52 protein-coding genes, 20 tRNA genes, 3 rRNA genes, 6 pseudogenes and 2 riboswitches (1 of these 83 running past the window's edge) are annotated in these 56,968 nt (G+C 43.5%); of the genes and pseudogenes, 13 read left to right on the plus strand and 68 right to left on the minus strand.

From position 1 onward, the window contains the following. The 10 genes and pseudogenes from M5V91_RS19580 to M5V91_RS19630 form a co-directional block, all read right to left on the minus strand. Positions 1-648, minus strand: partial view of an ABC transporter ATP-binding protein gene (locus M5V91_RS19580; RefSeq protein ID WP_284521446.1) — the 5' portion only. Its footprint begins 75 nt before the window's first position; the window shows 648 of its 723 coding nt (coding positions 1-648); it begins with the start codon at positions 646-648; the stop codon falls past the left edge of the window. Beyond that, positions 645-1,762 (minus strand): annotated as a pseudogene (locus M5V91_RS19585) (efflux RND transporter periplasmic adaptor subunit). Before M5V91_RS19585 ends, M5V91_RS19580 begins: the two are co-directional and overlap by 4 nt. Continuing rightward, on the minus strand, positions 1,763-2,428 hold the full coding sequence (gene yknW / locus M5V91_RS19595) for a YknW family membrane protein (protein ID WP_251175596.1): 666 nt from the start codon (positions 2,426-2,428) through the stop codon (positions 1,763-1,765). A gap of 125 nt (positions 2,429-2,553) precedes the next feature. After that, positions 2,554-3,285, minus strand: a complete 732-nt coding sequence (locus tag M5V91_RS19600) for an ABC transporter permease (protein ID WP_251175597.1) — start codon at positions 3,283-3,285, stop codon at positions 2,554-2,556. Further along, positions 3,286-3,996, minus strand: coding sequence for an ABC transporter permease (locus tag M5V91_RS19605; RefSeq protein ID WP_192908091.1), 711 nt, complete (start codon positions 3,994-3,996; stop codon positions 3,286-3,288). Next, positions 3,993-4,904 (minus strand): ABC transporter ATP-binding protein, encoded by a 912-nt coding sequence (locus M5V91_RS19610; protein ID WP_251175598.1) that lies wholly within the window; start codon positions 4,902-4,904, stop codon positions 3,993-3,995. The genes M5V91_RS19605 and M5V91_RS19610 overlap by 4 nt, the downstream gene beginning before the upstream one ends. A gap of 268 nt (positions 4,905-5,172) precedes the next feature. After that, positions 5,173-6,045 carry a DUF1259 domain-containing protein gene (locus M5V91_RS19615; RefSeq protein WP_251175615.1) on the minus strand — a complete coding sequence of 291 codons (873 nt, stop codon included), beginning with the start codon at positions 6,043-6,045 and terminating at the stop codon, positions 5,173-5,175. 320 nt (positions 6,046-6,365) lie between these two features. Then, complete coding sequence (locus M5V91_RS19620; protein ID WP_284521449.1) at positions 6,366-7,583, minus strand: sensor histidine kinase; 1,218 nt, start codon at positions 7,581-7,583, stop codon at positions 6,366-6,368. Next, positions 7,501-7,725, minus strand: coding sequence for a hypothetical protein (locus M5V91_RS19625; protein ID WP_284521450.1), 225 nt, complete (start codon positions 7,723-7,725; stop codon positions 7,501-7,503). Before M5V91_RS19625 ends, M5V91_RS19620 begins: the two co-directional genes overlap by 83 nt. Further along, a complete protein-coding gene (locus tag M5V91_RS19630; RefSeq protein WP_192908089.1) occupies positions 7,722-8,390 on the minus strand; it encodes a response regulator transcription factor in 669 nt (222 codons plus the stop codon). The genes M5V91_RS19625 and M5V91_RS19630 overlap by 4 nt, the downstream gene beginning before the upstream one ends. Positions 8,391-8,623: 233 nt before the next feature. Between M5V91_RS19630 and M5V91_RS19635 the strand changes: the two genes are divergently transcribed. Further along, a complete protein-coding gene (locus M5V91_RS19635; RefSeq protein ID WP_019381118.1) occupies positions 8,624-8,806 on the plus strand; it encodes a hypothetical protein in 183 nt (60 codons plus the stop codon). Between the two features lie 86 nt (positions 8,807-8,892). Here the strand turns inward: M5V91_RS19635 and M5V91_RS19640 are convergent, their stop codons facing one another. The 5 genes from M5V91_RS19640 to M5V91_RS19660 all read right to left on the minus strand — a co-directional run bounded on the left by M5V91_RS19640 (position 8,893) and on the right by M5V91_RS19660 (position 13,634). After that, entirely contained in the window at positions 8,893-9,999 is a 1,107-nt protein-coding gene (locus M5V91_RS19640) for a serine hydrolase (RefSeq protein ID WP_251175600.1), read from the minus strand. A 78-nt stretch (positions 10,000-10,077) separates the two neighbouring features. Beyond that, positions 10,078-11,532 (minus strand): PH domain-containing protein, encoded by a 1,455-nt coding sequence (locus M5V91_RS19645; protein WP_251175601.1) that lies wholly within the window; start codon positions 11,530-11,532, stop codon positions 10,078-10,080. Then, entirely contained in the window at positions 11,529-12,023 is a 495-nt protein-coding gene (locus tag M5V91_RS19650) for a PH domain-containing protein (protein ID WP_251175602.1), read from the minus strand. Before M5V91_RS19650 ends, M5V91_RS19645 begins: the two co-directional genes overlap by 4 nt. A gap of 16 nt (positions 12,024-12,039) precedes the next feature. After that, a complete protein-coding gene (locus M5V91_RS19655) occupies positions 12,040-12,945 on the minus strand; it encodes an ABC transporter ATP-binding protein (protein ID WP_034297459.1) in 906 nt (301 codons plus the stop codon). After that, the gene (locus M5V91_RS19660) at positions 12,945-13,634 is read right to left on the minus strand and encodes an ABC transporter permease (protein WP_071159671.1); all 690 of its coding nucleotides are present in this window, start codon (positions 13,632-13,634) and stop codon (positions 12,945-12,947) included. Before M5V91_RS19660 ends, M5V91_RS19655 begins: the two co-directional genes overlap by 1 nt. A gap of 151 nt (positions 13,635-13,785) precedes the next feature. On the opposite strand from M5V91_RS19660, the gene M5V91_RS19665 reads away from it, so the two are divergent. The 3 genes from M5V91_RS19665 to M5V91_RS19675 all read left to right on the plus strand — a co-directional run bounded on the left by M5V91_RS19665 (position 13,786) and on the right by M5V91_RS19675 (position 16,807). Beyond that, complete coding sequence (locus M5V91_RS19665; protein ID WP_251175603.1) at positions 13,786-14,502, plus strand: response regulator transcription factor; 717 nt, start codon at positions 13,786-13,788, stop codon at positions 14,500-14,502. Then, complete coding sequence (locus M5V91_RS19670) at positions 14,489-16,207, plus strand: sensor histidine kinase (protein WP_251175604.1); 1,719 nt, start codon at positions 14,489-14,491, stop codon at positions 16,205-16,207. The genes M5V91_RS19665 and M5V91_RS19670 overlap by 14 nt, the downstream gene beginning before the upstream one ends. A 468-nt stretch (positions 16,208-16,675) precedes the next feature. Then, the gene (locus M5V91_RS19675; protein ID WP_019381124.1) at positions 16,676-16,807 is read left to right on the plus strand and encodes a hypothetical protein; all 132 of its coding nucleotides are present in this window, start codon (positions 16,676-16,678) and stop codon (positions 16,805-16,807) included. 26 nt (positions 16,808-16,833) lie between these two features. On the opposite strand, the gene M5V91_RS19680 is transcribed toward M5V91_RS19675, so the two are convergent. Continuing rightward, positions 16,834-17,193, minus strand: a complete 360-nt coding sequence (locus tag M5V91_RS19680; RefSeq protein WP_009335507.1) for a hypothetical protein — start codon at positions 17,191-17,193, stop codon at positions 16,834-16,836. Between the two features lie 141 nt (positions 17,194-17,334). Between M5V91_RS19680 and M5V91_RS19685 the strand changes: the two genes are divergently transcribed. After that, positions 17,335-17,712, plus strand: coding sequence for a VOC family protein (locus M5V91_RS19685; RefSeq protein ID WP_251175605.1), 378 nt, complete (start codon positions 17,335-17,337; stop codon positions 17,710-17,712). A gap of 49 nt (positions 17,713-17,761) precedes the next feature. Here the strand turns inward: M5V91_RS19685 and M5V91_RS19690 are convergent, their stop codons facing one another. The 8 genes and pseudogenes from M5V91_RS19690 to M5V91_RS19725 all read right to left on the minus strand — a co-directional run bounded on the left by M5V91_RS19690 (position 17,762) and on the right by M5V91_RS19725 (position 24,841). Then, complete coding sequence (locus M5V91_RS19690; RefSeq protein WP_284522297.1) at positions 17,762-18,244, minus strand: VOC family protein; 483 nt, start codon at positions 18,242-18,244, stop codon at positions 17,762-17,764. 147 nt (positions 18,245-18,391) lie between these two features. Further along, positions 18,392-19,410 (minus strand): annotated as a pseudogene (locus M5V91_RS19695) (MoeB/ThiF family adenylyltransferase). Next, positions 19,407-20,174, minus strand: coding sequence for a thiazole synthase (locus tag M5V91_RS19700; RefSeq protein WP_251175608.1), 768 nt, complete (start codon positions 20,172-20,174; stop codon positions 19,407-19,409). The pseudogene M5V91_RS19695 and the gene M5V91_RS19700 overlap by 4 nt, the downstream one beginning before the upstream one ends. A 1-nt stretch (position 20,175) precedes the next feature. Beyond that, on the minus strand, positions 20,176-20,379 hold the full coding sequence (thiS, locus tag M5V91_RS19705; protein ID WP_251175609.1) for a sulfur carrier protein ThiS: 204 nt from the start codon (positions 20,377-20,379) through the stop codon (positions 20,176-20,178). Continuing rightward, the gene (thiO, locus tag M5V91_RS19710) at positions 20,376-21,515 is read right to left on the minus strand and encodes a glycine oxidase ThiO (RefSeq protein ID WP_251175610.1); all 1,140 of its coding nucleotides are present in this window, start codon (positions 21,513-21,515) and stop codon (positions 20,376-20,378) included. Before thiO ends, thiS begins: the two co-directional genes overlap by 4 nt. Beyond that, positions 21,512-22,123 carry a thiamine phosphate synthase gene (locus M5V91_RS19715; RefSeq protein WP_251175611.1) on the minus strand — a complete coding sequence of 204 codons (612 nt, stop codon included), beginning with the start codon at positions 22,121-22,123 and terminating at the stop codon, positions 21,512-21,514. The genes thiO and M5V91_RS19715 overlap by 4 nt, the downstream gene beginning before the upstream one ends. 87 nt (positions 22,124-22,210) lie before the next feature. Further along, positions 22,211-22,316, minus strand: a riboswitch (TPP riboswitch). Positions 22,317-22,345: 29 nt separating this feature from the next. Then, positions 22,346-24,129 (minus strand): annotated as a pseudogene (thiC, locus tag M5V91_RS19720) (phosphomethylpyrimidine synthase ThiC). 125 nt (positions 24,130-24,254) lie between these two features. Then, positions 24,255-24,369: riboswitch (TPP riboswitch) on the minus strand. A 187-nt stretch (positions 24,370-24,556) separates the two neighbouring features. Further along, positions 24,557-24,841, minus strand: coding sequence for a hypothetical protein (locus tag M5V91_RS19725; RefSeq protein ID WP_009335528.1), 285 nt, complete (start codon positions 24,839-24,841; stop codon positions 24,557-24,559). Positions 24,842-24,994: 153 nt separating this feature from the next. Between M5V91_RS19725 and M5V91_RS19730 the strand changes: the two genes are divergently transcribed. Both M5V91_RS19730 and M5V91_RS19735 read left to right on the plus strand, forming a co-directional pair. Continuing rightward, the gene (locus M5V91_RS19730; protein ID WP_251175612.1) at positions 24,995-26,629 is read left to right on the plus strand and encodes a bifunctional metallophosphatase/5'-nucleotidase; all 1,635 of its coding nucleotides are present in this window, start codon (positions 24,995-24,997) and stop codon (positions 26,627-26,629) included. Between the two features lie 104 nt (positions 26,630-26,733). After that, positions 26,734-26,970 carry a hypothetical protein gene (locus M5V91_RS19735; RefSeq protein ID WP_019381133.1) on the plus strand — a complete coding sequence of 79 codons (237 nt, stop codon included), beginning with the start codon at positions 26,734-26,736 and terminating at the stop codon, positions 26,968-26,970. A gap of 16 nt (positions 26,971-26,986) precedes the next feature. Here the strand turns inward: M5V91_RS19735 and M5V91_RS19740 are convergent, their stop codons facing one another. The 3 genes from M5V91_RS19740 to M5V91_RS19750 all read right to left on the minus strand — a co-directional run bounded on the left by M5V91_RS19740 (position 26,987) and on the right by M5V91_RS19750 (position 28,836). Then, a complete protein-coding gene (locus M5V91_RS19740; RefSeq protein ID WP_009335530.1) occupies positions 26,987-27,523 on the minus strand; it encodes a DUF3267 domain-containing protein in 537 nt (178 codons plus the stop codon). Positions 27,524-27,621: 98 nt separating this feature from the next. Further along, complete coding sequence (locus tag M5V91_RS19745) at positions 27,622-28,146, minus strand: MFS transporter (protein WP_284521451.1); 525 nt, start codon at positions 28,144-28,146, stop codon at positions 27,622-27,624. A gap of 54 nt (positions 28,147-28,200) precedes the next feature. Next, complete coding sequence (locus tag M5V91_RS19750; protein WP_284521452.1) at positions 28,201-28,836, minus strand: MFS transporter; 636 nt, start codon at positions 28,834-28,836, stop codon at positions 28,201-28,203. A gap of 251 nt (positions 28,837-29,087) precedes the next feature. Between M5V91_RS19750 and M5V91_RS19755 the strand changes: the two genes are divergently transcribed. After that, positions 29,088-29,507 carry a hypothetical protein gene (locus M5V91_RS19755; RefSeq protein WP_019381135.1) on the plus strand — a complete coding sequence of 140 codons (420 nt, stop codon included), beginning with the start codon at positions 29,088-29,090 and terminating at the stop codon, positions 29,505-29,507. 38 nt (positions 29,508-29,545) lie between these two features. Here the strand turns inward: M5V91_RS19755 and M5V91_RS19760 are convergent, their stop codons facing one another. The 31 genes and pseudogenes from M5V91_RS19760 to M5V91_RS19910 all read right to left on the minus strand — a co-directional run bounded on the left by M5V91_RS19760 (position 29,546) and on the right by M5V91_RS19910 (position 44,373). Continuing rightward, entirely contained in the window at positions 29,546-30,415 is an 870-nt protein-coding gene (locus tag M5V91_RS19760) for a cation diffusion facilitator family transporter (RefSeq protein ID WP_009335533.1), read from the minus strand. Positions 30,416-30,646: 231 nt separating this feature from the next. Then, on the minus strand, positions 30,647-31,435 hold the full coding sequence (locus M5V91_RS19765; RefSeq protein ID WP_009335534.1) for a DUF2935 domain-containing protein: 789 nt from the start codon (positions 31,433-31,435) through the stop codon (positions 30,647-30,649). A gap of 133 nt (positions 31,436-31,568) precedes the next feature. Then, entirely contained in the window at positions 31,569-32,129 is a 561-nt protein-coding gene (locus tag M5V91_RS19770) for a hypothetical protein (RefSeq protein ID WP_009335535.1), read from the minus strand. Beyond that, positions 32,126-32,764, minus strand: coding sequence for an SCO family protein (locus M5V91_RS19775; protein ID WP_284521453.1), 639 nt, complete (start codon positions 32,762-32,764; stop codon positions 32,126-32,128). Before M5V91_RS19775 ends, M5V91_RS19770 begins: the two co-directional genes overlap by 4 nt. Before the next feature lie 53 nt (positions 32,765-32,817). Next, positions 32,818-34,448 (minus strand): annotated as a pseudogene (locus M5V91_RS19780) (cbb3-type cytochrome c oxidase subunit I). A 77-nt stretch (positions 34,449-34,525) separates the two neighbouring features. After that, a complete protein-coding gene (locus M5V91_RS19785; RefSeq protein WP_019381137.1) occupies positions 34,526-34,990 on the minus strand; it encodes a cytochrome c oxidase subunit II in 465 nt (154 codons plus the stop codon). An 11-nt stretch (positions 34,991-35,001) separates the two neighbouring features. Then, complete coding sequence (locus tag M5V91_RS19790; RefSeq protein ID WP_139266893.1) at positions 35,002-35,142, minus strand: cytochrome c oxidase subunit 2A; 141 nt, start codon at positions 35,140-35,142, stop codon at positions 35,002-35,004. Between the two features lie 701 nt (positions 35,143-35,843). Continuing rightward, positions 35,844-35,920, minus strand: a tRNA-Ile gene (locus tag M5V91_RS19795). Between the two features lie 6 nt (positions 35,921-35,926). Further along, positions 35,927-36,000, minus strand: a tRNA-Gly gene (locus tag M5V91_RS19800). A 14-nt stretch (positions 36,001-36,014) separates the two neighbouring features. Beyond that, positions 36,015-36,088, minus strand: a tRNA-Cys gene (locus M5V91_RS19805). A 7-nt stretch (positions 36,089-36,095) separates the two neighbouring features. Then, positions 36,096-36,170, minus strand: a tRNA-Gln gene (locus tag M5V91_RS19810). 25 nt (positions 36,171-36,195) lie between these two features. Then, positions 36,196-36,271: transfer RNA gene (locus tag M5V91_RS19815), tRNA-His, on the minus strand. Positions 36,272-36,282: 11 nt separating this feature from the next. Next, a tRNA-Trp gene (locus M5V91_RS19820) sits at positions 36,283-36,356 on the minus strand. A 7-nt stretch (positions 36,357-36,363) separates the two neighbouring features. Continuing rightward, positions 36,364-36,446 (minus strand) — tRNA-Tyr (locus M5V91_RS19825). A 22-nt stretch (positions 36,447-36,468) separates the two neighbouring features. After that, positions 36,469-36,544 (minus strand) — tRNA-Phe (locus M5V91_RS19830). A 25-nt stretch (positions 36,545-36,569) separates the two neighbouring features. After that, a tRNA-Asp gene (locus M5V91_RS19835) sits at positions 36,570-36,646 on the minus strand. Positions 36,647-36,649: 3 nt separating this feature from the next. Continuing rightward, a tRNA-Met gene (locus M5V91_RS19840) sits at positions 36,650-36,723 on the minus strand. 185 nt (positions 36,724-36,908) lie between these two features. Then, positions 36,909-37,001, minus strand: a tRNA-Ser gene (locus M5V91_RS19845). A 23-nt stretch (positions 37,002-37,024) separates the two neighbouring features. Next, positions 37,025-37,101, minus strand: a tRNA-Met gene (locus tag M5V91_RS19850). 18 nt (positions 37,102-37,119) lie between these two features. Beyond that, positions 37,120-37,195, minus strand: a tRNA-Ala gene (locus M5V91_RS19855). 21 nt (positions 37,196-37,216) lie between these two features. Then, a tRNA-Pro gene (locus M5V91_RS19860) sits at positions 37,217-37,293 on the minus strand. A 5-nt stretch (positions 37,294-37,298) separates the two neighbouring features. After that, positions 37,299-37,375: transfer RNA gene (locus tag M5V91_RS19865), tRNA-Arg, on the minus strand. Between the two features lie 7 nt (positions 37,376-37,382). Continuing rightward, a tRNA-Gly gene (locus M5V91_RS19870) sits at positions 37,383-37,457 on the minus strand. 6 nt (positions 37,458-37,463) lie between these two features. Continuing rightward, a tRNA-Leu gene (locus tag M5V91_RS19875) sits at positions 37,464-37,548 on the minus strand. Between the two features lie 15 nt (positions 37,549-37,563). Next, positions 37,564-37,639, minus strand: a tRNA-Lys gene (locus tag M5V91_RS19880). A gap of 174 nt (positions 37,640-37,813) precedes the next feature. Beyond that, a tRNA-Val gene (locus M5V91_RS19885) sits at positions 37,814-37,889 on the minus strand. 4 nt (positions 37,890-37,893) lie between these two features. Then, positions 37,894-37,968: transfer RNA gene (locus M5V91_RS19890), tRNA-Glu, on the minus strand. Between the two features lie 23 nt (positions 37,969-37,991). Then, positions 37,992-38,108 (minus strand): 5S ribosomal RNA (rrf, locus tag M5V91_RS19895). Positions 38,109-38,311: 203 nt separating this feature from the next. Beyond that, positions 38,312-41,245, minus strand: a 23S ribosomal RNA gene (locus M5V91_RS19900). Between the two features lie 299 nt (positions 41,246-41,544). Next, positions 41,545-43,093 (minus strand): 16S ribosomal RNA (locus M5V91_RS19905). The 16S, 23S and 5S rRNA genes sit together here with 20 tRNA genes alongside, the layout of an rRNA operon. Positions 43,094-43,434: 341 nt before the next feature. Continuing rightward, a complete protein-coding gene (locus tag M5V91_RS19910) occupies positions 43,435-44,373 on the minus strand; it encodes an alpha/beta hydrolase (protein ID WP_009335861.1) in 939 nt (312 codons plus the stop codon). A gap of 127 nt (positions 44,374-44,500) precedes the next feature. On the opposite strand from M5V91_RS19910, the gene M5V91_RS19915 reads away from it, so the two are divergent. Further along, positions 44,501-44,824: a hypothetical protein gene (locus tag M5V91_RS19915; protein ID WP_009335862.1), complete on the plus strand. Its 324-nt coding sequence runs from the start codon at positions 44,501-44,503 to the stop codon at positions 44,822-44,824. Positions 44,825-44,902: 78 nt separating this feature from the next. On the opposite strand, the gene M5V91_RS19920 is transcribed toward M5V91_RS19915, so the two are convergent. Continuing rightward, positions 44,903-45,205, minus strand: a complete 303-nt coding sequence (locus M5V91_RS19920) for a winged helix-turn-helix transcriptional regulator (protein WP_284521454.1) — start codon at positions 45,203-45,205, stop codon at positions 44,903-44,905. 288 nt (positions 45,206-45,493) lie between these two features. On the opposite strand from M5V91_RS19920, the gene M5V91_RS19925 reads away from it, so the two are divergent. Beyond that, complete coding sequence (locus M5V91_RS19925; RefSeq protein WP_019380062.1) at positions 45,494-46,702, plus strand: MFS transporter; 1,209 nt, start codon at positions 45,494-45,496, stop codon at positions 46,700-46,702. Between the two features lie 16 nt (positions 46,703-46,718). Then, positions 46,719-47,550: pseudogene (locus tag M5V91_RS19930) on the plus strand (aldo/keto reductase). A 46-nt stretch (positions 47,551-47,596) separates the two neighbouring features. Here M5V91_RS19930 and M5V91_RS19935 read toward each other — a convergent pair. The 7 genes and pseudogenes from M5V91_RS19935 to M5V91_RS19965 all read right to left on the minus strand — a co-directional run bounded on the left by M5V91_RS19935 (position 47,597) and on the right by M5V91_RS19965 (position 50,815). Beyond that, positions 47,597-47,905, minus strand: coding sequence for an ATP-binding protein (locus tag M5V91_RS19935; RefSeq protein ID WP_284521455.1), 309 nt, complete (start codon positions 47,903-47,905; stop codon positions 47,597-47,599). Between the two features lie 80 nt (positions 47,906-47,985). Then, positions 47,986-48,261 (minus strand): histidine kinase dimerization/phospho-acceptor domain-containing protein, encoded by a 276-nt coding sequence (locus tag M5V91_RS19940; RefSeq protein ID WP_284521456.1) that lies wholly within the window; start codon positions 48,259-48,261, stop codon positions 47,986-47,988. A 65-nt stretch (positions 48,262-48,326) separates the two neighbouring features. Continuing rightward, positions 48,327-48,653 (minus strand): annotated as a pseudogene (locus tag M5V91_RS19945) (PAS domain S-box protein); the annotation flags it as partial. Then, positions 48,611-49,225 (minus strand): LytS/YhcK type 5TM receptor domain-containing protein, encoded by a 615-nt coding sequence (locus M5V91_RS19950; RefSeq protein ID WP_284521457.1) that lies wholly within the window; start codon positions 49,223-49,225, stop codon positions 48,611-48,613. The pseudogene M5V91_RS19945 and the gene M5V91_RS19950, both read right to left, overlap by 43 nt. Positions 49,226-49,364: 139 nt before the next feature. Beyond that, positions 49,365-49,706 (minus strand): zinc ribbon domain-containing protein YjdM, encoded by a 342-nt coding sequence (locus M5V91_RS19955; protein ID WP_009335867.1) that lies wholly within the window; start codon positions 49,704-49,706, stop codon positions 49,365-49,367. Next, positions 49,699-50,481: a hypothetical protein gene (locus M5V91_RS19960; RefSeq protein ID WP_009335868.1), complete on the minus strand. Its 783-nt coding sequence runs from the start codon at positions 50,479-50,481 to the stop codon at positions 49,699-49,701. The genes M5V91_RS19955 and M5V91_RS19960 overlap by 8 nt, the downstream gene beginning before the upstream one ends. After that, positions 50,462-50,815: a PadR family transcriptional regulator gene (locus tag M5V91_RS19965; RefSeq protein ID WP_009335869.1), complete on the minus strand. Its 354-nt coding sequence runs from the start codon at positions 50,813-50,815 to the stop codon at positions 50,462-50,464. Before M5V91_RS19965 ends, M5V91_RS19960 begins: the two co-directional genes overlap by 20 nt. Positions 50,816-51,422: 607 nt before the next feature. Here M5V91_RS19965 and ahpC point away from each other — a divergent pair. Beyond that, a complete protein-coding gene (gene ahpC / locus M5V91_RS19970; protein ID WP_009335870.1) occupies positions 51,423-51,986 on the plus strand; it encodes an alkyl hydroperoxide reductase subunit C in 564 nt (187 codons plus the stop codon). A 14-nt stretch (positions 51,987-52,000) separates the two neighbouring features. Then, positions 52,001-53,530 (plus strand): alkyl hydroperoxide reductase subunit F, encoded by a 1,530-nt coding sequence (ahpF, locus tag M5V91_RS19975; RefSeq protein ID WP_284521458.1) that lies wholly within the window; start codon positions 52,001-52,003, stop codon positions 53,528-53,530. A 428-nt stretch (positions 53,531-53,958) separates the two neighbouring features. Here the strand turns inward: ahpF and M5V91_RS19980 are convergent, their stop codons facing one another. Both M5V91_RS19980 and M5V91_RS19985 read right to left on the minus strand, forming a co-directional pair. After that, positions 53,959-55,317, minus strand: coding sequence for a 6-phospho-alpha-glucosidase (locus M5V91_RS19980; protein ID WP_251175335.1), 1,359 nt, complete (start codon positions 55,315-55,317; stop codon positions 53,959-53,961). Then, on the minus strand, positions 55,304-56,875 hold the full coding sequence (locus tag M5V91_RS19985) for a PTS transporter subunit EIIC (protein ID WP_251175336.1): 1,572 nt from the start codon (positions 56,873-56,875) through the stop codon (positions 55,304-55,306). Before M5V91_RS19985 ends, M5V91_RS19980 begins: the two co-directional genes overlap by 14 nt. Positions 56,876-56,968 lie beyond the last annotated feature (93 nt).

Raw genomic sequence — 56,968 nt, forward strand, 5'->3', positions numbered from 1 at the left:
CCCATCCCTCACCATAATCGTGTGATGGGCATACTCTGCAACCTCAGGTTCATGTGTAACCATTACAATCGTTGACCCTTCATGGTTCAGCTCACTGAACAGTTCCATAATGGAGGCGCTTGTTTTCGTATCAAGAGCACCTGTTGGTTCATCCGCCAATATGATTTTCGGTTCGTTCACAATCGCTCTGGCAATGGCAACCCGCTGCTTCTGCCCTCCTGATAGGGCATTTGGCAGATGCTCCATCCGATCAGCAAGACCCACTTTGACCAGCGCGGCTTCCGCCCTTTCCAATCGTTCCTTTTTGGCAAGGCCGCTATAAATCATTGGCAGCTCTACATTTTGAATAGCCGTCAGTCTCGGAAGCAGGTGAAACTGCTGAAACACAAACCCGATCGATTGATTTCTGACCTTTGCCAGCTCTGCTTCCGAGTAATGGGATATGTCCTCACCATCCAGTTCATATATTCCTTCTGTCGGCAAATCGAGGCATCCAATAATATTCATAAGCGTCGACTTTCCCGATCCGGATGGCCCCATAATCGCCACAGAATCACCTTGCTCAATGCTAAGATTAATCCCTTTTAAAACTTCAATTCTTTCTTTTCCCGCCTGATAAGACTTGATTATGCCAGTAAGATCAATCATTTCGCATCCACTTCCATGCCATCTTTCAGCTGATCTGATGGATTAGTAATAATCAAATCCTTCTCATTGAGGCCGCTTGTTATCTCGATTTTATTCCCGGAAGCGACACCTGTCTCCACTTCCTGTTTATAGCTTTTCTGATCCCTGACCACGAATACATATACGCTGCTGTCTCCAGTTATAACCGAGTTTGCCGGAACAGTCAGTGCCTTCTTCTTATCCGTTTCGATTTCCATTATGAGCTGAAAGCCTGATCTCAGGGACAATTCCTTCACTGTAACCTCCACCCGATACTGTGGCGCACTTTTTTCGGCAGGATTCATTCCCTGATTCTCTTCTGGCATATCAGCTACTTCGCTGACTTCGCCTTTCCATTCCTTTTCAGGAATTGCATCGGAACGGAGAGTCACCTTTTGTCCCTCCTTCACCTTTAATGAATCGAATTCTGAAAGTAAGCCTGATGCGCCGACTGCTTTTAAATCGCCAACATAAATGACAGGTTTTCCTGCCGTAGCCGGATCAGAGGTGGCTGCCTTGTTCACCTGAAGCACCACTCCATCTATTGTGCTTTTTACCTCTAATTCTCCAAGGCTTTTTTCAATATCTTTCTTCTGCAAAAGCACCTGGCTTAATTCCAGATTCGCCAATCGCTTTTCCAGTTTCAACTGATCCCTTTCAGGCTGTATCTGTTTATCTGCTTCCTTTTCACCAGCTTGTTTGCGCAGCTCTTTTTCCTTATCCCTCAGCTGGTCTTCCTCTTTTTCCAGCTGGTTGATTTTTATATAGCCTGATTCAGCCTGAAGCTTGACTTTTTCCAATTCAAGCTCCAATGCCTGGTCATCAAATTTGGCCAGCACCTCTCCTTTTTAACAGAATCCCCTTCTTCCACCAGGAATTCCTTAATTTCGCCTTTTTCAGGAGATGCATATATTTTCTGCTCATTCACAAGCTTTGCCGTTCCCGGAATCATGATCTGCTCTTTAATTTCTTCCTGAACTGGATGGGAGGTTTTTACTTCCGGCCCTTTCGCAAACGCCTGCCTGTATACGCTAACGCCAGCCAGCAGCAAAAACACAGCCGTAACTCCGATTGCTATCCAAACTTTCTTTTTCATTTAGACACCAGTCATTCCTGAAAGGGTATTGCTGATTAAAGTGAAGACAACGCCGATGATGAAGAAGGCAATCGCAATGCCCCAAGCCCAGCCTTTTGATAATCCTCCAACCCGATGAAGGCCAATAGCCGTTACAACAGACTGCCAGATGCTGAATAACTCGATAGAACCCAGGACTCCTGGTTTCTCGCTGTTCATCAGTCCTGCTAAACTAGTAATAAATATTTCCGGATTTCCTCCAATAGCTGCTCTTAATGCCATATTGACCAAAAGGCCGATCCCGCCAATAACAAGAATATAAATATTCATGGAAAATATCTGTTTGAACGTTGCATCTGATCCAGCAATTTTAATGAAAATCATATAAATACCACCGGAAATGAGGGCAACCACTACAGGTGTGAAAATTCCTGTTATCGCCACACCCACCCTCGAAAACATCATTACCATCTCTGCCTCGGCCTCACTCATGCCCTCAAGCCCAAGGTAAGAAGCATCCATCGACACGGCCATCAAAAACATTCCTGCAGCATATAGAATACTGACCAAAATCAGCGGCACCCAAATCTTCGGGTTCTGGCGGATGCGGTCAAACTGCTCCCCAGGACTCCAAATCATCCCAAGCATACTTGGTTTTGCACTGCTTGTTTTTACTTCTTGTTCCATTAAGAACACTCCTATTCTATTTAAAATGATTCCACTATAGCTTTACGGAATAATATAGTAAAAGTTTCAAATAATTACATTTTAACCCATGCAAATACCAGGAGATCTCTCTCCTGGTATCCTGTCTACACAGCCTTCCGCTGAAAACAAAAATAGCCGCCCAGATAAAACAATAAAAAGAATCCGCCGATTACAGTCAAAAGCTGTCCCCATGGGATAAAGAAAATATCACCCGTACCTGCCGCAGGATACATCATTGCAAATGGCTGTGCCCATGGGTAATAGGGACCCACTTTCTCGGAATTCATCGCCAGAATGGATGGCAGGGTAAAAACGACGTTGACCGCAAAAGGTGCCGCAAAGCTTTTGAACCAGACGGACATCCACAGCTGCAGAGCGACTAAGGGGAAAGTCGCGACCCAGCCTCCCAATATGCTTTTCCAGATAATCGCTGCCGGAAACGGATCGGCCACACCTTTATACAATCCTGCTCCCAAAATGGCAGCTAAATAAAATAACTGGATAAGCAAAACCAATAGCAGGATTAGCGCATACTTAGCTGCAAACACTTTTCCCCTTGTGACAGGCAGTGCCAAAAGCTGCTTCCAGCCCCCGGCCTGATGCTCATACCGGCAGACAAGGCTTGCCAGAACCCCTGTGACTAACGGCAAAAAGAGGATCGAATAAGGCAAATTCATATAAATCAAAAGCATATACCATTCATTCATCACTCCCGCCGTTTCAGCTGTATTTGCCCCAATCCCGGCACCCAGCCCAATCAGCGGGCCCACTAAAAGAATGCCGAAGATCTTTGATTTTCGCAGTTTAAACCACTCCGACTTCAAAATAGACAGCATCTATTTCACATCCCTTCTCGCAAAATCAATCATGCCGGCTGTGTATAATAAAACGCCGGCTCCAATTCCAAGCAGGACGTTGATGAGCGGTTCATTCCACTCATTCAGCAGCAGCGGCCATTTCCAAATCAGCCAATCCGGCAAAGTAAAACCAGCATATGTCAGAATCACACCCAAAATCCCCATAGTTATGGGCACCCCCTGGTTTACACTCACAGTCGCTGCCCAAAGCTGCAGCGCCAAAACAGGTAATGCCGCAAAAAAAGGGTAAAAGCTATATTTCAGCAGACCGGAATACGGAATCTCCCCGCCCAAATCCAGAAACAATCCAAAAGCGATTGTAAACAGCATCAAAAGCACAGAAGAAACCAGGAGCAGAACCATTAGCACCGTGAACTTCGATAAATACACGCTCATCTTTGAAACTGGCAATGCAATCAGCTGTTTCCAGGCGTTCGTTTCATTTTCAATGCTCGACATAAAAGAGGTCAGGATTACAATGCCCAGTACAATCGCAAGCGGTGTAAACGAATGGATATTGTCCAAATAATATCCCCACCGGTCATCATTCTGCCCGAACAAATAATCCTTGCGCACCCCGTAATTGACCATCTGCATGGCTACTACCCCAACTGGACCCAATACGGTCAGGAACCAGATTCCTTTCCGCTTAATCTTCATAAATTCAGCTGCCAGCAATTTCCCCATCATCCGGCCTGCTCCTCCCTCGTCATCTGAAGGAAAATGTCTTCCAATGATCGCTTTTCTTCTTCAACCCGGTAAACGGAAAATCCATCTGCTACAAGTCCGCGAACAGCCTCAGCCACTTGCTCATCCGATTGCTGCGGCAGCGAAATGATACCACTATCCAAACCAGCTTTCATTCCTCTTCCCAGCAGGGAGCGCCAGGCTTTGTCGCTCTCGCTGACCTTTATTAAAACGGATTGCTGTGCATACATGCGCATCGCTTCAATTGAATCCTGAAAAATCATCTTCCCTTTCGTGACAATACCTACTGTTGTCGCCATCTGATCAATCTCTGAAAGTAAGTGACTGGAGATTAACACAGTCATCCCGCATTCAGATGGCAGGCTTTTTATCAGATTACGGATTTCAATAATCCCCGAAGGATCTAAACCGTTTGTCGGCTCATCCAGAATCAGCAATTCCGGGTTATTCAGCAGCGAAGCAGCGATTCCAAGCCGCTGCTTCATGCCGAGTGAGAAGCCCTTTACTTTCTTATCACCGGCATCTGTTAGCCGGACAATCTCCAGCACCTCAGCGATTCTCTGTTTCGGCACACCAAGTATTTTTCTCATTGCTTCCAGATTTTCTTTTGCCGTTAAATGCGGGTAATATGACGGTGATTCTACAAGCGAGCCTACCCGTCCTAATATATTTAGTCTTTCTTTCTTTAAATCTTTTTGAAAAATTTCAATTCTGCCGGAATCAGGCTTCATCAGCCCCAAAAGCATCCGGATCGTTGTCGTTTTCCCCGCACCATTCGGACCCAGAAATCCGTAGATTTCCCCTTTGGGTATTTTCATTTCCAGACCTGACACAGCTTTCTCCTGACCAAAATGCTTTGATAAATTTTCCGTTCTTACGATATACTCCATTCCTCTCACCTCACTTTCCATCTTAGCCAGTCAAGGTTAAAACAAAGGTAGGGGAAGTTTAAAATTTGTTTAAATATCTAAACGCTTACTTATGTATTTTGATGTATTCCCACAGCTTTGTTCAAAATCTCAGATTGTGGTTCCACTTGTTCGAGAGGTCTAGTGCCTGTGCAGCCGATCTATTACGACCCAAAGATTATAGTAAGTAATATTAAAAAAGGGATCTTCGGCTGGAAGATCCCTAGGTATAAGGAAAAAAGTGACTCCTTTATTTACTTTTTGATGATACCGTTTTTTCAGTCAGCACTTCCAAAGCATCTCGTACATCATTGGCAAAGCGAATTGGTTTTTCCACTTTTTCAAAATGGATATACATCAGCCTTGGGTCATCAAAGAGCCAATGATTATGAAAAGCAGTCACAATAATATCATGTTTACGAAGCTCACTGATGAATGGGTTTATCTCTTCTTGCAGGATCACCGTTTCTCCACTGCAGAGAGCCCGGCCATCTGCTGTCAATGATTCAAATGCAAACATTTGAGGAATTAATAAAAAGGAATTTCCCCTCCTGCCAAGAACGCGCGGCCTAATATTTGTACGGGATTTCATTACAATACAAACACCATTTTCAAATGTATTCATGCTGCCTTCCAATATTCTGTTGAACTCTTCACAAAGTTCTTCCCCTCGTCTATTTGATGATCTTTGTACCCTGCCAGATCTTCCAACATTGCGGGTAGTTAATAAGTCTAGCGCATTTCTTACTTTTCTGGCAAAACTTAAAGGTTCATCAATGGATTCAAAATGCATATACATTAACCTTGGATTTTCAAAAAGCCAGTGATTATGAAGGGCAGTGACAATGATTCCATCTTCACGCAAACTGGTCATAAATGGGTTAACTTCCTCCTGCAGGAGGACTGTCTCACCAAGACATAATGCCCGGCCGTCCCGATCGAAATTTTCAAATGAATAGGCCTGAGGAACAAACATAAAGGATTCAGCTCTCCGGCCTAATACAACCGGGTGTATATTTGTACGGGAAGTAGTCGCAGTACAAACTCCATTTATGACAGATGGAACTGACCCCAGAATTTCGGCAAATTCCTGACAAAGGTCGTCTGGCTGTGTGTTGTTCATGTTATCCAATTGCAAATCATCTCCTGAACATTATATTCTAGATATAGTATTCTGGAGCGTAAATCGGGAGCCTGACTATTATTTAGGAACACAAGTACAGTATTTTTCTGCTAATACAGTTGGTTAACAAAGTCTTTTCTTAGTCATTTCGTTTAGCTAACCCCCTATATAATTTAAGTTTTAATGGACTAGTTCCAAATAATTAAATTTAGTAATATTTTTGATATGCCACTCCCAGTTTGAGTGACTCCCTATTAATTTACTTAATCTATATACTAACTGGCATCATAATTATTCTTAATGTCTTCACCTAATCACTTTCATTTGATTCTCCTGATTCTTATCGCTGTACCTTCATCACCAGATTCCATCTCCCAATCCAGCTTCATCCCCTTTACCATTAAATCGATAATGGATAAGCCAATTCCAGCTCCTTTTTCACCGGAACTGTTTTTCAGCCCCTTCCCATGATCGATAAAAATAATCTCATCATACTCATCGGTGGATTCAGTCGCCACTTCAAGGTAAAGCCCATCCTTCGCATGCCGCAGCACATTTTGCAGGATGTTATCAAAAATACGGCTCAGCCACACCGGGTCTGCCTGCCATTTCTCTTGAAATGGCTCTAACTCGATGATCACTTCAAAACTTTCTTTCTCAAAAACTGGATACCATGATGCCATACTTTCACGAACAAACCGGACAGCATCCAGCTCGGTCAGCTCCTGCTTATGCTTGCTCGCCATCAAAAGCGTGTAGCTCATTAGGTTCTCAATCAATCTATCAATATTAACAATCGAGGTTTCCAGCGCTTTGACCGCCTGTTTTCCTTCTGGAGACAGCTTCTCCTTTGCAATCGAGTATGTTTGCGCATTGATTTTCGTCAAAGGCGTCCGCAGGTCATGGGACAGATTGGCGATCAGCTCCCTCCGCAGCTGTTCTTCCTCCTGCTCGCGCTGCTTGCTTTCCTTGAGCTCTAAGATCATCTCATTAAAGGTCTGTTCCAGCTGGCCGATTTCATCATTCTTTTGCACATCAATGCCAATCGGGAGATTATCCATATCCCGTCTTTCCATCGCCTCCTGGAGATGAAGCAGTCTTTTGCGGATCCCACGGAAAAATAAAAAGGAGACGATGATAAACAGGGTAATGATCAAAAGCAGACCGGCTCCTAAGAGAAGTCCATATTTCTCTGTTACCTCCACTATCGGTGGAAGAAATAAATTCCTCGGTATTTCAAGAACGATAAAACCGTTCTTTTCATCCCCGCCAATAAAACTTATAACTGTAAACGGGTCTCCGCCATACCGTTCTTTAATAAACTTCGCTGTAAAGGCAGGAGTCCAATTAGCAGGCAGATCCCCCTTCACATCCAGCTGTTCCATCAGGTTTCCATGTTCATCTACCCAAAACATCGAAGCATCAGGATATTTCTTTTTCCATTTGGAGAAATGACTAAGAATGGCTTCCTGTGATGCCCTCTCCAGTTTTTGCATCCGCATGCCATTTTTCTTCAATATGATTGGGATCGGATTCATTCTTGCTTTTTTCTCCTGAGATGTCCTCTTGGAGACCCATAGCCAGCATAGCAATGAGTAAGTAAGCTGCCTGAAACAGAAATAAGGCAACCAGAATAATCGTCATATACTTCGCCTGCAGCGATTGGAAAAACCTTTTCATATCTTCACCCTGTAGCCGATTCCGCGGATAGTCTCAATAATCTCAGGACGGGAAGGGTTCTTCTCGAGTTTTTCACGAAGATAGCGAATATGAACCATCAGGGTTTTGTCGCCCTCCATATATTGTTCTCCCCAAACGCCTTCATAAAGCTGCTCTTTTGTTAGTATCTGATTCAGATGGCGAATGAAGTGCTGAAACAGCTGATACTGCTTGCCTGTCAATTGAATTTCATTGTCTGTATCCCGATTGATAATCCGCAAATCCTTTGTATGTACCTGTAAGTGGTGAAGCTCCAGCACCTGATCATTCTTTTGAAATCGCCTTAACAGCACTTCAATCCTCGCAGCAAGCTCATCCGGCTGGAAAGGCTTTGTCAGATAATCATCAGCAAAGCTCAGGCCCTCCAGCTTATCCTCCACCGCCGTCCTTGCCGATAGCATAAGTACTGGCATGTCATTCTTTACTTTCTTAATCCGCTTCCCGATTGAAAACCCGTCAAGCCCCGGAAGCATCACATCCAAAATGGCAATATCGGCATCAGAAAGATAATTTTCCATACCTTCTCCAGACTGCAGCCAGATCACCTCATATCCTCTTTCCTCTAAATCATTTTTCAGCCAGCTGCCAATATCGCTTTCGTCTTCTATGTATAAAATTCGAACCATACTCTCCACCCTTTAATTTATCTTTTACGAATCTGCTTTTGAACATCATCTTATAAGTTCCCGAATCTAACAAATACTTCCTGCTATTCTACGATACTTACTATTGATTGGATTCATTTTTCCCGCCATGATTACTTCTTAATAAACAGGGTACATACTAACTAAGCTTTTCAATACCTTATTGCCTGCCACTAAGAATTCTTCCAGAAAGAGTTTTAGCGGGAGGTGATGAAGTGAGAAAAGTTTACCGAATTGAGGAATTGCTCGCTTATTTAGCATCTATTGGCTATCCTCTCACAGAGGAGAAAATCCATCATCTGATTCAGAATAAAGACATCCCGCATCTCAGACCTTACGGCAATTTGTATGTCTTCAACCTGGATCACATCGACTGGTGGGTCAGCCAGAGGAGATAAAGCATTACCTAGCCCCGCTTTTTAGCGGGGCTTTTACTATGTAAAAAAACATTCGCCATTATCAGCGAATGCTTTTTTCTAAGCTCTTAATTCAGCTTCTCCTTTACATAGTTCCGGAATTCGCTGTTTGTCAGAAATTGAAGCTGAAAACTGTTCATATTCCTTGAAAGCTCCTTAAACTCCGTATTGCTCAGATCATTTGCAAGGAAAGCCATTTCTGTACGATTGCCCTCTTTATCGGTTGCATACATGCTGATGGTAAAAACAAAGGCTGTTGATCCTCCCTTTTGCCCTGCATGCTGAAGCCACTCCCGATTGCGGGGATTTTTCAGCAGCTGCTCCATAACTGGGTCCAGATAAGAATGGACTTCCTTGGAAAAATAGCTTTTACTGTTTAATAGACTCATAAGCTCTGCATAATCACCAGCAGAAGCACGCGGAAGCCTGTCGGACCATACTCTTTGAAAATCCATATCGAGAACCTTTAATATTTCCTTCTTACCCTTTTCGAGTGGCGGATGGCTTTCCCATTTCTGATGGATGTCTATAGCTCTGTTTCGATACTCCTCAAGACTCATGCCCTTCAATTCCTTAAGCGCCTCTTCTTTTGTGAATCCCTTTCCCTCCATCAGCTCCATTGGGATAAAAAGGGCACTGACAATCGGATACATCTTTTCATGACTGGCGAGCTTCAAATCATCAGCAAGTCTATTCACCTTTTCAACTCCCAGGACATTCAGCAGGTAATCGGTGTTTGCATTCGAACTGTAAGCGATCATCCCATTTGCTACTTCGCTTAGAGGAACACCCTCCTCCTTTTCTGAAAGACCATTAATCCACGCCTGGTGGGCTCCGCCATCTGTATTAGGAACATAGTACGTTTCCAAAGTCTTTAAATCGACTTTTTCCTGGGGGTCAATTTCTCCCTCCGCCGCCTGACGCGCATATTCAATTGCCACCATAATTTTAACCGCGCTGGCTAAAGGAAGGGGCACATCCTCATTAATATTAACCCACTCCTCATCATTATGCCGAATAACCAAAGCCATACTGTCTGTGTGCCTGTGTTCCTGCACATACCCGATGACTGACTCAGGATCACCGCTGCTTTTCCCCTTTAGATACATGAATAAGGCCAAAGCTGCTGCTGCCAAAATAAGAACTATTCCAGTGATTACCCACATCATCTTCAAAGAAAACCTCCATGATTACGTTGTACTATTTAAATACGAAAGGTAATCACGGAGGTTTCATTGTAATGGTAAAAAGTTCTATTTAATTTGAACTTCCTCCCTGCGGCTCTTATACCAGGAATAGAAAGATGAAGCCACATCGGCTGGCACATTCTCCACACTGGCATACTGAACAGGCTTACCTCGATTCACTGTCTGTATGGAGGCAAGCCCAAACAGCTTTTGCCATCGTGTTGCCGTTACTTCTGCCTCAATAACCTTGCTTCTTTTAGAGATAAATAACCTCGTGCCAACAATGCCGGTTTTGAATTGAATAAAAGGGCCATTGATCAAATAACGGGCATTTGTATACCCAGCGATTCGTACAAAGACAATTAAGGAAAAGAGCAGGATAGAACCTGCCAGCCAGGTTTCTTCAATACCCAGAAATTCAGGCTTGAAATAAACCAGGGCAGCTGTTGATAAAATCCATAACAAGCTTGGCTTTAATAAGCTTGCCCATAGGGCATTTTTCGGAAGCGGATGCATCTTCTGTAAAATTTCATATGCCGGCAATATCTCCTCCGCTATCTTGCAGGCCCGATCAACTGGCAGAAAAGGAAATAGTGAATTTACGCCTTCCTTTTCATCTCCTTCGGCAACATCACCTGCTGTCACCAATTTCACTTCAGCTACCCCGGTCAAACGTTTCATCATATTCTGCTTGATCTCTATTGCCTGGACTCGATCTTTTGAAATAGAAAAGGAGGTCTCTTCTAAGAATCCCTTGCGGATATAAATGCGGGTTTCGTCAGAGAATATTTCATATTTCCCATACTTGATATAGGTCCGCAAGAAACCTGCCAATACTGATATAATCAGAAAAAAGATGATTGCAGCAGCCTGCACCTGCCAGGAGTCAAGGAACCCCTTCAAAAAGCCCATCCCTCTTTCTTCCAGATCAATAAAGTCAGATACTTTTGTATAAATAGAAGCTATTAAAGACAGCAGTACAAAAAAGCTTAGCGATGTAAAGGCCGCTTTTATAAGATCTTTCTTTCCGGGAGAAAAATGCAGTGTTTTTACACTCTCTTCCGGCATTTCCGCTTCCGTTTTCGCTGAAACCATCTCTTCCAGCCAGTTCGCTTCTTTTAAGGAAATTACCTTAAACTCCACCGCAGACTCACTTCCATCCATTCCTGTTTCAAAGGTAAGGGATGTGAATCCAAATAGCCGGTGAAGCAGAGACGCATGTCTCTGGATATTTTGGACTTTAGTAAATGGTACAGTTCTCTTGGAGCGGACAAAGATTCCCTTGGATAAATGGATATAAGCATCGTCCACTTCATACTTATTTGATAGCCAATCTATGAGAACATACAAAGCAGCCAAGGCAATAAAAGGAAGGAAAAGCTTCCGTCCCCATACAATCAGAAAGGATTGGGAGCCGGCTTTCATCACAAATAAAAAGAGGGCAATAAAGGCTGAATTTCTTAGTAATTGAATGAGTCCAAACAATATAAGAAGCGGATGATATCTTCTAGCTTGCTTCATTCGTCCTCTTCCTTTACTTTGGCAAGTTTGGCTATCTTATTTCTTAATGAGACAGCCTCCTCTTTTGGCAATGCCGGTATTACATGAGAGGACCCCATCGTCCCCATGCTTACAGAATATAGGCCGTATTTCCTCATAAGGGGACCTTGCACAGTTTCAACCGATTGTATTTTCGTCATGGGGATCAGCAGATGCTTTTCCTGCCACACCCCTGACTTCAGCTGGACATATTCTTCATCCACATCGTAACGCCAGCTTTTGTACCGAATGTATGGTGATATGAAAGACCAAATTGCCGCTGGTATCGATATAGCCAATAAAATGATCAGGATCCACCCGATCCATTCTTTCCAAGAAAATCGATCATCCAGATAAAACAACAAACCGAGAACCGCAAATCCGATGATATTTTGGATCGCCTCACTGATGATCCATACCCGGATGGCGTTCTGTGATACCATGTTTTGAGGTTCCTTTATATTTACTTGCATATAAATCTCCCATCTATTATTCATTTAAAAAGATTTCTTCGAGCGATGGCTCTTCAACTTCCACCCGCAGAACATCCGCCTTGCATTGTGTGAAAGCCCTTATTATTTCAGCAATCTTATTCTCATCGCTGATTGTGATCACTGTATAAGCATCCCCGTGTTCAAGCAGGCTGCCAGCTGACTCAAGCCATTGCTTCAGCTTAGCTTGTTCCTGCTTTGGCACGGTGGAATGTTTTATTTTGACTGTTATGGTTGACCGGTAAAAGGCCCGCAGCTCTTCCATCGTTCCAATCTTATCAATGACTCCATCCCGCATAATGGCAATCCTTGAGCAAATCTTCTCCACTTCATCCAGATTATGCGAAGTCATAAAAACCGTCTTCCCCTGTTTTTGAAGTTCTTTAATGAGACGGTGAATGAGAATAACAGATTCCGCATCCATGCCTGATGTAGGCTCGTCAAGAAATATCAGTTCCGGATCATGAATAATAGCCTGAGCAATCCCCAGTTTCTTTTTCATGCCAAAGGAGAGCTTGCCTGCTTTCTTATTGGCATGTAATAAAAGATCAACACTTCTCAGAACCTCCAGACATTTCTCTTTTGAAGCCCTGGCGCCCGATAGCTCTGAGAAAAAGCGCAAATGATCCAGAGCGGTCCATGACCCATAGAGAGATGAATAATCCGGCATAACCCCCACTCTTTTCATCACCTTGCTATCAGGACCCTCAACCCCAAGAAGTGAGTATGTTCCGCTGCTGGAGGAAATGATGCCTGTCAGCATATTAATAAAGGTGGATTTACCTGCACCGTTACGTCCGAGAAACCCAAATATCTCGCCTTTCCTTACGGTTAAATCCATTCCCATGACCACCTGATGGGCACCATAGGCTTTTGAAAGCTGTTTCGCTTCGATGGCATTCATCAGCATTCCCTCCTTCTAAAAACAGTATTTGCAGCCAGCAGCATAATACCTGCCAATCCCAGTATGACTAAAAAAGTAAAATCGTCCCGCTCCAAATAGTAAAAAGGAATAAAGTATTTCATCCAGTTTACCCAGCCATTTGGAGACAAAGCTGCCCAAAATCCAAAAGCAGGAAGCACCAGCCCCAGAATATTGCCTAAAAACATGGTATATCCAGGTCTGGGGATAAGCACGGATAATAGGACAGCTAAAGCTGTCTGGTAAGTCACCAGACTCATCGTCTGAGAAAAAATAAACAGATCAAACTTCTTGGAATAGATACTGATCAGCAAAAAAGACACCACAATGCAGAACAGCCAGAATAACCATATTCCAAGGAATTTACCGAATAATATAGTAGAGCGTGATGCCCTTGTCACCAGAAACCTCATTGTACGCTCATGGATTTCTCTGTTTATTGTGTCGTGGGACAAACCGAACACAAATAATTGTCCAAGCAGCAAAATGACACTTAAAAGACCGATCGTGTGGATATCCTCAGCCTCACCTGCCGTCAGTTCCACCCCAGATGATAGTACACTGGAAAACTTCGCTGCATAATACGATACTGCAAATAATATGGCAATCATAATAATGGATTTAATTCCTTTAAAAAGACTTATAAACTCTCTCTTGCACATCACAAACATTTTCCATGCTCCCTTCAGCGTGATTCTGAGTAAAGTATATACCGTCAATCTTAACCACTCTGAAATACTACCTTAATTTTTCCTTAATTCCTATATTTTTGGAAATGGAGTGATATGATAGGTTTGAACAAACTAGATTAGGAGAATAACCATGCAAGATTCAAGATTACTGCTTGTTGATGACGAACAAGCCATTTTGCACATGCTATGCACGATTTTGCAGCGTGAACAATTCAGAAATATCGATACAGCCTCTACTGCTGCACAAGCATTAGAGCGCTGCAGGTCCTATACCTATGATCTTATTCTATTGGATGTGATGCTCCCTGATCGCAGCGGTTTTGATATTTGCCCTTTAATAAGGGAAACGACTGATGCTCCCATCTTCTTTCTTACTGCACGATCCACCGACCTTGATAAACTTTCAGGATTTGCCTTAGGAGCAGATGATTATATTACCAAGCCCTTTAATCCGCTTGAAGTGGCTGCGCGAATTAAAGCACACTTGCGCCGACATAAAGGAAGTCAGCCTGTTCCCGTACAGACAATCTATGATTTTGGCAGAATTAAGATCAATACTTCAGCAGGGGAAGTTACTGTTTCTGGAAAAAGGATAGACCTGCCAGCGCAAGTCTACCAGCTTCTCCTATTCTTAAGCAAACATCCCAATCAGCTTTTCAGCAAAAGCCAGCTATATGAGCATGTATGGGGAGAAGAAGGATTCGGTGAGGATAACACGGTCATGGTGCACATCCGAAAGCTCCGGGAGAAAATTGAAAGCAATCCAAGCAGCCCCTTCCACATTATTACAGTAAGGGGACTTGGCTATAAATTTGTTCCGGAAGGCAGTATTCATGAACATCCATAGACGATTCATCTTTCAATTTTTTGTCCAATTAATTACCGTTTTTGTGCTCTTTTTTATCATTCTGATTTCTTTTTGGGCTTTTCTTGGTTTTTCAATGATGGATTTCGAATCCAAACAGGATCTCTCCAAAGCTGAAGATTATTTTGTATCTGACCATGTTAGCTTTAAAGACGGGAAGGCCTTTTTTAAAGAGGAATTGAAAAGCCTGGCAAAGGAACAGAATGGATGGCTCCTTGCCATTAATGAAACCGGGGATGTTCTGGGCACTTTCAATATGCCGGATAAAGCTCCTAAAAAGTTAAAGAAAAGTGAAATCGCCGCCATTACTTATGGGGAAAGCAGTGAAGCCCATTATACATATTGGAAGATCGGCACTAAACCGCATTTTGTCCTTTTTGGAAAAGCCAAGGCTGAGACTAAACTTCTGAATCAAATATCCCGGCGTGTGGATTGGAAACAACAGAAGCTGAACCTTTCTGAAAACGCAGAGGACGAAATATCCAGGAGAAATGCCTGGGTCCAGCTTATTGCTCCTGAAGGCAATGTATTGGATGAGTATGGAGCCAAAAATCAGCCGAACAAATACTCAGTCAGAAAGCTATTCGCAGAGCAGGATACGGAAGGCAGCACACCAGCAGTATACTTTGACCAAAACACAGAAAGTGCCATCCTGTTAGGGATTCCTGCTGACAATAAGGCATCCACTCTGGAAAAAAGTTTATTTGAAAGCCTAAATAGAAGTCTCATTATCATTTTTGTCATGGCATTTCTGCTGCTTCTGGGCGGAACTCTCTGGTATGCACGCAAATTCGGTGTACCTCTGCTGACATTAATGAAATGGATTCAAAACCTGGGGAGCGGGCTGTATCAGGAGCCGGCAGATGTCCATGGCAATCCGGTAACACTCAGCAGAAAAGGAAAATTGAAAAGAAAGTTCCGTATTTATAAAGAATTGATTACAACCTTAACACAGCTTACCGAAACTCTTCAGCAAAATGAGAAGCAGCAGCGGATGATGGCCAATACTAGAGAAGAATGGATCAGCGGTCTTTCCCATGATTTAAAAACTCCGCTATCCTCTATTTCCGGATATGCTCAAATGCTTGCCTCCAATGATTACACATGGTCCGAAAAGGAAACAAAGGAGTTCGCCCTCATTATGGCTGAAAAATCGGATTACATGATGGACCTGCTGGAGGACTTAACTTTAACTTACCGTCTCAAGAACAATGCTCTCCCAATTGCCAAAATGCGGACCGACTTAAACGAATTCATTCGCCGAATCATCATTCATTACATTAATGATCCAGTCTATCAGGACAGAACATTCCATTTCACTCCGCACCCTGAATCCATTACGGCTTCCATTGACCCCAAATGGTTTCAGCGGATTTTGGATAATATCATAGCCAACGCGATTAAATATAACCCGCCAGGCACAGCCATTTCCGTTAGCCTCTCTTCCATAGAAGAACATCTGATTGTCATTAACATTAAGGATGATGGCATCGGCATGGACAGCGTCACACTCGGAAAGCTCTTCAGCCGCTACTATAGAGGAACCCATACAGGAGAAACAGGAAGCGGATCGGGACTGGGCATGGCCATCACCAAACAGCTTGTCCACCTCCATGGAGGTACCATCAATGTTCAAAGCGAGCCGCAAAACGGCACCCTCATCCGGATTATGCTGCCAGTCAATTAACATAAGAAAAGCGGAAGCTCCTTGCCCATGAAGGAACGCAGACTAAGATCGGCACGTCCTTCCAAAAGCTTCCGCTTTCGGTCGTGCTATGTTTATGCTTTCGAAGCCTTTCCTGTCCTGCGGGCCTCAGGCATAAGACGGTCCTGCAGGAAGGCGTTCTCCCTTTTGAAAGGAAACGGCTTCTTACCCCGAGTCCCTAGGAGCCGCAACAAATTCATGCTTGTGACCTCGAGGGGGCAGGCACTGGAGCTAGACTGTTATCGATGTTCAAAATTATATAAAAAGAATGCCAAAGTGCACTCTTTTTTCTTTCTAATTCAATTCAATCAAACGTTTGATTGAACTAGATAATGTCTCATTTTAGTCCCAGGCTAATACTAATAAAAATCCCAGCGCAAGGCATAGCCTCATAAAAAGAATGCAAACTAAAAACGCAGATGCCTTAATGAATATAAAGGGGTGAAACTCATGGCAAAGAATAAGAAAAACCAATCAGATCATAAGAATAATGCACTTCCTAAGGATACAGAATTTGCGGATGACAGAGAAAATGGTCTTGAAAGAGTCGCTTTAAAAGCCCAAAGAGACAACACCAAGTAAGGACATATGGGACAGTTAAACTGTCCCTATTTATCCCTGTCATTACGGCCAAAATGCATGTGGTATACTTTTCGTGGTTTAGTTTCATCTTCAATATTGCTGATAAATCGTTCTTTAACCTCCTCCATAAGCAGACTCGCAAGCTTTTCAAGCCTTTTTGGCCCGAATCCGGTCAATTTTTCAGAGATTATTACCTTGAATTCACCAGATTGCTTATACACTCGAATACTTCCATGCCCAGTTCTTTTTGTTTTTCCTGCAGTAAAATCAAATTCATACTTTTGCTCAATAAAGGAAGAAACCTCGGGAAGACCCAAATTCTCATATAATGGCGGAAATTGATGATGGACAGGAGGATCGGTGAACCGTATGGAATCTATGTTCATAACCCCTCTCCTCTCAATGTTTACAGTAATTATCTCCAATTAGGGGTGAATTCACGCGAACCTTTCCAATACTGAAATTGTTTTTGCCGGCATGGACTGATAAAATCCTTATATAAGAATGGAAACAAAGGAGTTTTTTTTATGATCAATAAAATTGGAAAAATCACAGTATACGTTGAGGACCAGGAACAGGCAAAGGATTTTTGGCTGAGTAAAATGGGATTTGTTTTAAAGCTCGAGCAGCCTATGGGACCAAATGCTGCCTGGATTGAAGTTGGGCCAAGCAATGATGAATTTACAACTTTAGTTCTTTATTCTAAGGAAGCCATGGAACAGCAAAACCCTTCTGCAGTTGCCCACCCATCCATTCTTTTCAGCACATCTGATATTGAAGCTGCCTATAAACAAATGAAACAAAATGGCGTGGAAGTTGAAGATATGTTAAAAATGCCTTTTGGAACTATGTTTACGTTTAAAGACCAGGATGGAAATAACTACTTATTGAGAGAGGATAAGTAATTCTAAGACGACCTGTCCTTCAAGTGCGGAGTGGACAGGTCTTTTTCTCTTAGCCTTCAAATGCCTTCTTCAAAGTATTCAAATCAATCTTTTTCTCCATTTGGAGCAATGCCTTCATTACCCGTTCGGTTTTTTCAGAATCATGGCTGCTGATCATTTCGCTTAACTCTGCAGGTACAATTTGCCAGGATACCCCAAACTGATCCTTAAGCCAGCCGCAAGCCTGTGCCTTTACATCCCCGCCTTCAGAAAGCTTTTCCCAATAGTAGTCTATTTCTTCTTGATTCTCACAATTGACTATAAATGAAATTGCCTCGTTAAACCTAAATTTTGGCCCGCCATTAAGAGCAGTAAACTCCTGTCCATCCAGCTGAAATTTCACAGTCATAACCTTTCCCTCTGTCATGCCGCTAAGTTCGTGCCTTTCATTTCCATAGCGGGTTATCTTGCTGATAGCTGAGTTCTTAAAAATAGAAGTATAAAAGTTTGCTGCCTCTTCGGCTTCTGTATTGAACCATAGGTTTGGTGTGATTTTTGGATTTTATGCTTCATGCCATCAACTCCTGTTTAGATGCTCTTCACCTTCATTTTAGCTTAATTTTGAGTTTGATATTTAAAGTAATTACTATTTGCCTAATAGTCAATAAAGCCTGTCACTCTTAGCGACAGGCATAACTCATTATCCCAGGAAACGATGATACAGATTCTTCGCCCCGATAATGTCTCTTACCCCGTGAATCAGCACTCTTCCATCCTTAAATACAACCACTCTGGCCTGATCGATCGAAAATGAGAGCAAATAAGGATTGCTCTCTACATTGATACCTTGAGAGACCAGGGATTTTTCCAGATAAGCAACATCCATATCTTGAAGGGCTGAAGGCCGGATTTGAACGGTATCCCTCCCGCAAAGCAGGGCTGTTTTTGTCTGATTTCTGTAGTCCAGGAAGGGATAAACTGGATCAGTCCCGCACGATAAGCACTGCGGATTCTTTAATGTAGAAACATTAACAGAACTAAAATGATTTTTCCATACATCAAAAGAAACAAGTGTCCCGCGTAAGGATTCAAAGCCTTCTGCCAATATCTTTAATGCTTCAGCAGACTGGTGAGCCGCAGCCATTTGAATAGCAGGCTGAATAACACCAGCCGTATCGCAGGTAATTCCCCCAATGGCAATTTGTCCATCAGGCAATTCAGGCACGGTGTCACCCCAGGCAAGATGGTATAGCTTAAACCATAGCTCCCCACACAGCCTCCATATATCCAGGGAATCCGGTGCTTTTGAGATATATCATTGATCAGAAAGCGAATGTCAAAATTATCTGTTGAGTCAATGATTAAATCAACACCCTTAACCAGCTCTTCAATTTCCTGTACTCCTACATCCATAACCCGGGGGATAACTTGCACCTCAGAATTGATGACTTTTAGGCGGTTAGCCGCCGCTATCGCCTTTGGCACTTTTCGTACAGCGTCCTCTTCACAATAAAGCTGCTGGCGCTGCAGGTTGCTCCACTCCACATAATCCCGGTCGGCAATGGTTAATTTGCCGACACCTGCCCTTGTGAGGGTTTCTGCATTCGCAGCCCCTAATGCACCAGCCCCTATGATTAAAACATGTTTTTCCCTAAGCCTTTTCTGGCCTTCTTTGCCAATGGGAGGGAATAACATCTGGCGGGAGTATCGCTCATTCAACTAAAAATCATTCCTTCCGCCGGGCTGCTTGCTGATGCATAACGTTTTTGGGGCATCCTGCCTGCTTCATAGCCCAATCGCCCTGCTTCAATGGCCAGTTTCATTGCTTGTGCCATTTTAACAGGGTCTTTTGCAGAGGAAACAGCCGTATTTAATAAGACTCCATCTGCTCCCAGCTCCATTGCCAATGCCGCATCTGCCGGGCTCCCAATTCCAGCATCCACAATAATCGGGACTGCAGCCTGCTGAATAATAAATTGGAGATTAACAGGGTTGATAATTCCCTGCCCGGAACCAATTGGCGAAGCACAAGGCATGACCGCGTGGCAGCCCAGTTCTTCCAGCTTTCTGGCAAGCACAACATCATCAGAAGTATACGGCAGGACAATAAATCCCTCGTATAATAGGATTTCCGCCGCTTTTAGTGTTTCTACCGGATCAGGCAAAAGTGTTTTTCTGCAGCCGATTACCTCAACCTTTATCATGTCGCACAGCCCGGAAGCTTTGGATAGCCTGGCAATCCGCACAGCTTCCTCGGCTGTCTTTGCTCCGGCCGTATTAGGCAGTAATTTATATTTCTTTAAATCCAGCTTTTCCAAAAAGTTGGGCTGGTTCGCTTCGAAAATGTTCATACGGCGTACAGCAAACGTAAGCACCTCTGTTTCAGAAGCTTCTACAGCTTCCTTTTGCACATCAAAGTTTGGATATTTTCCTGTTCCGAGCAGCAGCCTGGAGTTAAATTCATAAGGTCCAATTTTCAACAAATCATCCGCCTCCTACAAAGTGTACAATTTCGATTCGATCCCCATCTGTCAGAATGGTTTCAGCATGCGTGGATTTATCCAAAATACGCTGGTTTAGTTCGACAATGACTACCTTTTTCTCCAAATGAAAGTGCTCGAGCAGGCGTGAAACAGAATTAACTGTTTCCGGCAGCACCATAGCATCTCCGTTAATGACAATATTCATAAAAGCACCCCTTTTGACGAATGGACTAAACCTTCAAGACGGGACAGCCCAAATGGGTTAGGCTGCTCCGTTTTTCCTTCGAGGATGTCTGCCATCAGTACGCCTGTTGCCGGGGCAAGGAGGATTCCATTCCGAAAATGGCCGGCCGCAATATATAACCCTCTATAAACAGGATGTTCTCCTAAAAAAGGCTGGCCATCAGCCGATTGCGGACGAATTCCTGTCCAGGCCCGCTCCCATTCAGCCTTCGCTATATCCGGAACAAGGTTTTGCGCCTTTTCCATCAGCGAGGATATCCCCTCAAGGGTCACCTTCTCATCAAATGAATTGACCTTAACGGTCGCTCCAACTACTAATCTCCCAGATTGCTTCGGAACGATATAGCATCCATGTGAAAAGATCGTCCCTTGTACAAGCGGTTTTTCAGGTATCACCGAGAAGCACTCGCCTTTAACCGGGATAATGGGCAGCGAAAGGCCCGTTCTTTCAAGAATTCCCCTGCTCCATGCCCCGGAAGCAACAATAACGGAATCTGCCAAAAATTCTCCCTGGCTGGTTCTGACCCCATAAACCTTTTCATCTTTTAAAATAAAATCTGATACATGTGTATACTCATATATTTCTGCGCCAAGGGCTATTGAAGCTTTTGCAAAGGCAAGGGACAATTCATATGCCTGAACCTGTCCGTCATTCGGTATATACATGGCCCCCCTCAATTTATTTGATACGAATGGTTCACGTTTGATCAGGTCATCAATCGAAAACCATTCGGCCTGCTCACCCGCTTTTTGCTGGCTTTCTATCAATCTTTTTAATGTCTGCCCCTCCTCTTTATTAGCCGCCACTTTATATACACCCTTATTTTGATAGCCAATATGCACTTGTGATAAATCTTCCAGTTCAGGAATCAGGATCCGGTACATGGAGCGGCTTTTGCATGCCAGCTGAAATAGCGGGCCGTCTTCAGCCAGTTCCGTTTGGGCTCCTAAAATTCCAGCTGCCGCTCCGGAAGCCTTGCCGGCTATTTTACCCTTATCCAAAACGGCCACTTTATACCCTCTTTTAGCCAATTGAAAAGCAATGGAGCTTCCGTTAATGCCACCGCCAACTATAACGGCGTCATAAATTTTCCTCATTTTTTCCCCTCCTCATTTAACTTTTTTGAAAAGAGCTTCGCTGCCTCTGCAGGGTCCTTTGCCTGCAAAATCCCTGACATTACAGCAATGCCATCTGCCCCCGCCTCCAAGACCTCAGGGACTCTCTCTGGTTTAATGCCTCCAATTGCCATTACCGGAATTTCTACTGCCTTTTTAAGAGCCTCCAGTGACCCAGTGCCCCTTGGCGGGATTCCCTTCTTGGAGTCGGTTTCAAATATGTGCCCAAACAGGATATAATCAGCCCCCTGTTTTGCAGCCTCTTCTGCTTCTTCAGAAGAATGTACGGAACATCCGATGGGCATATCTAGAAAATGCGTTTTGACAACACGGACTGGAAGGCTGTGAAAAGCAAGATGGGCACCTGTTTTACATGCCCATGCAACATCCACCCGATCATTTATAACAATTTTATGAATGGGGATTCCCTCATTACAAAGCAGCTTAACTCCTTCATATAGCTCCCTTGAGGTTCGATGCTTTTCCCTCAAGTGGAACCTGTCTGCAAAGGGTTCCACTTCACCTGCTATCTCAGCAAAAGCCTCTAGAGATAGCTTTCCATCTGATATAACATGCAGCTGTTTCCTCATAGCGATAACTCCCCTGTTTTTTTATGCTTTTAGCAAATTAAAAACCACCTTCTAAATAGAAAGTGGCTGTACGGGGCTTATGAATATAGCCCCGATACTCCACTTCCCTACGCTGGTATGCCAGATCAGGTTCCAAGGGTTTTAAAGCTTTTGCTTTAATCTCAGCCTGCAAACGGCACCCCCAGCAGATATAATTACTATTAAATTTCTAAAATACTATTTTTACTGATAAATACTTCCCCCGGTTTTTTTAAATTCCTCAGCTTTTTCTTCCAAGCCCTTCTGTATCGCTTCGTCCGTGTCAAGCTTATTCTCTTTTGCATAATTCCGGATATCCTGCGAAATTCTCATGCTGCAGAATTTTGGCCCGCACATGGAACAGAAGTGAGCTGTTTTAGCCCCTTCAGCCGGCAATGTCTCATCATGGTATTCCAATGCGCGTTCAGGATCAAGCGACAGATTGAATTGATCCCTCCAGCGGAATTCAAACCGGGCTTTTGACAGGGCATCATCTCTTTTTTGTGCTCCCGGGTGGCCCTTTGCCAGATCTGCAGCATGCGCTGCAATTTTATAAGTAATGACACCCTCGCGTACATCATCTCTATTTGGCAAACCCAAATGTTCTTTAGGAGTAACATAGCAAAGCATTGCCGTACCATACCAGCCTATCATGGCAGCCCCGATTGCAGAGGTAATGTGGTCATATCCTGGAGCTATATCTGTTGTTAGGGGCCCAAGTGTATAAAATGGCGCTTCCTTGCAGATCTCCAATTGTTTATCCATATTCTCTTTAATTAAATGCATTGGAACATGGCCAGGTCCCTCCACCATTACCTGTACATCGTGTTCCCATGCAATTTTCGTCAACTCCCCAAGTGTCTCGAGCTCTGCAAATTGAGCCTCGTCATTGGCATCTGCAATCGATCCCGGGCGCAGCCCATCCCCGAGTGAGAAGGCCACATCATAGGCTTTCATGATCTCGCAGATTTCTTCAAAATGTGTATATAAAAAGTTTTCTTTATGATGATGCAAACACCATTGGGCCATAATGGATCCGCCCCTCGATACAATTCCGGTTAAGCGTTTTGCCGACAGCGGAACATACCTCAAAAGGACACCTGCATGAATGGTAAAGTAGTCAACCCCCTGCTCAGCTTGTTCGATTAAGGTATCTCTGTAAACTTCCCACGTAAGATCCTCGGCAATGCCATTAACTTTTTCAAGTGCCTGATAAATTGGCACGGTGCCGACCGGAACGGCAGAGTTCCTGATAATCCATTCACGTGTGGTATGAATATTTTTGCCTGTAGATAGATCCATGATCGTGTCTGCTCCCCATCGAGTAGCCCAGGTCATTTTTTCTACCTCTTCCTCAATAGAGGATGAAACAGCAGAATTTCCAATGTTCGCATTAATTTTTACGTGGAAATTCCTTCCGATGATCATCGGCTCTGTCTCAGGATGATTGATATTGGAAGGAATGATTGCCCGCCCTCTTGCTACTTCAGACCGCACAAATTCCGGATCCATATTTTCCCGAATGGCTATATACTCCATCTCAGGAGTAATGATCCCCTTTTTTGCATAGTGAAGCTGGGTAACATTCTTTCCTTTTTTTGCTCTCAATGGCTTGCGGGATAAGCCAGGAAAAACTTTATGATTAGCACGCGGATCATGTTCATCGCGGTACCCATTATCCTCGGGCTTTATTTTCCGCCCATCATACTCTTCAACATCCCCGCGTTCATGAATCCACCGGCTTCTCAGAGCAGGAAGCCCTTTTTTAGATCTGCCGTATATTGAGGATCCGTATAAGGTCCGCTCGTATCATATACTCGAACCGGCTCATTGATTTCCTCTCCAAAAGTTCCGGAAGTAGGACTTAACTCTATCTCACGCATTGGAACCTTTATATCAGGCCTGGATCCCTCCACATAGACTTTTTTGCTGCCAGTAAAGCACGACATAATGGAAATGCTCTTTTGATTTAATGAACTTGCCGTCATTGATCATCTCTCCCTTATAAAAATATAAGGACGAGACCTGGAACCAAGGAAGTGCCAGATATGTAAAAAAGCCGGTCCACATAAAGATGGACCGGCTAACCGAAGATGTCTTTGCACAAAGAAACTTTTGCACATTCTAACTTCCCCACGCTGGTATGATCCAGATCAGGTCCAAAGAGTCAAGAAACTTTAGCGCGTTTCTTTCTCAGCCCAAGCTATTGGGCACCCCTAGTTATTGCTATTAAATTCAATTTTAGTATACAGAATTGCGGAAACAAATGAAAGGAATTATTTCAGAATTCTGTCAGATGAAAAATTTTGCCTTTATTCTGCTCCTTACCCCGTTTTCCTTAATTCAATTTTTTTACTTCTGAATGAATATCAAAAACGCCTGTCAGCGGCAGACGTTTTCCGTGAATTATGCGGGTTAGTTCCCGTCAGACTCCTCATCATTCATATCCATATCACTTTCATCCATACTCTCTTCATCCTGTGGTGATTCTTCATTCATGCCGGGCTCCTCCATATCAGATTCTTCTGATGTGCCAGGATCCTGCATTTCATTATCTTCATTATTGTTTTCTTCCATCTGATTATCTTCCAATTCCACATCTTCCGTTTCCGGCGGCGGATCTTGTTCATCCGTTCCGCATCCTGCCAACAATAATCCTGCACTCAATGGAACTGATAGCCATAGCTTCTTATAATTCATGTATTGTCATCTCCTTTTGCAGTATTATGTTTCTTTAAGACCTTACCCTTTTAGCAGGAGGCCAAACTTTTCTGATCCTTAATAGCCCACCATCCGATTAAATCCCTGATATCTGCAAATACTATCCCTGCCACAAATACTGGAGGATGAATGATGAGAGTACTTTTCACCCTTATTTTATTTAGCTTCCTGGGAATGCCTCTATTCAGCGGACAGCCCGCTGAAAAAGAACAAGGGGATCAGCAGGGTCTTTCGGAAGAATATCACGGCCATGTTGAAGAACGTACAGAAGCACCATACAAGCAAATTCAATTGCTGGGCATTAATGATTTCCATGGGCAGCTGAATGTCACTCGGCAGGTTAACGGCAGACCGGCAGGACGCGCTGATTACCTCGCTGCCTATTTGCGGCAGCGTGCTTCTGAAAATAAAAACACCCTTTTGCTGCATGCTGGCGACATGATTGGAGCTAGCCCGCCAGTATCCGCTCTTCTGCGGGATGAACCGACTATTGAATTTTTGAATAAGATGGGGTTTGATATCGGAACTATCGGTAATCATGAATTTGATCGAGGATCTGATGAACTGCTTCGCCTGCTAAGTGGCAGCAGCCCTTCAGCGGCAAAAGTTTATTCCGGTTCCCATTTCCCATGGATTGCAGCCAATGTCATCAGTCAAAAGTCAGGCAAGCCCTTTCTTCCTCCATATAAAATAGTAAACGTTAGCGGGATCCCAATTGGATTTATCGGAGTCATCACGAAAGAAACATCGGCTATTACCGCGCCAAACAGTGTGAAAGATCTGATCTTCACCGATGAAGCTGAAGCCATCAACAAGTATGCCCGAGAACTTAAAAAACAAGGAGTAAGAGCCATTGTGGTACTAGCGCATGTTCCTGGAAAATCAGAACCAAATGGTGAGCATGCAAGAGGCCCGTTAATAGAGTTGGCCCATCAGGCGGATGACGAAGTGGACATTATTTTCGGAGGCCATAGTCATGCCTATCTGAACAGTGTGGTAGATGGAAAGCTTCTTGTGCAGGCCTACTCATATGGCACTGCCTTTTCTGATGTAGATATAGAAATAGATCCCCAGACAAAGGATATTGTCCGCAAACACGCTGAAATTGTGAATGTTTTTCAAGAGAATATCCAGCCCGCAAGCGACATAACCAGGATGATCGAGAGCTATGAAAGAAAAGTTGAACCCTCGGTGAACAGATATATTGGCACTGCTGCCATTCCAATCACAGCCGAACAAAACAGAAGCGGTGAATCAGCCCTGGGCAATCTTATTGCCGATTCCCAGCGGGCAGTGATGAACACAGATTTCGCTTTCATCAATCCGGGAGGAATCCGGGCAAACATTGACGCCGGCAGAGTTACATGGGGAAACTTATATGTCGTCCTCCCCTTCAGCAATCACCTTGTCAAAATGAACCTAACAGGCAGCCAAATTCGTGATGTCCTTAATCAGCAATGGCAGCCAAATTCAACAAGAATTCTTCAGATTTCCGGCTTCTCTTATTCCTGGTATGACAGCCAGCCTTCCGGTGAAAAAGTAAAAGATATTTATCTTCCTGACGGAACAAAATTGGATTCGGACAAGATCTATTCGGTCACTGTAAATACCTATCTCGCTGATGGCGGAGACAATTTTACAGTATTCCGAAAAGGGACGAACAGAGTGACCGGACCAAGTGATATAGATGCACTAGTGGACTATATACAGAATTCAGCACAGCCATTCAGCTCCGCGATTGAGGGACGCATAAAAAGAATAGACTGAAAAAGGACAGCTCGGGGACTGTCCTTTTTTCTTGTTCATTTAATACTAACAGCAGGATCGACATCATATCCTTCTATTAGGATCAGAAAGAAAGGAATAGGATAATGAAAAAGTATATTTATTTTCTCATGCTGTTCGGCGTCTTTTTTCCATTTTTTCATAAGACAGCCATTGTTTTTGAAAACTGGAGATTGTGTACAAATACATCCAAATTGATAGGGATCCAGCTTTATGGACTGGATTCAATGAGAAACCTTCTAATATCATCACTGGCGGCCCTGGTTGCTTTCTTTTTCACCCAGCTATTTATTGTGTGGGACAAAAAACATAAAAGTTCTTAAACATATGAATTGAAGCCTATTCATAAACCGTAAATTGCGGTTTAGTCGGATGGTCAATGACAAGAGCATCATTTGGAAATTTTAAGAGCTTTTTATACAAAACAAGGTCTCCAAAACATCCAACTGTCAATATCGCCCCTAATATCGATAATCCAGGCATATTCAGTACAATTCCAAGAACAAGGGGCAATAAGCCAGTCGGAATGAATGGCAGCATTAAAACCTTTTTCATTTGCTGAACCGTCACTGGCTGTTTAGCATGAGCATAGGCCACACCCAATTTCAAATTGACTCCCCAGGACATTTCGCTCCATGGGACACCGCCAATATAGCGGAAACCTGCCAAATGGATGGCTTCATGCAAGATAACGATAACGGCCATACCAGCTAAAAATAATAGCATACCTATAAGATCAAAAGACATTTCTCCTCCGCCATATATTACGGCATGTAAAAAGAGCACCCCAAATACCAGCGCAATCGTTGCTATGAATAAATAAACCTGCAATTTCATCATTGAAATGGAAACAACCGTTTGTTTTTTATTTTCCAAATTTTCACCCCGCGAGGAATTGGTCGATTACCTATATTTACGGATCACAAACAGCAAAGTTTCAAAAAATGGCTATTGCCGGCAGCTCCCCATTGCCTTTAGCCCTCCGCTTCTAATGCATTACCTTTACCTTGAAGCTTCAGCTGAATAAAACCAAAAATGGACGAAATGATTAATAATATTCCTGATAAAATGTAAATAAGCCGAACACCGATTAGATCAGTTAAGACCCCTATGCCCAAAATGGAGAAAACGAAAATCAATTCGTTTAAGACAGATTTAGCAGCAAGAATTTTCGTGAGCATTGTTTCATCTGCACTATTTTGATACATAGTGGTTTGCGCAAGATCCCGCAGCTGATAGGCAGGTCCCATCAATATTACAAATAGCAGCGCTAAGAAAGGATTCGAAATAAAACCATACCCCAAGGTAAGAATCCCGAAAGCACTGGATCCAATCAGCATAAAAATAATCAAACGGCCTTGCAGTAAATAAGAAAGCCGATAAATGAGGATTCCTCCAGCAATAGTGCCTAAGTAATATCCTCCGTTGATATAACCCCACCAAGACTCCCCTTTCCAAGGGCATCCTCCACATAGGTTAACGTAACTGCACCAATCCAAATCGTTCCTGCCCAAGCTTCTATTAAATCCATTATGATCAGGACTCGAAGCCCTTTATCCTGGAGGAGTATTTTCCAGCCAGCCGTTAGACTGGACAGCATCCGGAAGTTTGAGTTCACAGCAGGTGATTCGCTTTTTTATCAAAAACAAGCTTAGAATAGAAATAACAAGCAGAATGATCGTAATGATCAATGTGGATTGTTTGCCAAGGAAAGCTAACAGGATACCGCCAAAGGTCCACCCTGCAAACAAGAAAGTCTGGTCAACACTTGAGAGCAGGCTATTCGCTTTGACTCTTTGCTTTTTAGGAACAACAGCTTTTACCATGGACATTTTAATAGGCGAGAAAAAGCCATTGAAAAAGGATATAAGGGCCAACACTAAGAAAATAGCCATTAACATAAAATCCTTCATTTGCTGCAAGAATAATATCATTAATCCAGCAATCAGAACGATCTGGCTTATCTGGGAAAACTTCAATAGATTTACTGGCTGAAATCTATCCGAAATGGATGGAAGCAGTATATTACTGATCATTCTCGATATTACACTAATCAATGTGACGGCTGCAGAAAGTGCTGTGCTCCCTGTTTCATTATACAAATGCAGCACAACAGCCATCGTGTACAGGGCAAACCCAAGATTCGTTGCTGTCTGGCTTACTAGAAGAGCGTAAAATGAACGATTCATCACTATCCCCCTATCTAAAGTCGTTGCAAACCGGCATGATTTCTATAAAGTTAAGCTCTTAATCTAATATTGAAAATCTATCATTTAGCTTAACATATTGAAAAATGCCTGCAGCAGCCAGCTCGGTAATATGTTCTAACAATATAGATCATGGTAGCTTGTTCCTATTTTTCAGAAAAACATATCACGATTTTCATGAATGTCTGTATAATCAACTTAAACTATTAATAGAAAGGAGCTCAACAGAAAACGTGCTTTACATATGGGATATCGAAAAGATTATAAAAAACACCTTGGATGGGTTCCAATTGGATATTAACTATGAGTTCTGCAATACACTTACTGCACCCATGAGCTACAATGTCTCAACGAATACAATTAAATTTAACTACCTGAAAGTGAACGGCTACATTGCAAAAATTAATTTTAAAATTAAAGAAACAGATGAGAACCTGGTTAAATTAATGCTATTCCATGAAATCGGGTATTATCTGGACTTCAAGAAAAACAAACATGACATAAGAACGCTACTGTACGGAGAAGATGACGAAAAAGAACAGCTCATGTCTGAAATAGAAAAAAACTCATGGGATTATGGAAGAAAAATAGTACCTGAACAACTGGTAAATTCCTATGATCATTTACGGGAATTGGATAAAATGTTCAGCTAGAAAAAGAAATGCGCCTCATTAAGAGACGCATTTCTTTATTAATTCGGTTCCACATGGACGTGAACATCATAAACCCCATAATCCCTCATCATCACTTTCTCCACATGTGTCGCAATATCATGGGCTTCCTTAATATCAAGCTTGGAATTAACCAAAATGACCACATCGATCACTTCATTGTTTCCATAGCTTCTGCCTTTAATATCTTTAATGCCTTTTACCCCGTCTACATTTTTGATGACATCCTGATAATGCTTAATCTTTTTTTCATCAAATCCATCAGAAAGCTCATGGGAGGCTTGTACAAAAATATCCCAAGCCGTTTTGCATATTAAAAACCCGACAACTATGGCTGTTAATGGATCAAGCCAAGGCATGTTCAGCTGCGAACCAAAAATTCCGACGGCAGTGCCTATACTCACCCATGCGTCTGAAATATTGTCCTTTGCCGCTGCCATTACGGCCTTGCTGTTAATTTTAATAGCTAATTTTTTATTATATCGGTATACAAAGTACATTGCAGCTCCAGAAAAAACTCCCGTATATGCCGCAATTATATCAGGAGATTCATTAACCCCATCAAACATGGATGAAACAGCATTAAGCAGAACTTGAAGACCTACTGCAGCCATAATGAAGGATGCTACCATGGAAGCAATGGTTTCACTCTTCCAATGGCCATACCCATGATTTTTATCCGGCGGACGCTGAGAAATCCTCAGCCCTATAAGCACTGCAATTGAAGCAATTATATCTGTTGTATTATTCAATCCATCCGCTTTCAAAGCAGCAGAGTCACTCACATATCCAATTGTTAATTTTAGTACAGAAAGACATATATAAGCTGCAATACTAATAAAAGCAGCACGCTCGCCTAACTTAAGGTTATGATACTTTTCCTCTTCCATGCCCCAGCCTCCTACTTTACCCTTGATTATATTACCAAGCGGAATTCGGGTGGGTCTAGAGCAATCTTTTTGTCTTTTATTAAATAAATAAGCAAAGTGCAATTAAGTTGTACTAGTGAAAATTTAAGCCAGCCCCATAAAAGGCTGGCTTGATTTGAATCATCTTAATGTGCATAAAGAAGAAACAGAATTTGTACAGCATGAAAGAAACAGCCCATCTTCCAAGCAAAACTATGCCTTCTTAAGACTCGCCTCAAACAAATCGATAATTTCCAAAAATCTCTCAGCTTCTCTAAACGTATGGTCAGCCAGAAGAGGATGAATATTGCTTTTGATCCGGCATGCCTCTATTAATTCTCTGGCTGTTTTCTTAAAGTCCCTTAACGAAGCAACTGATATTTTATTCTCATTTAAAAAATGGCTAAGTATTGGTTTCGTTTCTGATTCAGGCTGCATAGAGTCAAGATCAACAGCTTGAAAGACCAATTGGTCAAAATCATGGCTAAACTCTCTTGCCTGTTCTACCAGCTTTCTTTCCGAAGGATCTAGTAAATGGCCAATAAACTTAGCATGGTCAGCCATGATCCTTAGAAAGAAGACATTTTCTTCTATAATGGCTTCCGGTTTTGGTGCGAGTATCCCTGAGTTGAGGTCTTTTAATCGATTTGCAAAGTATGCAGCTTCTCTGCTGATATGGTCAATTAATAAAGGAAAATTATTTGAACGGATTTCGCATCTTAATGTCAGCCCCAGCACTTTCCTCTTATAGCTCCAGATGGCAGCAGCTGCTTGATAAACCTCGTTATTAAATGCTTGAACCTGTCTAAGTTCTGAGTTGATTGTAAATCTGGCCAGCTTTTCCTCGATTCTTTCAAATAGAGCGATAAATTGCTGTGCTTCGGCAATTAATTGTTTCTGTTCATAGGTAAACCCCAAACTTAAAAATAGTGCATGTTCTTTCATAATCCTGGACCAAAATTTAATCTCATCCAGCGATCTAACGACTATTGGATCCGCCATGTCATCCCCTCCCCAATTACTCACTCCTTCTCATATATATTTATGATTTCCTGCCATTATTCTATTTTATTGAAGCTGATAAACAAGCTGATAAATGTAAAAACTGCTCCCAAGAACGGCAGCAGTCATTCTTTTACTCATATTTTGAAAAATCCATAACATAGCTATAAATCAAGTATACAACCATTGCAAACGCGGTTGAAATAAAGCCCCAGCCCAGCGTAATCTGCTCGATGACCAAATAGTTATTGCAAAGCTGTACAGGGGACCAGATATATAGCCATCCCAGAGCTAAAAATAAGATAGTAAAGAAAATAATGAGAGCATGCTTCCAAAATGAACTTAGCTTTGGCCAGCTGTCCCGCAATGGCACACCGGCCAAAAATGGAAGGGAGATAAATTTAAAGACTTCTACACTCGTAAGCGTCAATGCTTCATCCATTGTCCTTGGCAGAGACCAATACACCATAATGATTGAAAACAGCAATATACCCGGCACTCCGTTTTCATTCCATTTTGAGAAAAATCCCGTGAAGCGATTCTGAAAGAACTTTGCCATGAATATGCCAGAGATCACCAGTAAAGGCATTTGCATATGCATATGGGTAATCATGATGGACTCCAGAAAATCAGCTGCAGGCGGGAGCATCAATCCAAGAAGCAGGAGTAATCCGTAAACTGATGACTTCATCATTCTTTCCCTCCGCTCTCGAGAATCTCCGTCACCCTTTCAGCCGCTGCTTCTATTAAGGTGTAATCCATGACTTCAACTAAGTGTCCTTTTGGATTCACCAGATAAAAGGCAGAGTTATGGGCAAAATTTCCGTATTCATCAGGAATGACTATGACACCAAATCGATCAAGCAAAGATTTAAGCTCCTGCTGTTTCGGTATCCTCGCCATTCTCCACGTTTCCCCGTCACTGCCAAAAGCCTTGCGGTAAGTATCCAATGTTTCCGGAGTATCCCGCTTTGGATCAAAACTAATGCTCAGGAATTGAATATCATGGCCAATATACTCTTCTGGAATCCGTTTATATACTTCAGACATATTAACCTCCAGTTCAGGACAAACAGTACCGCATGAAGTATATAAAAAGGTAATAAACACATACTTCCCTTCAAATTCTGTGAAAGAATAGGTCCTCCCGTTATTATCTTCAAGTGTTACATCCGGGAACTGAGGCTTTTCATCCATTAACTGATTAACCCTGGCTTTTTCAGCAGTGAAAGCCTGAAAGCCATCTGTGCCAATGTAAAAAAGGAGCACGCCAAACACCAGTACAGCCAAGCTGGAAAAAGCCGTTTTATTTTTGGAAACATGATTCATCACTTCCTTTTAAAAGAAAGAGACAGCCCTGCATCCGAGCTATCTCTCTTTCCTTACCAGGTTTTATAAGGAGGTGAACCTGGAGGAGCATTGACAATAAAATCGACCAATGGAATGACATAAGCCATGCCGACAAGGACAATCATACACACAATCCATAATCCCCAGCGCTCTGTCCATCTAGGTGTTGGCGCTTCATCCTCTTCCACTTCCGCAACAGGGAATTCTGTGTTTCCTTTTGGCGCAAAGAACATGAGGTAGAATACAGCATATACCTGCATAAGTACACCGATCATCAGAAGGGTACCACCGATAGCCAGGAAGAACAGATAAGGGTCCCAGCTTAAAGCAGTTGCATTGTCAAAGTATGTTGAATAGGAAGTTCTTCTTGGAGAACCCAGCAGACCCACCCAGTGCATCGCACCGGACATGATGATCATACCGAGCGTCCATATGATCGTTTGTATAACCCCAAGTTTATTAATCTGCGGTGTCAGCATTCTTTTTGATACATAAGGAATAAGCCAGTAGCTGATACCGAAGAACGTCATGACCACAGACATGCCAAGTGTTAAGTGGAAATGACCGACAATCCACATTGTGTTATGAACTACCTGGTTCAATTGGTTTGTGCTTTGTACTATTCCGCCGGCTCCGGCAGGAATAAAAGCAGCCATCGCGATAAATGGCGCGAGGAATCGAACATCTCCCCAAGGAAGTTTCTTATACCAGCCGACAAGACCTCTTCCGCCTTTTTTCTCGCTGTACGCTCAAATACTGCAAACATAGCATAAGCAGTCATTAATGAAGGGAAGCCAATTGCCAAACTCATAAACACGTGCATGTATTTCACAGGTTCAGAAATACCAGGATCAATAATCTGATGATGGAAGCCGCCGGTAATATTCATAATTACAAGTGCAATAACCACAATTCTTGTTAAAAGGTCATTCCACCTACGGCCGCCAATAATCTTCGGCACTATGACATACCAGGCAGAGACCGCTGTTAAATACCAGATGTTTACCAGCGTATGGCCGAACGCCCAGAACAGCGTGCGTGCAACCATGACATTTATTGTCTCCACCCATCCAAAAGCCCAAGGGATAATGGTAAAAACTTCGATGGCTACAGGTATGCTTCCAAAGAATAAGAGAACAAATACACCGGTTGCAAAGAAAGAAAGAATAGGGATATGCTGGCCGGGATTCCTCTTTCGCCAGCTAGCCACATTAATAAAGGCACCAAAGGCGCACATCCATACACCCAATACAATGAAGACTAAACCGATATAGAAAATGGGTGAAGCAGCCATTGGCGGATAGAAGGTATACATAACAGATGCTTCATTCATTAAAATCGGAATCACAGCTAGGACAAATCCGAAAATCTTCATCCAGAAGCCGATCCAAGCCATCTTTCTTACCTTAGGAAGCAGGCCTCCCAGAGTATGAGATAATCCAGCATAAAAGTAACCAATTGTGAAGAAAGCCGACAGTACGACTACCAGCAGCAGACCGTGAGCTGTAAGAACCTGATAATAGTTCAGCCATGCCGGCAATTCCAGCATTCCAGCCCGATTCAGCCCTTGCAATAGTCCAAGTATTCCGCCAAGCAGGATGGCTAAGAAAGCAACAGATAAATATGATTTCGTTATTTTTGCATCCTCCAGGCTAATTCCCATAACTTTATTTGCTTTATCCTTAAATGCTTGTGTTTTTCCTGTTTGCTTAATAACTGTTTCCACTGTTTATCCCCCCTTTATTTCACCGTAATGGTGGTGCTCATCATCTGATGACCCGCGCCGCAGTACTCATTGCAAAGAACCAAATATTCACCTGGCTTATCAAATTTCTGTGTGATCTTTTGTACATAGCCAGGCACAACCATTGCATTTAGGTTCGTGTCAGCGACTTGAAAGCCATGCACAACATCTTTAGATGTCATGATAAAATGAACTGTCGATCCTGCAGGCACTTCAATTTCATTTGGGGTAAAGCTGAATACCTGAAGAATCATAACTACTTCATACTCATTCTCGCCTATCTTCTTAATCCCAGGATTATCGAACGGCGCTGTTTCATCCACTTTTTGAGGATCAATTCGCTCTCCATAGCTTGGCGGCCCCATCTCCAGGGCGAATGTCTGATAGCCCGTAATCAGCATGAATCCAATAATCATTCCAAAGCTTAATATCAGCCATACCTTCTCCGACCGATGCATCATTTTATATCCCCCTATAATCTGGCCATGTACAGGCCATACACAATTAAATAAGTAACAAAGATCCCAAGCCCCACAACTGTAACTGAAAAGAACGTACCCCTTAGAGAGTTATGTTCCTTTGAACTGCTCTGGACCACTTTTCGCGTTTCCACCTTCCATCAGCTCCTTAGCTTTGTTACCTACATCATAGTTGAGAAGGGTTTTCATAAAAGTGAAATGAATCACACTTTTTTCATATATCTTCGCAGGCAAAAATGCTGAAATACTAACAAGAACACAGTAATATCAAGGCTTTCTTCCAATGAATTCTGTACTGGCAAGCATAACGATTCACAAATAATTCACAAAAAGTTAATTCACCTGATTTGTAATGAATCTCAAGCTTTAAAAGATTAATGTAAAGAACATAAGGATTTGAAATTTTAAGTTAGAATTTTGATGAAGTATGTAAACTATCGTCTTAAACTAATCGGCAGGTTAATAAAATTTAAGGAAAACTGGGGGCTATTTTGGATGTTTTGTAATTTTGGCTTTTTCATTAACAGCTGGAGCGTTCTTGAAATATTTTCAGATGATAAAGTTAAGGAACTGAATAATAGAGGAAAAGAGTTGGAAGATAAAACAGAATGAAAATCAGGCGCCCGATACTAAACTAACGAGAGATTGAATTTCGTAGAGAAAAGGTGAAAAATCACGGTATGGATAAACTCCATATGTATTAGTATAATTACCAAATACCTCTAGGGATGGGATTTTAACACAGAAATATAAATCGGTCCAATAACCGTTTTATATTTCTCCAATACAAAAAAACTAACTCCTATTGGAATTAGTTTGAAAATGGTATGTATAATGGTGGGCCTAAATGGACTCGAACCATCGACCTCACGCTTATCAGGCGTGCGCTCTAACCAGCTGAGCTATAGGCCCATATGTTGGAGCGGGTGAAGGGAATCGAACCCTCATCATCAGCTTGGAAGGCTGAGGTTTTACCACTAAACTACACCCGCATATGATTATGGTTTGGAGGCAACACCCGGATTTGAACCGGGGATGGAGGTTTTGCAGACCTCTGCCTTACCACTTGGCTATGCTGCCTTAAAAATGGCTGGGCTAGCAGGATTCGAACCTGCGAGTGACGGAGTCAAAGTCCGGTGCCTTACCGCTTGGCTATAGCCCAATAATATTGCTGTCAAAAAGAATAATGGGGCGATTGATGGGAATCGAACCCACGAGTGTCGGAGCCACAATCCGATGCGTTAACCACTTCGCCACAACCGCCACTATCCTACTGGCAGGGGTAGCAGGAATCGAACCCACATCAAAGGTTTTGGAGACCTTCGTTTTACCATTAAACTATACCCCTATATAAATGGTGGAGGGGGCAGATTCGAACTGCCGAACCCGAAGGAGCGGATTTACAGTCCGCCGCGTTTAGCCACTTCGCTACCCCTCCACGTCTGATAAGACTTAGGAAATGGTGGCTCAGGACGGAATCGAACCGCCGACACAAGGATTTTCAGTCCTTTGCTCTACCGACTGAGCTACTGAGCCACATATTATTTATTTTTTGTAAAAATGGCGGTCCGGACGGGACTCGAACCCGCGACCTCCTGCGTGACAGGCAGGCATTCTAACCAACTGAACTACCGGACCAGATTGCGGGGGCAGGATTTGAACCTGCGACCTTCGGGTTATGAGCCCGACGAGCTACCGGACTGCTCCACCCCGCGATAGTATTATTAATGTGATTATTCTATGCTCACATCTAGCATTTCATCTCGCAGCTTATTCAATGAAGTACCGCCCCGATTTCAGAAAGATTATCCAAGCAGCAACTCAATCGGTGCGCTGAAGTAATTCCTTCGAAGATTATTCGGTCGTGCTCCACCCCGCGATAGTATTATTATATAAAATATGGAGGAGGAAAGGGGATTCGAACCCCTGCGCGGTTTGACCCGCCTGTCGGTTTTCAAGACCGATCCCTTCAGCCGGACTTGGGTATTCCTCCGATATGATACAAAATAAGCATATTGGTAGCGGCGGAGGGGATCGAACCCCCGACCTCACGGGTATGAACCGTACGCTCTAGCCAGCTGAGCTACACCGCCAATGTGACTAAATATTTATGGTGGAGCCTAGCGGGATCGAACCGCTGACCTCCTGCGTGCAAAGCAGGCGCTCTCCCAGCTGAGCTAAGGCCCCATGTAATAAAAGAAGTGTCCCTGGTCGGGAAGACAGGATTCGAACCTGCGACCCCTTGGTCCCAAACCAAGTGCTCTACCAAGCTGAGCTACTCCCCGTAATATGGCGCGCCCGAGAGGAGTCGAACCCCTAACCTTTTGATCCGTAGTCAAACGCTCTATCCAATTGAGCTACGGGCGCAAAATAATGGAGCGGAAGACGGGATTCGAACCCGCGACCCCCACCTTGGCAAGGTGATGTTCTACCACTGAACTACTTCCGCTTAAAATGGTGCGGGTGAAGGGAGTCGAACCCCCACGCCTTGCGGCGCCAGATCCTAAGTCTGGTGCGTCTGCCAATTCCGCCACACCCGCAATATGAAATTAAAATGGTGAGCCATGAAGGACTCGAACCTTCGACCCTCTGATTAAAAGTCAGATGCTCTACCGACTGAGCTAATGGCTCATACTTTTATGAGACTTCCTAAATTCTGATAAGTACAGTCAGATGTTCCAAAGCTAAACCGCTTTGTCACAGATTGCTATTCGGGTGAAGAGTCTCACTGATGCTGCAATCTGCTCTACCGACTGAGCTAATGGCTCATACCTTAAGAGTAGCAAATAGCTTTTTCAAAAGTTATGGTGGAGGATGACGGGATCGAACCGCCGACCCTCTGCTTGTAAGGCAGATGCTCTCCCAGCTGAGCTAATCCTCCAAAATGGTGACCCCTACGGGATTCGAACCCGTGTTACCGCCGTGAAAGGGCGGTGTCTTAACCGCTTGACCAAGGGGCCATATATAATTACCCAATTAGGGTGCCCGGCAGCGTCCTACTCTCACAAGGGGACAGCCCCTAACTACCATCGGCGCTGAGAAGCTTAACTTCCGTGTTCGGTATGGGAACGGGTGTGACCTTCTCGCTATCGCCACCGGACTATTTGGTTGAAGAAACTTCGTTCCCTCAAAACTAGATAATGCATGAAGAAGCATTTGCCGAGTATTCACCAATGACTTGTCTAGCTTCGGCTCCTAACTTCTCGGCCGTTTCGATCCGTCCCTCCAAATCCCAAAACCAGGATTTGAATGGCCGGCTCTCCAACGTCTCTCGAAGTTGAACAGTCGCCTCCGCTTTTCGTTTTGGTTAAGTCCTCGATCGATTAGTATCAGTCAGCTCCACATGTCGCCACGCTTCCACCTCTGACCTATCAACCTGATCATCTTTCAGGGATCTTACTAGCTTGACGCTATGGGAAATCTCATCTCGAGGGGGCTTCATGCTTAGATGCTTTCAGCACTTATCCCTTCCGCACATAGCTACCCAGCGATGCCTTTGGCAAGACAACTGGTACACCAGCGGTGCGTCCATCCCGGTCCTCTCGTACTAAGGACAGCTCCTCTCAAATTTCCTGCGCCCACGACGGATAGGGACCGAACTGTCTCACGACGTTCTGAACCCAGCTCGCGTACCGCTTTAATGGGCGAACAGCCCAACCCTTGGGACCGACTACAGCCCCAGGATGCGATGAGCCGACATCGAGGTGCCAAACCTCCCCGTCGATGTGGACTCTTGGGGGAGATAAGCCTGTTATCCCCGGGGTAGCTTTTATCCGTTGAGCGATGGCCCTTCCATGCGGAACCACCGGATCACTAAGCCCGACTTTCGTCCCTGCTCGACTTGTAGGTCTCGCAGTCAAGCTCCCTTGTGCCTTTACACTCTGCGAATGATTTCCAACCATTCTGAGGGAACCTTTGGGCGCCTCCGTTACTTTTTAGGAGGCGACCGCCCCAGTCAAACTGCCCACCTGACACTGTCTCCCGCCCCGATAAGGGGCGCGGGTTAGAATTTCAATACAGCCAGGGTAGTATCCCACCGACGCCTCCACCGAAGCTGGCGCTCCGGCTTCTCAGGCTCCTACCTATCCTGTACAAGCTGTACCAAAATTCAATATCAGGCTACAGTAAAGCTCCACGGGGTCTTTCCGTCCTGTCGCGGGTAACCTGCATCTTCACAGGTACTATAATTTCACCGAGTCTCTCGTTGAGACAGTGCCCAGATCGTTACGCCTTTCGTGCGGGTCGGAACTTACCCGACAAGGAATTTCGCTACCTTAGGACCGTTATAGTTACGGCCGCCGTTTACTGGGGCTTCGATTCAAAGCTTCGCTTGCGCTAACCTCTCCTCTTAACCTTCCAGCACCGGGCAGGCGTCAGCCCCTATACTTCGCCTTGCGGCTTCGCAGAGACCTGTGTTTTTGCTAAACAGTCGCCTGGGCCTATTCACTGCGGCTCATCAGGGCTATTCACCCTAATGAGCACCCCTTCTCCCGAAGTTACGGGGTCATTTTGCCGAGTTCCTTAACGAGAGTTCTCTCGCTCACCTTAGGATTCTCTCCTCGCCTACCTGTGTCGGTTTGCGGTACGGGCACCTTTTCCCTCGCTAGAGGCTTTTCTTGGCAGTGTGGAATCAGGAACTTCGGTACTAAATTTCCCTCGCCGTCACAGCTCAGCCTGTGTGGTAACGGGATTTGCCTCGTTACCGGCCTAACTGCTTGGACGCGCTAATCCAGCAGCGCGCTTACCCTATCCTCCTGCGTCCCCCCATTGCTCAAACGGTAAAGAGGTGGTACAGGAATATCAACCTGTTGTCCATCGCCTACGCTTTTCAGCCTCGGCTTAGGTCCCGACTAACCCTGAGCGGACGAGCCTTCCTCAGGAAACCTTAGGCATTCGGTGGATGGGATTCTCACCCATCTTTCGCTACTCATACCGGCATTCTCACTTCTAAGCGCTCCACGGGTCCTTGCGATCCCGCTTCAACGCCCTTAGAACGCTCTCCTACCACTGACATCGGAAGATGTCAATCCACAGCTTCGGTGATACGTTTAGCCCCGGTACATTTTCGGCGCGGAGTCACTCGACCAGTGAGCTATTACGCACTCTTTAAATGGTGGCTGCTTCTAAGCCAACATCCTGGTTGTCTAAGCAACTCCACATCCTTTTCCACTTAACGTATACTTTGGGACCTTAGCTGGTGGTCTGGGCTGTTTCCCTCTTGACTACGGATCTTATCACTCGCAGTCTGACTCCCATGGATAAGTCTTTGGCATTCGGAGTTTGTCTGAATTCGGTAACCCGATGGGGGCCCCTAGTCCAAACAGTGCTCTACCTCCAAGACTCTTACTACATGAGGCTAGCCCTAAAGCTATTTCGGAGAGAACCAGCTATCTCCAAGTTCGATTGGAATTTCTCCGCTACCCACACCTCATCCCCGCACTTTTCAACGTGCGTGGGTTCGGGCCTCCATCCAGTGTTACCTGGACTTCACCCTGGACATGGGTAGATCACCTGGTTTCGGGTCTACGACCACATACTCATTCGCCCTATTCAGACTCGCTTTCGCTGCGGCTCCGTCTCATCAACTTAACCTCGCATGTAATCGTAACTCGCCGGTTCATTCTACAAAAGGCACGCTATCACCCATTAACGGGCTCTAACTACTTGTAGGCACACGGTTTCAGGATCTCTTTCACTCCCCTTCCGGGGTGCTTTTCACCTTTCCCTCACGGTACTGGTTCACTATCGGTCACTAGGGAGTATTTAGCCTTGGGAGATGGTCCTCCCTGCTTCCGACGGGATTTCTCGTGTCCCGCCGTACTCAGGATCCACTCTGGAGGGAACGAAGTTTCAACTACAGGGCTTTTACCTTCTCTGGCCGGCCTTTCCAGACCTGTTCATTTACCTCGTTCCTTTGTAACTCCGTGTAGAGTGTCCTACAACCCCAAGAGGCAAGCCTCTTGGTTTGGGCTAATCCCGTTTCGCTCGCCGCTACTCAGGGAATCGCGTTTGCTTTCTCTTCCTCCGGGTACTTAGATGTTTCAGTTCCCCGGGTCTGCCTTCTATACCCTATGTATTCAGGTAAAGATCCTATCCCATTACGGATAGGGGTTTCCCCATTCGGAAATCTCCGGATCAAAGCTTACTTACAGCTCCCCGAAGCATATCGGTGTTAGTACCGTCCTTCATCGGCTCCTAGTGCCAAGGCATTCACCGTGCGCCCTTTCTAACTTAACCTACTTCGGCCGCTGATCGACTGCGGATCTCTGCGTCAGCTCTCTCGCTCCGCTCCTCACGTACTGAAGTACGCTCCGGTGCTCACTCGGTCGCTTCCTTGATCTCCTTGCCGCTCATCGTCCTCATGGTTTGTGCTCTTACTTATTTTCAAAATAAGAGAAAAAACTAAGATGGCGATTACTCGGTTATTGCTTCTTCATTTACATTATCTAGTTTTCAAAGAACGATATCTTGAGAGATTAGTTCCCTCAAAACTAAACAAAAACAGAAAGCGTCACGTTTCATGTAAATATCCTTAGAAAGGAGGTGATCCAGCCGCACCTTCCGATACGGCTACCTTGTTACGACTTCACCCCAATCATCTGTCCCACCTTAGGCGGCTGGCTCCAAAAGGTTACCCCACCGACTTCGGGTGTTACAAACTCTCGTGGTGTGACGGGCGGTGTGTACAAGGCCCGGGAACGTATTCACCGCGGCATGCTGATCCGCGATTACTAGCGATTCCGGCTTCATGCAGGCGAGTTGCAGCCTGCAATCCGAACTGAGAATGGTTTTATGGGATTCGCTTAACCTCGCGGTCTCGCAGCCCTTTGTACCATCCATTGTAGCACGTGTGTAGCCCAGGTCATAAGGGGCATGATGATTTGACGTCATCCCCACCTTCCTCCGGTTTGTCACCGGCAGTCACCTTAGAGTGCCCAACTGAATGCTGGCAACTAAGATCAAGGGTTGCGCTCGTTGCGGGACTTAACCCAACATCTCACGACACGAGCTGACGACAACCATGCACCACCTGTCATCCTGTCCCCCGAAGGGGAACGCCCTATCTCTAGGGTTGTCAGGAGATGTCAAGACCTGGTAAGGTTCTTCGCGTTGCTTCGAATTAAACCACATGCTCCACCGCTTGTGCGGGCCCCCGTCAATTCCTTTGAGTTTCAGCCTTGCGGCCGTACTCCCCAGGCGGAGTGCTTAATGCGTTTGCTGCAGCACTAAAGGGCGGAAACCCTCTAACACTTAGCACTCATCGTTTACGGCGTGGACTACCAGGGTATCTAATCCTGTTTGCTCCCCACGCTTTCGCGCCTCAGCGTCAGTTACAGACCAAAGAGTCGCCTTCGCCACTGGTGTTCCTCCACATCTCTACGCATTTCACCGCTACACGTGGAATTCCACTCTTCTCTTCTGCACTCAAGTTCCCCAGTTTCCAATGACCCTCCCCGGTTGAGCCGGGGGCTTTCACATCAGACTTAAGGAACCGCCTGCGCGCGCTTTACGCCCAATAATTCCGGACAACGCTTGCCACCTACGTATTACCGCGGCTGCTGGCACGTAGTTAGCCGTGGCTTTCTGGTTAGGTACCGTCAAGGCACCGGCAGTTACTCCGGTACTTGTTCTTCCCTAACAACAGAGTTTTACGATCCGAAAACCTTCATCACTCACGCGGCGTTGCTCCGTCAGACTTTCGTCCATTGCGGAAGATTCCCTACTGCTGCCTCCCGTAGGAGTCTGGGCCGTGTCTCAGTCCCAGTGTGGCCGATCACCCTCTCAGGTCGGCTACGCATCGTTGCCTTGGTGAGCCGTTACCTCACCAACTAGCTAATGCGCCGCGGGCCATCTGTAAGTGATAGCCGAAACCATCTTTCAGCTTTCCCTCATGTGAGGGAAAGAATTATCCGGTATTAGCCCCGGTTTCCCGGAGTTATCCCAGTCTTACAGGCAGGTTGCCCACGTGTTACTCACCCGTCCGCCGCTGACTTCAGGGAGCAAGCTCCCATCTGTCCGCTCGACTTGCATGTATTAGGCACGCCGCCAGCGTTCGTCCTGAGCCAGGATCAAACTCTCCATATAAGAGTTGATTAAGCTCATAAGTTGTCTTTTCAAAAAAGACTAAAGAATTAACGTTGACGTTTCTGTTTTGTTTAGTTTTCAAAGAACTAATGTGCTAACTTCTTTCGAAGTGACAACGAAATTAATCTTACCATCTTCACTTTAAGAAGTCAACAATCTTTTTTATTTTTTTCTGTTTGATGTTCAAACAGTTTAAAAGCTTATATTTGCCGCCGATTTGTGAATACCTCTAAGCGACAAAAACTATCTTACAATAATATAGACGCCGAAGTCAATACTTTATAAAAAAATTTGCATGAACAATAAATTTCCCTACACTGCGCACATGCAGCTTCTCTTCTTTATAGAATATAGCTTTTAGCCCAATTTTCAATTATGTTCAGCATTTCAGCGCTCAATGGCTTTGAAAGACTCCCTTTATAAATTGACTTCAGCTTAACTATGGAAGCTTCTTCTTCCTGGTCCCTAAGGAGATGGTTCATCTTCGGCACATTATAGCTCTCAGCCCGGCCATTCACTTTTTCAGCAAAAAGATGCACATGATCAGGATTTACTTGAACATCTTTCTTCCCGGTAATTGCAAGAACTGGACATGTAATCGCGGCCAAATCTTCTTTTATATTATATTGAAAATGCTCTCGTGCCCATTTTGCATTAATCTTTGTAAATCCTTTTTTCATCACCGTCTTCTCCGATCCCATCAATTCATCGAAAACCTTCTTTTGTTTGGAGACAGCAGTTTTATGAACGTTTAAAGCACGAAGAAGAACACCATTAACTCCCTTCATCTCATTAACTTCCTCTTCCAGCAGTCTTGCTTGTAATTCAGAAGCCTTTCTGACATTATCCGCGTTACCGGCAAGCAGGATTATTCCCGCAGCATCTGCCTGCCTATTAATAGGAGGAATTAAGGAGCATCCTTCGCTATGACCCAGCAGGAAGATTCTTTCAGGATTGATTTCCGGCAGCTCTCGTGCCGCCTTCACGGCGGCTATCCCATCATTAACTAAATCCCACATTCCTGTTTCATAAAAATCACCGCCGCTTATTCCTGCTCCCCGCTTATCATATCTGAGAACTGCCACCCCAATGGAAGCAAAAAACTCAGCAAGCAACTTATAAGCATTCATCTGCATAACCTTTGCATTGCCATCCCGGTCAACTGGACCTGAGCCATGAAATATAACAACAAGAGGAAATTTCCCTTCTGACTTCTTCGGAAGGCTCACTGTTCCCTTGAGGTTTACATCTGTTTTAAAATCAATCTCACGTTCTTTCATTATCAGCACCCCTATGCAGCGACTTTACATATAAGACGCTTACTAATATATAACGTTCAGTTTTTTATTAAATTTTTTAAGGCAATACTAATTGCAAATCTTATTTGCAATAGAAAGGGGTGAATTCATGCCAAAGAAAGCAGCTGCAGAAGGCAGAGATGATGAGAGCAAAAAAGATACTGCAGAATCATCAAGTGCAAATGAAAAAAGTGAAAATGAGGTCAGCAAGCTGAATCGAATGTTAGCTGCTGTATTGAATTATCTGTCGGATGATGAGGTGGAAGAAATCGATATCGAGTATTTGCTTGCAAATACGGAAGGCCTTCGGGAATGGTGGGACCAATACAGGGAAACTAATAAGAAACAAATCGAGGAAGAAATAAAGAAATCACTTGGCTCATTATCGCTTGAGGAGCTTGAGAGCATCCGCGAACAAATAAAGAGTAAATAGCTCCGCCACATAAAAAAGACTCGTTTGCCTTAAGCATACGAGTCCTTGTTTTTTATTGTTCTACAAGCTCTCCGCCTGTTAATTCAATATGTCCTTCCCCCAATTGCACATTGCATCCAGGATTGGGCGAAGTGACCATCCATAATCTGTTAATGAATAGACAACCTTAGGAGGAACTTGATCAAAAACAGCACGGTTTACAACGCCATCCGCTTCAAGTTCGCGCAGCTGCTGAGTCAGCATTTTTTGTGTAATCCCAGGCATAAGCCGCTTAAGCTCGCTAGTACGCTTTTCACCTTTAATTAAATGACACATGATTACAACTTTCCACTTCCCGCCAATCACATCTAATGTAGCTTCTACCGGAATATTGTAAGCCAACTTCCTTCCCCCTCTGTTTGGTAGGCACTAAAAAGTACCTACATTACTTTAAAGTGCGTACTATTCATTTCGAATCATGCCATCCATAATAGCATAGGGAAGCATAAAACAAAATGGTGAAATTGACCATAGGTTACTTTTTAGTACCTGCATTACTTTAAAGTACGTACTGTTCACCATGTTTGGCATGCTCCATAATATCTTTCATCAAGACTGTATGGCCAAGGCGCCTGGCTATAATGTCTTTGCTCCATCCCATACTTTAAATATAAGGAGGATTCATTGCCAATGAGTTCTATTGCTATAAATGCACAAAAAGAAAAAGGCGGCACTCCTGCCCTGCTTGCACTCGCAATCAGTGCATTCGGTATTGGCACCACAGAGTTTGTGCCTGTTGGGCTGCTGTCGACCATTTCAGGTGATTTAGGAATTTCCATTACATTAGCAGGTTTATTGATTTCGGGCTATGCCATGGGAGTTGCCATTGGAGCACCTGTACTAACTGCTTTGACAAGTAAAATGAACAGAAAGTTTCTTCTCATGTCATTAATGGTTTTGTTTATCATCGGAAATTCTGTCGCAGCCCTGTCTACCTCTTTTTCCCTTTTGCTGGCTGCACGTTTCATTACAGCATTTTCACACGGAATCTTTTTCTCAATAGGCTCGACCATAGCCGCTGATTTAGTTCCAGAGAACAAACGCGCCAGTGCGATAGCCTTTATGTTCACTGGTTTGACTGTTGCAACCGTGACAGGTGTACCGCTCGGAACGTTTATCGGGCAGACATTTGGCTGGAGAGCCACATTTTTGGGAGTTGCACTGCTTGGGGTAATTGGAATTATCGCCAGTGCCATACTTGTTCCCAAAAACCTTAAGCAAGCACCAGCTTCTAAGTTTAGTGAACAGCTGAAAATTCTAAGCAGCGGAAAACTGCTTTTAGCTTTTAGCATTACCGCATTGGGATACGGCGGAACATTCGTTGCTTTTACCTACCTGACTCCGCTTCTCGAAGATGTAACAGGGTTTAGCCCAAAATGGGTCAGTATCATTCTGCTCGCTTACGGAGTGGCCGTGGCAATAGGCAATGTTCTTGGCGGAAAAGCTTCAGACAGGGATCCATTAAAAGCATTGTTTTGGATGTTCGCTCTGCAAGCCTTTATTCTTGTCCTGCTTACCTTTGCAGCACCTTTTAAAATTCTTGGTCTTGCTGCTATTTTCCTAATGGGCTTATTTGCTTTCATGAATGTGCCCGGCCTTCAAATTCTCGTGGTGAACCTGGCAGAGAAATATGTTCCTTCTGCTGTCAATGTTGCTTCTGCATTAAATATCGCTGCCTTTAACATCGGAATTGCTATCGGCTCATTTGCAGGCGGACTGATCGTCGACTCGATTGGCTTAATTCACACACCGTGGATAGGCGGAGTAATGGTGCTTGGGGCCGTATTTCTGACGGGATGGCTAAAAAAACTTGAGAAACAAAACAAACAAACTAACTAATTAAGGAGTGTCTTATATGAATAATCTATCTTTATCAAGTACTGCAGCACTTGCAAACGGAGTTAAAATGCCCATGGTTGGCCTTGGCGTATTTAAAGTAGAAAAGGAAGAAGAACTAATAACCGCTGTAAAAGCGGCAATTGAAATTGGATATAGAAGCATCGACACAGCATCCATCTATGGCAACGAGGAATGGGTGGGAGAAGCCATCCGCCAGTCTGGCATTAATAGAGAGGAACTCTTTATCACTTCAAAAGTCTGGAATTCCGACCAGGGCTATGAAGCAACACTTAAGGCGTTTAACACCTCATTGGAGAAAATGGGACTTGAATATCTTGACCTTTATTTGATCCATTGGCCTGTTGAGGAAATACACAGAAACTTGGAGAGCATTGGAAGACTTATATAAAGAAGGTAAAATCAAAACGATTGGCGTCAGCAACTTTCAGATCCGCCATTTAGAAAATCTATTGAAAACAGCTGAGATCAAACCAATGATTAATCAAATTGAATTGCACCCTAAATTTGCTCAAACTGAACTCCGCGCCTTTGCCGCCAAACATGATATGCACATTGAAGCGTGGGCTCCACTAATGCAGGGCGGATTATTTGAAAATGAGATCCTTAAGGAACTGGCTGAAAAACATGGAAAATCCATTGCACAAATTGTCCTAAGGTGGCACCTGCAAAACAGCATTATTGTCATCCCTAAGTCAACAAAGCCTCATCGCATCAAAGAAAATGCAGATTTATTCGATTTTGAACTATCTCAGCAGGACATGGAATTGATTGATTCTTTAGATGAACATTTACGCGTTGGACCAGATCCTGACAACTTTGATTTCTAAATAAAAGAGGCGAGGAGCAGCAGACTCCTCGTCTTTTCTTATTTGTTTAACGAATTTTCTGCCTTAAAAGCGGCAATGTAATCTCTATTAAAGTACCTTCACCAATCTTGCTTTTATATACGATGCTGCCATGATGCTGCTTAATGATTTTATGGCAAATCATAAGTCCCAGACCAGTCCCTTTTTCTTTTAGTGTATAAAAAGGTTCTCCCAGTCTCGGCAGAAATTCGTCAGGTATTCCGCATCCCTGATCCTGAAAGGAGACAATACATTCCCCTTCATTATTATCCTTGAGGGAAATCTCAATATCCCCTCCTTTTTCCATAGCCTCCATGGCGTTTTTTAAGATATTCAAAAAAACCTGCTTGATTTGATTTTTTTCACATGATATCAAAAAGTCACCATCTGCAAAATTCAGCTTGAACTGGATACCGTTCATATTTGCCTGGGGGATAATAACTCGACTGTATTCTCTATAATATCCGTTAACTTAGCCGTGTCCATTTGAATGGCCTGCGGTTTTCCAAGCGAAAGCATTTCAGTGGTGATATTTTCAATGCGCTCCAGTTCGCTAAGCAGCAATGCATTAATTTGGCTATTGCCGCTCTTATAAAGCTGCAGAAACCCTTTGATGGTTGTAAGCGGGTTTCTGATTTCATGGGCAACCCCGGCTGCAAGCTCCCCGACAATCGATAGTTTCTCAGACTGCAAAAGAAATTCCTCTGCTTTTTTCGCTCAGAAATATCTCTGCTAATCATGACAACATGCTCGATAACACCATTTTCACCCTCAACCGGCATACACCGTGACTCAAATTCAATCCAATGGCCTCCTCTGTGTTTTAGGCGGAACTCCATTGCCATACGCTCATTATTTTCGAATATCCTTTGCATGCCTGCCTGAAAATACTCCGCTTCATCTGGATGAATAACAAAATCAACTTCCATATTTTGCAATTCTGCTACTTCATATCCTAATACAAGCTCATGAGACGGAGATAAATAACTTAAACTGCGATCCCTGTCCATAACTGCGATTAGGTCTGATGTATTTTCAGCGATTAGCCGGTATTTAGATTCACTTTCTTCCAGCGTCTTTTCCATCCGCTTTTTTCTGTGATGATTCGAATCAATCGTTCATAGGATTCAATCAGCAAACTCCCAACAATGACACCAAGCCCCACAAACAGAATATATTGCAGGTGAAAAATCGGGCTGTCCCTAAAAACATTAAAAATTATCGGTACCGTTATAATATAAATGGCACAATACACACCATATAATATGGCCGTTTTTCTAACTGCCTTATGTTGGCGGCAATATTTATGTATGACTGTAAAAGCAATCAAAATAAGCAATAACCCTATTATGGCAGGCAGCCAATTCTCACTGATTGCAAGCCTTGTGACAAGAGCAATAATTGCGGTAATAATCCCTGCCCCTGGCCCTAAATAGGAAAATACCAAAATCAGAATGGCATAACGAATATCATAGGAATAACCCTGCTCGTTAAAAGATAACCCCACAAGAATGACAGAAATAATTCCTGCATAAATGCCGCCCAAAAGATGCAGGTCCTTGAGCGGTTTATGACTGATAAACGAGCGGAGAATTAAAGGCACACTGACCAATAATGAAAAAATAGAGAGATTGACAATGTAGTCTAATAGTATCAAGGAGGCTCCCACCTATTTTGAGAAATTCTTAATATTCTTTCTTTATCATAAACCAGAGATGGTGACCTTTCCACTACTATTTTAGTACCCCCAAAAGGATATTTTAAAAGGCCAATCCTGAAAGGATAGGCCTTTTTCGTTACACTTTCTTCACAAACTCCGACTTAAGCTTCATGGCGCCAAAGCCATCGATCTTACATTCAATATCATGATCCCCATCCACGATGCGAATGTTTTTAACCTTGGTTCCAATCTTAATAACAGAAGAAGTGCCTTTCACTTTAAGATCTTTAATGACTGATACCGTATCTCCATCAGTAAGTACATTTCCATTAGAATCCTTAATCAACTTTTCGTCCTCGAAACTATTGATTTCGGATTCAGCTGTCCACTCATGTGCACATACCGGACATACAAAGAGCATCCCGTCCTCGTACGTATACTCTGAACTGCATTTCGGGCAATTAGGCAAGCTAGACATTTCGTTTTCCTCCATTGTTCAGCATTTTTTTCCTTTTAGCCATGAATACGAATATCATGACAGCCGCTATAATAATGAATGCTATAACAGTATATAAGATATATGTTGAATCTTCATTCACGTCCTGAGGAATAAACCGATTGGCAATGGATCCCGCAGACAAAAAAACGGGTAATATAATCGTAAACCATGTTTTTGTATAAATAGCAGATACGATAAATATGACCGCACAAATTGCCACAATAACATTATTCTGATAGGGTGTTGCAGTAAAAATCGGTTCAAATCCCTGTTTCTGATTCCATAGTAAAATTAAGACCATTGAGCCTGTAACAGCCATGCTGGTTACTAAAAGAAGAACCGCTCCCCACTTGGAATGAAGAAATTTAGGAAGCACTCTGAAAATCAGAAGACCATAAGCTCCGACTGCAATTACTCCTGTGATAACAGCGATCCAAAGTGTACCTTTGGATAATGAGAATTTCCCTTCAATTGCAGGACCAATGCTGATATAAGCACCCAGCAAAAGGACCATCAGCGGCACCAGCCCCGCAATCTGACGGTAATCGGTACTCATTGATTCCCCGATGCTTTTCATATATTGCTTTGGGCTATCCCCGATAATATGAGACACATCTTTCCCATCGGCTTCAGCTTCCATTAAATGCACTTCAAGCTCTTCTGTTATTTCATTTATTTCATCATCGTTTTTTCCTTTTGACATCAGGTAAAAACGAAGCTCTGACAAAAACTGTTCAGACTCCTTTGAGACCATTCTTCATATCCCCCTTTTTATTTAATACATTGTCAACAGATGAACTTACCTGTTCCCAGCGCCCGATAAATAACTCCAGCTCCTGCTCGCCTTTTTCAGTTAATGTGTAATATTTTCGTTTAGGTCCAGCTGTTGACTTTCGCAAAGTAGCACTGATCAGTCCTTCTTTTTGCATACGCAGAAGCAGCGGATAAATAGTGCCTTCGCTCAATGAGTGAAATCCATATGACTCCAATTTCGCCGCCAATTCATACCCATAAATCTCCCCTTCTTTAATTATGGCTAATAAACAACCGTCCAGAATTCCTTTTAACATTTGCGTGGTATCTGACATTGACCTTACTCCCTCCACTACCTTGTATTACAAGATAATAACCTGCAGTTAACTACCTTGCAATACAAGATATACTCTTACTATACCTCTCACTATATTGTAATGCAAGGTATTCTTGTAAAAACCAGGTAATTTTTTACTCTAATCAATCAAACGTTTGATTGAACTATTTTTACTGCCATATCGATTGTTTTTACCCAAAGAGGGAATAATAAGTGAATGTGGACCAGCACCTGATCATCGGCCGCCGTTTTTAAACACATTCTCAATTATAAACTTAAATCTCATATTAGTTGAGATTGATTGAGGCAAAAAAAGGGTATTCAAAATAAGGAAGAGTTATACTGTAATTAAGGAGCTTAAGGCTGCTTTAAAAGTTCCATGCCGTACTGATTTCACCCTAAAAAAAGCGCAATTAAACATCGGAGTCTTATCTTGCCACTTAAAGTTTTCGCCCTTCAGCCGAAAAGGAGCAAATTTTCACAGCTTATCCCTTGACAAAAAATATATCGTATATGATAATTATTACCGAATTAGAATTATTATTAAATAGTTCGCTATTTAATTAATAATCATATCACTCAACCATTTAAGGAGGAATTTTATCATGGCATTAATCGGTTCAGAAGTACTACCATTTGCAGCAAAAGCTTACCATAACGGTGATTTCATCGATGTTACTGAAGAAAACTTCAAAGGAAAGTGGAGCGTAGTATGCTTCTACCCAGCAGACTTCACATTCGTATGTCCTACTGAATTAGAAGATCTTCAAAATGAATATGCAACTTTAAAAGATATGGGAGCAGAAGTTTATTCTGTATCAACTGATACTCACTTCACTCATAAAGCATGGCACGATAACTCAGAAACAATCAACAAGATTGAATACGTTATGATTGGTGACCCTAACCAAAGAATTTCCCGCAACTTCGAAGTTCTGAACGAAGAAGATGGATTGGCTGAACGCGGAACATTCATCATCGATCCAGATGGCATCATCCAAACTGTTGAAATCAACGCTGGCGGAATTGGCCGTGACGCAAGCCAGGTTGTAAGCAAGCTTAAAGCAGCTCAATATGTACGCAACAACCCAGGTGAAGTTTGCCCGGCTAAGTGGAAAGAAGGATCTGAAACACTTAAGCCAAGCCTTGATCTAGTAGGTAAAATCTAAGGAGCACGATAATCATGTTACTTGATGCAGATATAAAAGCACAATTAGCTCAATATCTTCAGATGATGGAGGGCGACATCCTTCTAAAAGTCAGCGCTGGATCAGATAAAGTATCCAGCGACATGCTGGCTTTAGTAGATGAGCTAGCCAATATGTCCTCCCGCATTAAAGTTGAGCGCACTGAATTACAAAGGACGCCAAGCTTTAGTGTAAATCGTCCAGGTGAAGATACTGGCATTACCTTTGCCGGCATTCCTCTTGGACATGAATTTACTTCCTTAGTGCTTGCTCTGCTTCAAGTTAGCGGTAGGGCACCTAAGGTTGACCAGAAAGTCATCGACCAGGTGAAGAAGATTGAGGGCGAATATCGTTTTGAAACTTATGTCAGCTTAAGCTGCCACAACTGCCCTGATGTAGTACAGGCTCTTAACGTCATGAGTGTTCTTAACCCTAATATTTCACACACAATGATCGATGGTGCTTCTTACAAAGAAGAAGTAGATGCTAAAGAAATCATGGCAGTGCCGACAGTTCTTCTAAATGGCGAACCATTCGGCAGCGGCCGTATGTCCCTTGAAGAAATTCTGGCGAAAATGGGAACAGGCCCTGACGCATCAGAGTTTGCAGATAAGGATCCTTATGATGTGCTTGTCATTGGCGGCGGCCCTGCGGGATCAAGCGCGGCAATCTATGCTGCACGCAAAGGCATCCGCACCGGCATCGTTGCTGAACGCTTTGGCGGCCAGGTAATGGATACTTTAGGCATCGAAAACTTTATTAGTGTGAAGCATACAGAAGGCCCTAAACTTGTTGCAAGCCTTGAGGAACATGTGAAAGATTATGGCATCGATGTCATGAATCTGCAGCGTGCAAAGAGACTTGAAAAGAAGGACCTTGTTGAAATTGAACTTGAAAATGGTGCTGTACTGAAAAGTAAATCAGTCATCCTTTCAACTGGTGCACGCTGGAGAAATGTCAACGTGCCAGGTGAAGCAGAGTTCAAAAACAAAGGGGTTGCTTACTGCCCTCACTGTGATGGCCCATTATTTGAAGGCAAAGACGTAGCTGTTATCGGCGGAGGCAACTCCGGTGTTGAAGCAGCCATTGACCTTGCAGGGATTGTTAACCATGTAACGGTTATCGAATTCAATCCTGAATTGAAAGCAGATGCCGTTCTGCAGGAACGTCTGAACAGCCTTCCAAACGTAACGGTTGTCACAAATGCTCAGACAACTGAAATTACCGGAACTGATAAAGTAAACGGTATTTCATACATGGATCGTGAGACAGAAAAACAACACCATGTTGAACTGCAAGGTGTATTCGTCCAAATCGGCCTGGTTCCTAACACAGATTGGTTAGGCGACCAGATCGAGCGTACTCGCTTCGGCGAAATCGTCGTGGACAAGCACGGTGCCACAAACATCCCTGGTGTATTTGCTGCAGGAGACTGTACAGACAGTGCCTACAAGCAAATCATCATCTCCATGGGATCTGGTGCAACGGCAGCTTTGGGTGCGTTTGACTATCTGATCCGTAATTAATTTTTAACCTAAAACCGCTTACTGCCTTTGGCAGGAAGCGGTTTTTTATTGAGCACCATGGAATTTGGTTCAGACTCATTCTTTCTTAGTTCCCCTTCCCCTGTCCGAATGAGCACTGAGTTCGGACTCACCAACTCGGTTTTCTTCTTCTCCTGTCCGAATAAGCACTGAGTTCGGACTCACTAGCACGGTTTTCTTCTTCTCCTGTCCGAATGAGCACTATGTTCGGACTCACTAGCTCGGTTTTCTTCTTCCCCTGTCCGAATAAGCACTGAGTTCGGACTCACCAACTCGGTTTTCTTCTTCTCCTGTCCGAATGAACAACACTAAGTTGAAAAGCACCGCCTATAACAACTTCCACCTTTTCAATCAAATGTTTGATTGAAATAGAAAAAGAGCACAGACATAGCCTGTGCCCTTCCATTCTATCAGTGTACCAATGAGCCTTCTTTATATTTCTTCTCAAGTGTTGGCCAATACTCCTTGTTGGCTTCAATCAGATCATCTAAAATCTTTTTAGCAACAATGGCAGATGGAATTGTCTTGTTAAGCGTGAATGCCTGTAATGCTTTTTCATAAGACCCCTCTGTTATGGCTTCCACCAAAATTTTTTCGGATGCCAATTGCTGTTCAATCATGGCTTTGTGGAAATATGGAATTTTCCCGACATACTCAGGAACAGGTCCTTTATTGGTAATAAGTGCAGGCACTTCGATCATGGCATCTGCCGGCAGGTTAGGAATTGTTCTATTGTTTTCTACCATTACAAGATATCGTTTTGCCAGATTCTGTGCAATGGATACAGTAACATCTACAATAAAAATTCCGTGTACACCAACATGAAACGCATCATCCAGGATGCCAGTCTCTTCAAATTTTCTAATTGTTTCAAACAAAGACTTTTCTCTTCCTTCCATAACCTCATTGGCACGGGTATGCTCTTTATTTGAATTCTCCACAATATAATCCGGCAACAGGTAATACTGCAGGTATGGATTAGGAATATAATCCGGGAAGAAATCCATGATCGGCTTAATATTTTTAAATGTCTTAATCCAGGAAGAATCAGCATGGCGATAATCAATTTTAGAGATGTCCTCTGTCAGCAGTCCCCATTTGCTGATATGCTCACGAAGCTCCGGAAGGCGGTCTTCTCCGTCCACTTCTACTTTGGTGAACCAGCCAAAGTGATTTAATCCAAAGTAATCTACCACAAGGTCTTCTCTCTCCACTCCAAGGATGCCCGCCATGTTGCGCATCGTTGCTACAGGCATATCGCAGATGTTAATAACCTTTGCATTAGGGCGCAGCTTCCGCACACCTTCTGCTACGATTGAAGCAGGATTTGAATAGTTGACAATCCAGCACGATTCCTTCGCATATTTTTCTACATAATCAATAAGTTCCACCATAGGGAAAATCGTTCTTAAACCATATGCCAATCCGCCAGGCCCGCACGTTTCCTGACCTACTACATTATGTGACAGAGGTATTTTCTCATCAAGCTCCCTCATCGCATATTTGCCGACACGCATTTGCGCAAATACAAAGTCTGCATCTTCAAATGCTGTTTCCGGATCAGTTGTCTCGGTTATTTTAATAGAATCTGTATATTCTGCAATAACCGCTTTAGCTGCGACTGCTACTTTCGATTGGCGCTCTCCATCAATATCGTAAAATCTAATCTCGGATAATGGCAAATCTTCTAATCTATCCATTAAGCTTCTCACAATTCCTGGTGTATACGTGCTTCCGCCGCCCGCAATCGCTAATTTATACATTTTCATAATTTAGTCCTCCCAGTTTTTGATCAACTTGATCTCGAACAGACTTTACGTTCAGACCATATACAACTTGAACATTGTTGCCTGACTTGATGACTCCTTTTGATCCAGTTTCTTTTAACAGCTGTTCATCTACTGCATTTGGATCCTTTAAAACAAGTCTTAATCTTGTATAACAATTATCTACATTTTCAATATTTCCGCTTCCGCCAAGTGCAGTTACAATCGTTTCACCTAGAGGAGACCCTGCTGCTGCATTCCCTTTTGTCTGAACTTCTGCTGGCTGGACAGTTTCCTCTGTACCTTCTTCACGGCCAGGTGTTTTCAGGTTTAATTTCAGGATCAGGAATCTGAAGATGATAAAATAGGCAGCAAACATAATCAGACCTACGACAATGAACATAGGCCAATTGGACTTTTCTGTACCAAGCGGCAAATTATAAAGCAGGAAATCAATAACGCCATTCGCGCCGATTGCATGAACACCAAAGACATTTAAGAGCATCATTCCTGTACCAGCCAGAACTGCATGGATAAAAAACAGGATTGGAGCAGTAAATAGGAACGCGAATTCAATTGGCTCCGTTACCCCAAGCAGGAATGAAGTGACGGCTGCCGGCAGGAGAATCGCTTTTGCCATCGCTTTTTTATTTTTATCAGCCGTAACGTACATAGCTAAAGCTGCACCAATTAATCCGAACATCTTTGCCAGGCCGCGTGCATCCCAGTTTACTGTGCTGCTTAATACAGCCACACTTGGGTCAGCCATTTCAGCAAAATAAATATTCCTTGCCCCATGGACAACTTCTCCTGCAACAGTTGTCATTCCGCCCAGTTCTGTATATAAGAACGGTGTATAAATAAGGTGATGTAGTCCTGTCGGAATCAGGATTCTTTCCAGGAAGCCATAGATAAGGAAACCAAAGTCCCCTAAGCTTCGGATACCATTAGCCAGCGCTGTAATTCCATTTTGAACAATCGGCCAAAACTCGGCTGCAAGCGCCCCTAGAACCATTGCACTTGGTATTGCTAAAATAGCTACAAAACGATGACCTGAATAGATGGAAAAAACACCTTTGAATTCTGTATCGCAATATTTATTATGAAGAACACCAACTAAAGCTCCGATTAAAATACCTGCAAACACACCCATCTCTAAAACTTGAACATTCAATACCATTGCCTGTCCGGAAATCTGCATCTCCTCTGCAGGAACTAAACGCTCTGAAAGATTCAGGACCTGATGCATCGCATTAATAAAAATGACAAAGGTTACTAGACCTGTTAATGCTGCATAACCTTTATCTTTCTTTGCTAACCCGATCGGAATGCCGACTGCAAAGATCAATGCGAGATTCTGAAGTATCGAAACTGCCGAAGAAGAGATAAACTTTCCGATATTTTGTATTATCGGATTTTCAAGAAGCGGGACGTACTGTGCCAGGTTCCCGTTTCCAAACACATTGCCAAACGCAATGAAAAGACCAATGATCGGCAATATTAAAATCGGGGCAAACAAGGATTTTCCAAATAGCTGGAGACCATTCACCACTTGTTTCATAGATGTCTTCCTTTCTAAATAAAAGTAAACGCTATCATTTCACATCCACAGTATAGCTTGGATTATTAGCGGAAGGAATGGGAATGAAGGAAT

Origin of the sequence: Cytobacillus pseudoceanisediminis, from assembly GCF_023516215.1 — a bacterium.
Taxonomy (GTDB): Bacteria; Bacillota; Bacilli; order Bacillales; family Cytobacillaceae; genus Cytobacillus; species Cytobacillus pseudoceanisediminis.

What these genes read in the sequence shown, in the direction of transcription:
- yknW (WP_251175596.1), bottom strand. Translation starts at nt 2,428, where the DNA reads ATGGAACAAGAAGTAAAAACAAGCAGTGCAAAACCAAGTATGCTTGGG.
- M5V91_RS19600 (WP_251175597.1), bottom strand. Translation starts at nt 3,285, where the DNA reads ATGCTGTCTATTTTGAAGTCGGAGTGGTTTAAACTGCGAAAATCAAAG.
- M5V91_RS19605 (WP_192908091.1), bottom strand. Translation starts at nt 3,996, where the DNA reads ATGATGGGGAAATTGCTGGCAGCTGAATTTATGAAGATTAAGCGGAAA.
- M5V91_RS19610 (WP_251175598.1), bottom strand. Translation starts at nt 4,904, where the DNA reads ATGGAGTATATCGTAAGAACGGAAAATTTATCAAAGCATTTTGGTCAG.
- M5V91_RS19615 (WP_251175615.1), bottom strand. Translation starts at nt 6,045, where the DNA reads ATGAACAACACACAGCCAGACGACCTTTGTCAGGAATTTGCCGAAATT.
- M5V91_RS19620 (WP_284521449.1), bottom strand. Translation starts at nt 7,583, where the DNA reads ATGAATCCGATCCCAATCATATTGAAGAAAAATGGCATGCGGATGCAA.
- M5V91_RS19625 (WP_284521450.1), bottom strand. Translation starts at nt 7,725, where the DNA reads ATGAAAAGGTTTTTCCAATCGCTGCAGGCGAAGTATATGACGATTATT.
- M5V91_RS19630 (WP_192908089.1), bottom strand. Translation starts at nt 8,390, where the DNA reads ATGGTTCGAATTTTATACATAGAAGACGAAAGCGATATTGGCAGCTGG.
- M5V91_RS19645 (WP_251175601.1), bottom strand. Translation starts at nt 11,532, where the DNA reads ATGAAGCAAGCTAGAAGATATCATCCGCTTCTTATATTGTTTGGACTC.
- M5V91_RS19650 (WP_251175602.1), bottom strand. Translation starts at nt 12,023, where the DNA reads ATGCAAGTAAATATAAAGGAACCTCAAAACATGGTATCACAGAACGCC.
- M5V91_RS19655 (WP_034297459.1), bottom strand. Translation starts at nt 12,945, where the DNA reads ATGAATGCCATCGAAGCGAAACAGCTTTCAAAAGCCTATGGTGCCCAT.
- M5V91_RS19660 (WP_071159671.1), bottom strand. Translation starts at nt 13,634, where the DNA reads ATGTTTGTGATGTGCAAGAGAGAGTTTATAAGTCTTTTTAAAGGAATT.
- M5V91_RS19665 (WP_251175603.1), top strand. Translation starts at nt 13,786, where the DNA reads ATGCAAGATTCAAGATTACTGCTTGTTGATGACGAACAAGCCATTTTG.
- M5V91_RS19670 (WP_251175604.1), top strand. Translation starts at nt 14,489, where the DNA reads ATGAACATCCATAGACGATTCATCTTTCAATTTTTTGTCCAATTAATT.
- M5V91_RS19675 (WP_019381124.1), top strand. Translation starts at nt 16,676, where the DNA reads ATGGCAAAGAATAAGAAAAACCAATCAGATCATAAGAATAATGCACTT.
- M5V91_RS19680 (WP_009335507.1), bottom strand. Translation starts at nt 17,193, where the DNA reads ATGAACATAGATTCCATACGGTTCACCGATCCTCCTGTCCATCATCAA.
- M5V91_RS19685 (WP_251175605.1), top strand. Translation starts at nt 17,335, where the DNA reads ATGATCAATAAAATTGGAAAAATCACAGTATACGTTGAGGACCAGGAA.
- thiS (WP_251175609.1), bottom strand. Translation starts at nt 20,379, where the DNA reads ATGAATATTGTCATTAACGGAGATGCTATGGTGCTGCCGGAAACAGTT.
- thiO (WP_251175610.1), bottom strand. Translation starts at nt 21,515, where the DNA reads ATGAGGAAAATTTATGACGCCGTTATAGTTGGCGGTGGCATTAACGGA.
- M5V91_RS19715 (WP_251175611.1), bottom strand. Translation starts at nt 22,123, where the DNA reads ATGAGGAAACAGCTGCATGTTATATCAGATGGAAAGCTATCTCTAGAG.
- M5V91_RS19725 (WP_009335528.1), bottom strand. Translation starts at nt 24,841, where the DNA reads ATGAATTATAAGAAGCTATGGCTATCAGTTCCATTGAGTGCAGGATTA.
- M5V91_RS19730 (WP_251175612.1), top strand. Translation starts at nt 24,995, where the DNA reads ATGAGAGTACTTTTCACCCTTATTTTATTTAGCTTCCTGGGAATGCCT.
- M5V91_RS19735 (WP_019381133.1), top strand. Translation starts at nt 26,734, where the DNA reads ATGAAAAAGTATATTTATTTTCTCATGCTGTTCGGCGTCTTTTTTCCA.
- M5V91_RS19750 (WP_284521452.1), bottom strand. Translation starts at nt 28,836, where the DNA reads ATGAATCGTTCATTTTACGCTCTTCTAGTAAGCCAGACAGCAACGAAT.
- M5V91_RS19760 (WP_009335533.1), bottom strand. Translation starts at nt 30,415, where the DNA reads ATGGAAGAGGAAAAGTATCATAACCTTAAGTTAGGCGAGCGTGCTGCT.
- M5V91_RS19765 (WP_009335534.1), bottom strand. Translation starts at nt 31,435, where the DNA reads ATGGCGGATCCAATAGTCGTTAGATCGCTGGATGAGATTAAATTTTGG.
- M5V91_RS19770 (WP_009335535.1), bottom strand. Translation starts at nt 32,129, where the DNA reads ATGATGAAGTCATCAGTTTACGGATTACTCCTGCTTCTTGGATTGATG.
- M5V91_RS19775 (WP_284521453.1), bottom strand. Translation starts at nt 32,764, where the DNA reads ATGAATCATGTTTCCAAAAATAAAACGGCTTTTTCCAGCTTGGCTGTA.
- M5V91_RS19785 (WP_019381137.1), bottom strand. Translation starts at nt 34,990, where the DNA reads ATGATGCATCGGTCGGAGAAGGTATGGCTGATATTAAGCTTTGGAATG.
- M5V91_RS19910 (WP_009335861.1), bottom strand. Translation starts at nt 44,373, where the DNA reads ATGAAAGAACGTGAGATTGATTTTAAAACAGATGTAAACCTCAAGGGA.
- M5V91_RS19915 (WP_009335862.1), top strand. Translation starts at nt 44,501, where the DNA reads ATGCCAAAGAAAGCAGCTGCAGAAGGCAGAGATGATGAGAGCAAAAAA.
- M5V91_RS19925 (WP_019380062.1), top strand. Translation starts at nt 45,494, where the DNA reads ATGAGTTCTATTGCTATAAATGCACAAAAAGAAAAAGGCGGCACTCCT.
- M5V91_RS19955 (WP_009335867.1), bottom strand. Translation starts at nt 49,706, where the DNA reads ATGTCTAGCTTGCCTAATTGCCCGAAATGCAGTTCAGAGTATACGTAC.
- M5V91_RS19960 (WP_009335868.1), bottom strand. Translation starts at nt 50,481, where the DNA reads ATGGTCTCAAAGGAGTCTGAACAGTTTTTGTCAGAGCTTCGTTTTTAC.
- M5V91_RS19965 (WP_009335869.1), bottom strand. Translation starts at nt 50,815, where the DNA reads ATGTCAGATACCACGCAAATGTTAAAAGGAATTCTGGACGGTTGTTTA.
- ahpC (WP_009335870.1), top strand. Translation starts at nt 51,423, where the DNA reads ATGGCATTAATCGGTTCAGAAGTACTACCATTTGCAGCAAAAGCTTAC.
- ahpF (WP_284521458.1), top strand. Translation starts at nt 52,001, where the DNA reads ATGTTACTTGATGCAGATATAAAAGCACAATTAGCTCAATATCTTCAG.
- M5V91_RS19980 (WP_251175335.1), bottom strand. Translation starts at nt 55,317, where the DNA reads ATGAAAATGTATAAATTAGCGATTGCGGGCGGCGGAAGCACGTATACA.
- M5V91_RS19985 (WP_251175336.1), bottom strand. Translation starts at nt 56,875, where the DNA reads ATGAAACAAGTGGTGAATGGTCTCCAGCTATTTGGAAAATCCTTGTTT.